The organism is Sphingobacterium ginsenosidimutans, assembly GCF_039536865.1.
In the GTDB taxonomy this organism is placed as follows: domain Bacteria; phylum Bacteroidota; class Bacteroidia; order Sphingobacteriales; family Sphingobacteriaceae; genus Sphingobacterium; species Sphingobacterium detergens.
The window spans coordinates 115344-173014 of the sequence record NZ_BAAAZK010000006.1; the positions used below are offsets into that span (position 1 = coordinate 115344).

The 57671-nt window shown below is 39.5% G+C and carries 44 protein-coding genes (2 of these 44 cut by a window edge); 12 read left to right on the forward strand and 32 right to left on the reverse strand.

From position 1 onward, the window contains the following. The 15 genes from ABFX33_RS11125 to ABFX33_RS11195 form a co-directional block, all read right to left on the reverse strand. Window positions 1-718, reverse strand: partial view of a mannose-1-phosphate guanylyltransferase gene (locus ABFX33_RS11125; protein WP_346086135.1) — the 5' portion only. It extends 281 nt beyond the left edge of the window; only the first 718 of its 999 coding nucleotides appear in the window; its start codon is at window positions 716-718; the stop codon falls past the left edge of the window. A gap of 6 nt (window positions 719-724) precedes the next feature. Next, window positions 725-1147, reverse strand: coding sequence for an adenylyltransferase/cytidyltransferase family protein (locus ABFX33_RS11130; RefSeq protein ID WP_259185936.1), 423 nt, complete (start codon window positions 1145-1147; stop codon window positions 725-727). 5 nt (window positions 1148-1152) lie between these two features. Next, window positions 1153-1620 carry an adenylyltransferase/cytidyltransferase family protein gene (locus ABFX33_RS11135; RefSeq protein WP_346086136.1) on the reverse strand — a complete coding sequence of 156 codons (468 nt, stop codon included), beginning with the start codon at window positions 1618-1620 and terminating at the stop codon, window positions 1153-1155. 116 nt (window positions 1621-1736) lie between these two features. Further along, window positions 1737-2258 carry a 3'-5' exonuclease gene (locus ABFX33_RS11140; RefSeq protein ID WP_346086137.1) on the reverse strand — a complete coding sequence of 174 codons (522 nt, stop codon included), beginning with the start codon at window positions 2256-2258 and terminating at the stop codon, window positions 1737-1739. Between the two features lie 118 nt (window positions 2259-2376). Then, the gene (locus tag ABFX33_RS11145) at window positions 2377-3141 is read right to left on the reverse strand and encodes an AglZ/HisF2 family acetamidino modification protein (protein ID WP_346086138.1); all 765 of its coding nucleotides are present in this window, start codon (window positions 3139-3141) and stop codon (window positions 2377-2379) included. After that, window positions 3098-3766 (reverse strand): imidazole glycerol phosphate synthase subunit HisH, encoded by a 669-nt coding sequence (gene hisH, locus ABFX33_RS11150; RefSeq protein WP_346086139.1) that lies wholly within the window; start codon window positions 3764-3766, stop codon window positions 3098-3100. The genes ABFX33_RS11145 and hisH overlap by 44 nt, the downstream gene beginning before the upstream one ends. After that, a complete protein-coding gene (locus ABFX33_RS11155) occupies window positions 3763-4908 on the reverse strand; it encodes an N-acetyl sugar amidotransferase (protein ID WP_346086140.1) in 1146 nt (381 codons plus the stop codon). The genes hisH and ABFX33_RS11155 overlap by 4 nt, the downstream gene beginning before the upstream one ends. Next, on the reverse strand, window positions 4905-6122 hold the full coding sequence (locus tag ABFX33_RS11160; RefSeq protein ID WP_259185921.1) for a glycosyltransferase: 1218 nt from the start codon (window positions 6120-6122) through the stop codon (window positions 4905-4907). Before ABFX33_RS11160 ends, ABFX33_RS11155 begins: the two co-directional genes overlap by 4 nt. Before the next feature lie 162 nt (window positions 6123-6284). After that, window positions 6285-6989: a hypothetical protein gene (locus tag ABFX33_RS11165; RefSeq protein WP_346086141.1), complete on the reverse strand. Its 705-nt coding sequence runs from the start codon at window positions 6987-6989 to the stop codon at window positions 6285-6287. Between the two features lie 403 nt (window positions 6990-7392). After that, a complete protein-coding gene (locus tag ABFX33_RS11170) occupies window positions 7393-8271 on the reverse strand; it encodes a hypothetical protein (RefSeq protein ID WP_346086142.1) in 879 nt (292 codons plus the stop codon). A gap of 1456 nt (window positions 8272-9727) precedes the next feature. Beyond that, window positions 9728-10240, reverse strand: coding sequence for a KdsC family phosphatase (locus ABFX33_RS11175; protein WP_346086143.1), 513 nt, complete (start codon window positions 10238-10240; stop codon window positions 9728-9730). Window positions 10241-10254: 14 nt separating this feature from the next. Further along, window positions 10255-11304, reverse strand: coding sequence for an N-acetylneuraminate synthase family protein (locus tag ABFX33_RS11180; protein ID WP_259185916.1), 1050 nt, complete (start codon window positions 11302-11304; stop codon window positions 10255-10257). Window positions 11305-11309: 5 nt separating this feature from the next. Next, the gene (locus tag ABFX33_RS11185; RefSeq protein ID WP_346086144.1) at window positions 11310-12047 is read right to left on the reverse strand and encodes a cytidylyltransferase domain-containing protein; all 738 of its coding nucleotides are present in this window, start codon (window positions 12045-12047) and stop codon (window positions 11310-11312) included. 14 nt (window positions 12048-12061) lie between these two features. Next, on the reverse strand, window positions 12062-13042 hold the full coding sequence (locus ABFX33_RS11190; protein WP_346086145.1) for a GumC domain-containing protein: 981 nt from the start codon (window positions 13040-13042) through the stop codon (window positions 12062-12064). A gap of 98 nt (window positions 13043-13140) precedes the next feature. Further along, on the reverse strand, window positions 13141-15675 hold the full coding sequence (locus tag ABFX33_RS11195) for an SLBB domain-containing protein (protein WP_346086146.1): 2535 nt from the start codon (window positions 15673-15675) through the stop codon (window positions 13141-13143). Between the two features lie 304 nt (window positions 15676-15979). Here ABFX33_RS11195 and ABFX33_RS11200 point away from each other — a divergent pair, with 304 nt between their 5' ends. The 5 genes from ABFX33_RS11200 (at window position 15980) to ABFX33_RS11220 (ending at window position 20553) form a co-directional block, all read left to right on the forward strand. Further along, window positions 15980-16894, forward strand: a complete 915-nt coding sequence (locus tag ABFX33_RS11200) for a DUF5106 domain-containing protein (RefSeq protein WP_346086147.1) — start codon at window positions 15980-15982, stop codon at window positions 16892-16894. Between the two features lie 3 nt (window positions 16895-16897). Then, window positions 16898-17368 (forward strand): S24 family peptidase, encoded by a 471-nt coding sequence (locus ABFX33_RS11205; protein WP_346086148.1) that lies wholly within the window; start codon window positions 16898-16900, stop codon window positions 17366-17368. A 230-nt stretch (window positions 17369-17598) separates the two neighbouring features. Continuing rightward, window positions 17599-17868, forward strand: coding sequence for a PqqD family protein (locus ABFX33_RS11210; protein WP_346086149.1), 270 nt, complete (start codon window positions 17599-17601; stop codon window positions 17866-17868). 21 nt (window positions 17869-17889) lie between these two features. Next, on the forward strand, window positions 17890-19518 hold the full coding sequence (locus ABFX33_RS11215) for an ABC transporter ATP-binding protein (protein ID WP_346086150.1): 1629 nt from the start codon (window positions 17890-17892) through the stop codon (window positions 19516-19518). Between the two features lie 120 nt (window positions 19519-19638). Further along, window positions 19639-20553: a hypothetical protein gene (locus ABFX33_RS11220; protein WP_346086151.1), complete on the forward strand. Its 915-nt coding sequence runs from the start codon at window positions 19639-19641 to the stop codon at window positions 20551-20553. 117 nt (window positions 20554-20670) lie between these two features. Here the strand turns inward: ABFX33_RS11220 and ABFX33_RS11225 are convergent, their stop codons facing one another. Together ABFX33_RS11225 and ABFX33_RS11230 are read right to left on the reverse strand one after the other, a co-directional pair. After that, window positions 20671-22236, reverse strand: coding sequence for a S41 family peptidase (locus ABFX33_RS11225; protein ID WP_346086152.1), 1566 nt, complete (start codon window positions 22234-22236; stop codon window positions 20671-20673). Window positions 22237-22326: 90 nt separating this feature from the next. Then, a complete protein-coding gene (locus ABFX33_RS11230) occupies window positions 22327-23607 on the reverse strand; it encodes a replication-associated recombination protein A (RefSeq protein WP_346086153.1) in 1281 nt (426 codons plus the stop codon). Window positions 23608-23917: 310 nt separating this feature from the next. Here ABFX33_RS11230 and ABFX33_RS11235 point away from each other — a divergent pair, with 310 nt between their 5' ends. From ABFX33_RS11235 to ABFX33_RS11245, 3 genes are all read left to right on the forward strand, one after another. Beyond that, window positions 23918-25015 carry a tetratricopeptide repeat protein gene (locus ABFX33_RS11235; protein WP_346086154.1) on the forward strand — a complete coding sequence of 366 codons (1098 nt, stop codon included), beginning with the start codon at window positions 23918-23920 and terminating at the stop codon, window positions 25013-25015. A 305-nt stretch (window positions 25016-25320) separates the two neighbouring features. Then, complete coding sequence (locus tag ABFX33_RS11240; RefSeq protein ID WP_120261365.1) at window positions 25321-27441, forward strand: carboxy terminal-processing peptidase; 2121 nt, start codon at window positions 25321-25323, stop codon at window positions 27439-27441. A 239-nt stretch (window positions 27442-27680) separates the two neighbouring features. Beyond that, entirely contained in the window at window positions 27681-28511 is an 831-nt protein-coding gene (locus ABFX33_RS11245) for a universal stress protein (protein ID WP_346086155.1), read from the forward strand. 176 nt (window positions 28512-28687) lie between these two features. Here the strand turns inward: ABFX33_RS11245 and ABFX33_RS11250 are convergent, their stop codons facing one another. Next, window positions 28688-29095 (reverse strand): DoxX family protein, encoded by a 408-nt coding sequence (locus tag ABFX33_RS11250; protein WP_282251214.1) that lies wholly within the window; start codon window positions 29093-29095, stop codon window positions 28688-28690. A 497-nt stretch (window positions 29096-29592) separates the two neighbouring features. On the opposite strand from ABFX33_RS11250, the gene ABFX33_RS11255 reads away from it, so the two are divergent. Next, the gene (locus tag ABFX33_RS11255; RefSeq protein WP_120261173.1) at window positions 29593-30423 is read left to right on the forward strand and encodes a universal stress protein; all 831 of its coding nucleotides are present in this window, start codon (window positions 29593-29595) and stop codon (window positions 30421-30423) included. Between the two features lie 69 nt (window positions 30424-30492). Here ABFX33_RS11255 and ABFX33_RS11260 read toward each other — a convergent pair whose 3' ends face one another. After that, complete coding sequence (locus tag ABFX33_RS11260; RefSeq protein ID WP_346086156.1) at window positions 30493-31395, reverse strand: S66 peptidase family protein; 903 nt, start codon at window positions 31393-31395, stop codon at window positions 30493-30495. 224 nt (window positions 31396-31619) lie between these two features. Between ABFX33_RS11260 and metG the strand changes: the two genes are divergently transcribed. Then, entirely contained in the window at window positions 31620-33689 is a 2070-nt protein-coding gene (gene metG, locus ABFX33_RS11265) for a methionine--tRNA ligase (RefSeq protein ID WP_346086157.1), read from the forward strand. Between the two features lie 133 nt (window positions 33690-33822). Here metG and ABFX33_RS11270 read toward each other — a convergent pair whose 3' ends face one another. The 13 genes from ABFX33_RS11270 to ABFX33_RS11330 form a co-directional block, all read right to left on the reverse strand. Then, window positions 33823-34596 (reverse strand): GLPGLI family protein, encoded by a 774-nt coding sequence (locus tag ABFX33_RS11270; protein WP_346086158.1) that lies wholly within the window; start codon window positions 34594-34596, stop codon window positions 33823-33825. A 17-nt stretch (window positions 34597-34613) separates the two neighbouring features. Continuing rightward, entirely contained in the window at window positions 34614-37406 is a 2793-nt protein-coding gene (locus ABFX33_RS11275) for an outer membrane beta-barrel protein (RefSeq protein ID WP_346086159.1), read from the reverse strand. A 312-nt stretch (window positions 37407-37718) separates the two neighbouring features. After that, window positions 37719-38759, reverse strand: coding sequence for a TlpA family protein disulfide reductase (locus tag ABFX33_RS11280; protein WP_346086160.1), 1041 nt, complete (start codon window positions 38757-38759; stop codon window positions 37719-37721). A gap of 1 nt (window position 38760) precedes the next feature. Further along, a complete protein-coding gene (locus ABFX33_RS11285; RefSeq protein ID WP_346086161.1) occupies window positions 38761-39894 on the reverse strand; it encodes a redoxin domain-containing protein in 1134 nt (377 codons plus the stop codon). 131 nt (window positions 39895-40025) lie between these two features. Then, on the reverse strand, window positions 40026-40952 hold the full coding sequence (locus ABFX33_RS11290) for a hypothetical protein (RefSeq protein WP_257095740.1): 927 nt from the start codon (window positions 40950-40952) through the stop codon (window positions 40026-40028). Window positions 40953-40963: 11 nt separating this feature from the next. Further along, window positions 40964-42427, reverse strand: coding sequence for a RagB/SusD family nutrient uptake outer membrane protein (locus ABFX33_RS11295; RefSeq protein ID WP_346086162.1), 1464 nt, complete (start codon window positions 42425-42427; stop codon window positions 40964-40966). A gap of 14 nt (window positions 42428-42441) precedes the next feature. Next, the gene (locus tag ABFX33_RS11300; RefSeq protein WP_346086163.1) at window positions 42442-46002 is read right to left on the reverse strand and encodes a SusC/RagA family TonB-linked outer membrane protein; all 3561 of its coding nucleotides are present in this window, start codon (window positions 46000-46002) and stop codon (window positions 42442-42444) included. 83 nt (window positions 46003-46085) lie between these two features. Continuing rightward, on the reverse strand, window positions 46086-47270 hold the full coding sequence (locus ABFX33_RS11305) for a FecR family protein (protein WP_346086164.1): 1185 nt from the start codon (window positions 47268-47270) through the stop codon (window positions 46086-46088). Between the two features lie 152 nt (window positions 47271-47422). Beyond that, entirely contained in the window at window positions 47423-48010 is a 588-nt protein-coding gene (locus tag ABFX33_RS11310) for an RNA polymerase sigma factor (RefSeq protein WP_120261184.1), read from the reverse strand. A gap of 239 nt (window positions 48011-48249) precedes the next feature. Then, entirely contained in the window at window positions 48250-48690 is a 441-nt protein-coding gene (locus tag ABFX33_RS11315; protein ID WP_120261185.1) for an RrF2 family transcriptional regulator, read from the reverse strand. Window positions 48691-48842: 152 nt separating this feature from the next. After that, window positions 48843-50486 (reverse strand): alkaline phosphatase PafA, encoded by a 1644-nt coding sequence (pafA, locus tag ABFX33_RS11320; protein WP_120261186.1) that lies wholly within the window; start codon window positions 50484-50486, stop codon window positions 48843-48845. 181 nt (window positions 50487-50667) lie between these two features. Beyond that, window positions 50668-53469, reverse strand: coding sequence for an excinuclease ABC subunit UvrA (uvrA, locus tag ABFX33_RS11325; RefSeq protein ID WP_346086165.1), 2802 nt, complete (start codon window positions 53467-53469; stop codon window positions 50668-50670). Between the two features lie 110 nt (window positions 53470-53579). Further along, on the reverse strand, window positions 53580-53726 hold the full coding sequence (locus ABFX33_RS11330; protein WP_346086285.1) for a hypothetical protein: 147 nt from the start codon (window positions 53724-53726) through the stop codon (window positions 53580-53582). 187 nt (window positions 53727-53913) lie between these two features. Between ABFX33_RS11330 and ABFX33_RS11335 the strand changes: the two genes are divergently transcribed. Continuing rightward, on the forward strand, window positions 53914-54420 hold the full coding sequence (locus tag ABFX33_RS11335) for an ecotin (RefSeq protein WP_120261188.1): 507 nt from the start codon (window positions 53914-53916) through the stop codon (window positions 54418-54420). A gap of 294 nt (window positions 54421-54714) precedes the next feature. Beyond that, window positions 54715-57671, forward strand: partial view of a SusC/RagA family TonB-linked outer membrane protein gene (locus ABFX33_RS11340; protein ID WP_346086166.1) — the 5' portion only. The gene runs 211 nt beyond the window's last position; only the first 2957 of its 3168 coding nucleotides appear in the window; the start codon lies at window positions 54715-54717; its stop codon lies off the right edge, out of view.

Below are 57671 nucleotides of genomic sequence, written 5' to 3' on the forward strand. Positions count from 1 at the left end.
CCATAACAGCATAATCGATCGAAATAGAAGGAATCTCTTTAGAAAGCTGTAGATCGAGCTCGTCGTGTTGACGATGTTGCCATGCCGCCAATGCTGTCGCATATACCTTAGGTTCGAAAGTTTGTAATTCCGATAAAAACGTATCTGCCCTGAAACAAAACATTCCTGAGTTCCAAAGAAAATTACCTCGCTCGATAAAGTCTTCGGCAGTATCCTGATTAGGCTTTTCCCGGAAGGACAACACTTTATCATCTTTATATTCTATATAGCCATACCCTGTTTCAGGACGACTTGGTTGAATACCAAATGTGACAATATATCCCTTATTCGCTTTTTCGATACCAGCTTTAATGGCATCTGCATAGGGCTGATCTCCCACAATCACATGATCCGAGGGGGTTACAATCAAGATATCGTCTGGTTGTGCAGCAAAGGCCGCAAAAGCTATTGCAGCAGCAGTGTTACGGGGAGTAGCTTCAACAATATCAATATATTCGATAGCATTGTTTTCCATCACCTCTCGGCTCAGATTGTGATTATCCCGATTCCCAACGACGATAACCTGACCACAAAGAGACTGATTTCGTTTTATGGTCATCTCAAACAATGACCCTTCTTTGAATAAAGAAAGATACTGCTTTGGATAGCTCTTCCGCGAAAGCGGCCAGAGACGGCTCCCGACCCCACCAGTCAATACAACATGGATAATAGCACTCATAATATTTTAGTTATTTCCCGCTTCTTTATCGGCTACAACTTTCCGTAGACCCGCACTCGAAAAACGATGTGTACGCTTATTATAATAAATTTCAATATTTTCTTCTACACAATATGATCTACCAGTAAAATCAGTATCCCGATATTCCTCACCAATAATACGAACCTGAATCGGTAAGGCCTTAATCATATCGATAAGATCTTGTTCAGTTTCGTAGGGAATAATTTCATCAACATAACGACATCCCTCTAATTGAATATAACGCTCGACGATGGTTTGTGTTGGCTTTGCCTTTTCCGGGAACACCTCAGATGGATCCGTATTGAGCCCAACAATCAAATAATCACAATGTCTCTTTGCTTCCTCAAGCATCATAATATGACCTGCATGTAAAAGATCAAATACGCCAAATGTTATTCCGATTTTCATTTTATTCACTTATTAGCATTAAAAAGGGGTTCCTCTCCAGCATTTGCTTTAGCGACAATCTTGCGCAAGCCAGAACTTGAAAAACGATGATCACGGCTATTAAAATATAATTCTATACCCGTTTCTTCGCAATATACTCTACCTGTAAAACTTTTTTCACGATATTCATCACCCACGATACGGACATCAATTTTAAATGATCGGAGTATATCCTCCAAATCTTGCTCTGTCGCATAGGGCACAATCTGGTCTACATATTTACAACCTTTGAGCTGAATATAACGCTCCACAACAGTTTGTGCAGGCTTATTCTTTTCTGGTCGATCTAGCGTAGGATCTGTCTGTAGCCCACAGATTAAAAAATCACACTGTCTCTTGGCATCTTCGAGCATTTTGATATGACCAGCATGCAGCAGGTCAAATGCACTGAATGTAATACCAATTCGCATACTTTTTGCAGGTATGGCTATCATAATATCATTAAAATTTAAATAATAAAGGAAATCCCTCAATTAATATATCAAATATAAAACTTAAAATGAGAACAACCGAAAGCTTCCTTTCGTTCTATATCGAATAAAGGTAAATATCATGCCAAAGAAGGAATATCGGCATGCCTTAAATACAAATTAGCACAAGCACGGGCATCTGAGAGCGCCTCGTGATGGTTAAGCTCAATTCCCAAAACTTCACAACAGGCATTTAGCCGTGCGGGCTTAAAACCCTTTCCCTGATAAATACGAAATGTACATTCCCACTTTTCGCTCAAGCCTAAACTTTCATAAGAAAGATTATAATAACTCATTGTTTTACGAAGCACACCACGATCAAATAATTCATTATGAGCAACCATTAACCGGTTATTAATCAGCGGAAAGATCTGGGGGAATAATTCTTTGAAGGTAGGAGCCAAAGCTGTGTCCTTAGGTTTAATTCCATGAACCCGCGTAGTCTGCCACATATATTGATTATTCGGCGGCTGAATCAGTGAATAAAATTCATCAACTATAATACCTTGTTCTACTACAACTAACCCTATTGCACAAGCCGAATTCTGATTGGCTGTAGCTGTTTCGAAATCTATTGCTGTAAAACTTAATCCTGATTGCATCTATAATCCCTCTTAAAATTGGGATAAAAATAAGCTTTTTTTTGTTTTGCTCAAATAAACAACATTCAGACCTAAAAGATATGAGTGTGCGGTTTATTAAACAGATCTACCACAGGCCTTAACGGTGATATAGTCTATCTTTATCTTCCTTTGTTGGATAATTAATCAAAACTGCCTTATAAACTCCCTTAAATACAAACAAGCTTCCTGCAGCTACACCGATAATTTTGTGCCGATCGATAATATCTCGAATATCTTCCAATGAACCCGCTCCTCCTAAAACTGTCATTGGTAGCGTTGTTTTCTCACGGGCCTTATCAATCAGCGTTTTATCATAGCCCTTCATCATTCCATCGTGGTCAATTGAGTTAATGATAATTTCCCCAGCCCCCGATCGCTGTGCCTGTTCAATAAATTGGAAAGGGTTGATCCCTGTAGACTTCTTGCCATTATGAGTATAAACTTCATAGCCACCAAAAAGCTTTTTCTTAACATCTAAAACAACAATAACAGATTGCGCTCCAACCCGATCCGCTATTTCGGTTATCAATCTCGGATTTTGTAATGCAGCAGAAGACAACGCTATTTTCTCAATTCCGAGCCCAAATATTCGTTGTGCTTGATCAACGGTTTTCACCCCCCCACCATAACACAACGGCATGCGCGACTGATTAGCGATACGCTCTATCAAACTGTAATTTGGCTCTAAACCTTTTACTGTTGCATCGATGTCGAAAATTGCCAGCTCATCAACAGCCTTTTCATTGAAGATCTTTACAGCGTTAATGGGATCACCAACATATTTTGGGTTTTTAAAATTAACAGTCTTTACTAATCCATTATCCTGTATAAGCAGGCTGGGAATAATTCTTGGTCGTAACATTTTCTTCTACATTTAACTTTGCAAAATTGCCCAATAGAACTTCACCGTAGTGATGGCTTTTTTCGGGATGAAATTGAATTCCAAATCGATTTTTATAATGAGCGGCTGAAGTAAATTCTCCTCCATAGTCTGTGACAGCCAAGATATCTTCCGAACAGTTACACTCAAAGTAATAACTGTGCAAAAAATAGAAAATAGCATCTTTTTCAAGCCCATTAAATAATGCCAAATCTTTTATTGGTTTTACATCGTTCCAACCCATATGCGGCAACTGCGTTACATAGTCTATCTTTTTTCTATCAAATATCTTCACCTGAGCATCTATCCAGCCCAATCCTTCCATCTCACCCTCATCGCTGCTCTTCGCCATCATTTGCATTCCGACACATATACCAATCACCGGAATATCCCCTCCAAGCACCAAGTCATCCAAAGTCTCACGCATACCGGATTGATTCAACTGTGTCATGGCATGATCAAAATGTCCAACACCAGGCAAGATTAACTTCTCGGCTCCAATCAAGTCCGTCCTTGTTTTCGCAATTTTTACAGGTACATCAAGACGTTTGTAAACATTAACAAAGGCATTGATATTTCCGACACCATAATCTACTAAAGTTATCATCTAAATAAACGCTTTTCTATTTTCATTTTTTGCATCATCTTAGCTCCCAACTTGATGATTTCTATCTTACTTTTATAGTTTTTATAGGTCTTATTTTTACCTTCAAAGATCGCCTGCAATTCATCCGGAGTTAAGTCCAGTTTGTTAGCGATATATTCAAATTCTCTTTGCAAGAATTCATCGGAAAGTTCCGGCCGAGATATTCTCTCTAAAGCTTCCTCTCTCGTCATCTGCCCAGTCAGGATCAGCGATGAAAAATGTGCACGCCGCTTTTCATAACCAAATTTTCGTGGCAGCCAATAATCCTCATAAAAACGAGTAAAACGTGACTCATGATGCTTATGTTGAAAAGATTCCCAACCATACCTTTCAAACAACAAATTTTCGGCATCTTTCTTAACAAATGGAATAAGATTGAGGGGTTTGAAAACTTCCATTCCATAGATATAACGATAGTAAATTTTATATTTTAAAATATCGACCAATGGAAATGTTTTTAATGGACGTTTACCAAATTGCCCATGAATGTCTTTTACTAATCGTACATCGATACCCGGAAATCCCCCCCACTCTTCTGGTTCCCGACAGCATTCGGTAGAAAAATTCCCCCCTGTCAGGACATAATTTATTTTGTGTTTCTTAGCGAATTTATATAATGCGGAAAAGAATGCATAATCTTGGGGCAAATCCTGATCCGCAATTTGAGATTTTAAAAAAGCAACTTGGAGATCCTTCATTTCCTCCCAGTTAATTACTTCAGTATAAAGATCTAAGTTAAGTCCATTAATAAGCTTTTCAATATTACCTACCGCTTTATCTGTATTCCAACCTGCGTCCACGTGAAATATTAAAGGTCTTAGACCCATAATTTCTTTTGCGACATAGGCCGCATAAGAACTGTCCAATCCCCCGCTGAGTCCAATAATGCAGTCAAAGTCTTTATTTTTACTGGTCTTTTTTATACGATCAGCGATTTTCATTAACTCCTCAAGTCCACGTTCGTCTGTATGCCAGTTTGGTAAAATATTTTCAATATAGTTTGTATAATAATCACTTTCCCCCTTCTCATTAAAAATGATATTTGGATCCGATGTATCCATTATTGTCTTGGTACATATTTGATATGGCCTTTCTCTTTTCATCTACTACTCTTATTTAATATATCATAATATAGCTCTATATAGTCTTGAAAGCGGTCTTCCTTTTTAAAGTTGTTTCGAGCACGTTCTTTGCAATTACTTGAATAATATGCTTTACCGTTACGCTCAATTTCAAATATCGCTTCGCTTAACGAGGCTGAATCCTTCTGACGGACAACTATCCCAGTACCTGCGTCAACGGCCTCTGAACTTCCCCCTGAGTCAAAGGTAACTACGGGTGTTCCACAAGCCAGCGCCTCCAAATTAGTTGTTGGAAAGGTATCCTCCAACGTTGGATTCACAAAAACATCCGCAGAAGAATAGAAATCAACAAGCTCATCGATATTATTTGTCCTTTTTAAAGCGATAATATTTGGCGGAAGCTCAGCAATTTGACGTTTAGACAGCCCTATTAAGACTATCTGAAACCGATCGGTCAAACTACTTGCCATCTCAATGAAAAATCTCAATCCTTTTCTTGTGTCCCAAGGGTTGGCCACGCCCAAAATTACAAATTTATCTTCAATATTAAACTGTGTCTTAATATTATTACCCGAATATCTAAATTTATCGACATCGATCCCGTTTTGAATCGTTTTAATCCGATGGGAACTAAGAAACGATTTTCGGACTTCCTTCTCTAGCCATTTCGATACAGGCACAATCGTTAAATTCTTTACTGAATTAAATAAACGTTTCTTATCCAAAAAATTCCTGCGAGAATTATCTTTAAAAAATGCTTTGGGGTATTCCCCCAATTGAGGACAATGACCACACTCTGTCTGCCATTTGGAACACCCCACCAAATCATAATAGGCACAGTGTCCTGTATAGGACCAGCAATCATGAAAAGTCCAAATGATCGGTTTCCCAAACGTAGCAAGGAAATTAAAAAGCAATTCAATATTTATATAATAACCGTGCAGATGTTGCATATGAATAACATCTGGGTTAATACGTTCTATTTCTCTAATTAACTTTTTAGTAGCTCCAATAGAAAAAAAACCGTGTCTATCAGTGAAGCGTGTCCCTAAGGCATGAATATAAAAATCCACCTTATCACCAATTTTATAAGACGACGATTTGGAAGCCGCTCCCTCCCTGCCATAAGCAATGATACTTTTCCCTCCTTTGGCAAGTACCGCCTCCCCAATTTGCTCAGCAATCCGACCAACAGAGCCTATATTTAACTCACTACTTATTTGAAATACTGTCATAACTTTATATCACAAAATATCCCCACATTAATTATAGACGATCAATGGGAACTATAGTCCCATTAAAACATGAAAATTTCTTGTGGAAAATTATTTTATTAATCACAAAATCAACATGAGTCGATTGAATGAAAACAAACCTTAAATCGCTTATTATAAGAATCAAACGCATATTAATTTATCATTTATAGGTTGATCCGCATCAACATTAGTACTCAAATTAAAAATGAGAAACATTAAGTAATAAATTATTACATCCATAAAGTCAATAAAAAACACCTGATCAGTAGAAGCTCGAATTAAAAGAATTGCAAACAATCCTTTATAAAAAATATTCCCTTTTACGAAGAAACATTTCAATATAATCGCAAAGAAGACTAGACTAAAAATGCCCCAAAAATAGTGGGCAGAAAAGAATGAGTTATGTAAATTGAAATCAAACCTTTCGAACACAGGATCATTCAATGAAACACCAAAAATAAGTGCTATCGGATCACCTGTCATTTTACTCAAATACAGTTGATTAATATCCTCCCTTCCCGTCATATCCACCCCCAATTCAATAAATCGTCCAAAAGACGATTCGTATAATTGCATAAGCAATTGATAATTCGTATAGACAAAAACGCCTGTTACAGCAGTGATAATTAATATTCGCTTTACTTTAGAAAACGTTGAAATAAAACTAAATTGATAAAAGAAAACGAATAGCAACAGTAACAGAGAAACAATAATTCCAGAGCGTCCAACCAACAAAAGAGCTAAGACAGAACAATTCAATGCGGGTAAAATATTGACCTTTTTATTCCATCGAAAATCTTCTATATAGTAATAAATAGTATATAGCAGTGCATAAAAGCTTACCATATTTCTACTTCGTTGATATAGTATATAATCAGGATCTACACCCCGAAAAATATTAAAATAAATAAACGAGCAGTAAATAATCAAAATAAACGCGTATATCTCAGGGCCAATCCTACGTTCTAAGTAGAACTGCAAAATTATCCCAAAGAACAGTTGATAAACGATTAAACTACTGTTGACGTAGAAACCCTTAAAAAGAAAACAGATACCGCCAAAAAAAGATAAGACTCCGAAAACACTTGTATAGAAGACATTCCTTGACACTGATCTAAACTCAATACAAAAAACACCCACTAAATAAATGAGCATGACCTGCATAGGAATCAAGCTGGATGTGGAAAAACCCAAAAACAGCAAGTGGTATAGTAGAACATATACACTGTACCTATTTAAAGCCGGTAGTTTAAATTGCATCTATAATCGTATTGTTTATATCAGTCAGATAAAGTAATGCACTCGATCCATCATGGTACACAAAAAGCTCCTTTGCAAACTTATGGAATGTTAACAAAATCAATTCCACCATAACATTATTAGATAAAACGAGATCAAACTCAAATTCGCTACTGAATTGTTTAATCCTGGGATGCGGTTTTAATATCAGTAAGGTATCTCCAGTTTCCGATTTTTTTCTATCTTGAAAAAGATGTTCGATGTTTTTGTTATAATCCCAATTTGTGAGATAAAGATAAACTGATTTCCCTTCAACCATCTCTTGATATTCCCTTCTTTCTTCGACTGTAAGGATTTCATCACAAATCTCATTCAAATTGTCGACAAATGGCTTACGAAAACTAAATCGCTGATTTCTAAAATCCGAAACGTGCCGTTTATGTTTGGGGAGATCATATAGATAGATACCTTTCACAAATTTGCTATCACCAAAATGTTCTTTATTGCCTAAAAATTTTAAAAATCGATATAAAATCTTACTCTTACATCTTGCGCTCAACAAGTCATTTCTGTAGCTCCCATACCCCTCTTCATATACAAAAATCTCCTTCGTTTTTATCTTAGATAACATCCAGTTAGTCTGAAGTCCATAATCTGAATCAATAAATAGTTTATCGTTCGCATTAATCACCTTTTTTAAGAACGAAAGCAATTGACGGTAGGAGTCAAAATAAAATTTTTCCTCCCAATATATGCTATTTTTAATCTTTGTATAAAACTCAGCTCCTCCATGGAAATCACCCAGAAATACAAGTGTTTTTGCTCCTTCAACATCAATGTTATGAGCATTACAATACTGTAAAGGGGTGCTTACTAAAAAATAGTTCATTTTTATATTTTAAGAAAGTCAGGATCTTTGATAATACGCATTATTAACGTTATAATGTTATTAATCGAACGCCAATTCAAACTAAGAAAAACTACACTTGAAGCTGCAATGAAATAGGATATATAATTTTCATTAATAAAAAGAACTGGACACACAACGAGCAATGGAATATACAAACGATAACTACAGCCGAAATCAATGATCTTTAGAAGGGATGCCGATTTTCCCGATAACAAAAGGTAAACTTTATTTGCCAGAATAATATTAAATATAAAATAGGAAAAGGCCGTACCCAAAATTGCGTACGCTAATTCAATCTTAAATATGGAGATCAAAACAAGCGATAAGACAAAGCACATAATCAATAGCGCAAAGGAAACTATCGCAAGATAGCGTTCCCCCCTTTTCGCGATAATTAAACTTTGAAAACCGAAACTGTTCGCCAATAATACAACTGATATTACAGCCGTTAAAAACGATTTATAAGTACCTTCATAACCAGGCATAAACCTAATAAGGATTGGATAACAGATCAATGAACAATAAAATCCCAAATGAGAGAATGTCAAAAAAGCTTGTCTAACCCGTACAAGTAATTTCATGGATTCCTCCTTCGACAAAACATTAAATCTATTCAATAATTTTGGCCAAATTAAAAATGATAGGGAATCCGTGATCAAGACAATAATATTTGCTATTGAAAATGTAAACGTAAAGAAGCCAAACTCCTCTATAGTATAGTACTTACTAACAAGCGAACGCACCGAAATAAAAATAAAATAGAAGCTCGCATTATAGAAAAATAAGGGGAGTGCCAAGCCCAAAACCCGCTTCAGAAGCCTAATATCTAAATTAAATTTCACTGCAAATGGCATCCTGAAAATCAAAATAAGCAATGCAATAATGTTAGATAAAGCATAAAACCATAAAATGGATTGAAGGAGATGTTCTCCATTAAAAAAAAGCAATGACGCCAAAGTTCCTAATGGCAAAAAGGACTGCACCAATGAAATAGGGATTAATTGGTTATAAACTCTTAAGACATTGGAAAATAGCGCTATAAAATAACCTGATGAAAAAATAACAAGTGTAAAAAGGAAAAAACGTTCAAGTTCATATTTCTCCCCAATATGTGCCACAAATACCAAAAAAAGATAGCAGCTAAGAGCAAAAATGTTTAAAATAGCAATTAGGAAAACAGAATTTCCAACAATATAAGATATAAATTGTGTTCTGTTTTTGTTAAATGAACAGAACACATTTACTGCATTTGCAATGCCTAGATTAAAATAATCAAAGTATTGAAGCACCAATGATATAAAGGCCCATATCCCAAAATAATGCGGTCCCAGTTTTACAGCTAGCAAAAAAGCATTCAGGAATTGTATTCCGAATACAAAGTATTTAGAAAACAAAAATACTAAGGAAGAATTAACCTTTTTAACAGCCGTCATAATTACTGTCTATTTAATTTGACTTTATGCCGTATCAATTCTTTAATCAAATCTTCACCGATAATATACTCGACGAATTCTCGAAATACTCCCTCTCCACCCTTCTTTTCGCAAATGTGAGAACAAATCTCCTTAATATAACTCGGAGCACTGGATGGGCATGCTGAGAATCCGACGTTTTCCAAAACTTCGATATCATTTAAATCATCTCCAATATAGGCCACATCCTCTAAAGCGATATTTAATTCTGAACAAACTTCTTCCAGTAGCGTTAATTTATCTTTTACACCAAGATAATACCGTTCAATATTTAACTTTATCGCCCGACGTCTGACAATCTCAGTTTGCTCCCCCGTAATGATCACTACCGGAATATCTAAAGCTTTGGCAAAGAGGACTCCCGCACTATCAAGTGTATTAAATTTTTTTAATTCATTGAAATCAATATCATAATACATACCACCATCGGTCCATACTCCATCAATATCTGTTGCTATTAGCTTTGGTAATTTCATTATGATATGAATATTTAAAAATTGATAAAGGCGCTATAGATAATTTCATCTTTTGCAATATCCTTGTTAATAGTTTTACCTATGATGGTATCTCTTTCTGACCACTTCAACCCGTCACCAGGGGATAGCAAATGAAGATCATCAGCTGTAATAATATCACCCGCTTTAAGATCTTTTAATGTTGCTATTGAACGTTCCAATTTAACTTTTGCAGCCTTTACATCATCTTCAATAAAAATATCTTCTACACCTAAGGATCCCTCAAACAGTCTGATATCACGAACCATCCTGTTCACACCATCTGGTCCTAACGATCCCGCTTGGTCAGTCCCTTTCATTCTTCTATCTATTGTGATATGTTTTTCTATAATTTCAGCCCCCATAGCAACCGCTGCGAGTGGAGTAGCGATGCCTATTGTATGATCCGAATATCCAATCTTATAGTCAGGATAATTTTTCTGCAAAAAAGGAATCGTGTTTAAGTTGGTATTTTTAGGATGAGTTGGATATTGTGATACACAATGTAAAATACTCAAATTATTATGATATTTCGTGATTACACCAATAGCATCATCTAGTTCCTTTTTACCCGCCATACCCGTAGAAACAATAATCGGAATTTGGGTTTCTGCCAATGCTTCCAATAAAGGAAGATTGGTCAAATCCCGGCTCGCAACCTTCAGATAATCTGGTGTAAAAAGCTTTAACAGTGAAAGACATCCAATTGCACATAATGTTTCCACAAAATCAACACCTTTCTCTTTGGCATATTTATAAATTTCAAAGTGTTGCTCATCATTCAACTCCAATACCTCACGATGTGCTCCGTAAGTGCTTGCAAATGCATGTGGTGAATTGTAAGCAGCATCCATTTGCGATTTCGACAACTCTTGTTTCAAATCTCTTTTTGTCAATTTTACAGCATTCATTGGCTGCAATTTTAAACCAAATAGATCTTCTTCAATTGGCCGACAAGCTAAATCTATGATTAGTTTCGCCAAATCAACGGAACCGTTATGATTTTGTCCTATTTCACCAATAATATATACATTTTTACTTTCCATATCTTTTATTTTTTATTGCTCATAATAATTGTTTCCATTTTTTTTAATAATTTCTCATCGCGGCTTATCCGCTCCGCAAGCTTTTCAAAAGGTTCATTAAGAAAACCTCTATATTTTTCACCTATTGACAAAAGATTGTCATAGTCCTCCGGAGTATCAATCGTTAGCCGAATGCGCTCAAAGTCTTGTTTAAATATTGTAAGCTCGACCAACTTGACATTATAATCTTTAGCATTCGTATAGATGCCGTAAGTCACGTGCTCCTTAATCTTAAGATCGTCAACAGATTTATCCAACAATTTAAGCGCCTCCAAACGCACAATCTCACCAAATACGCCAAAATGCGTGAGTACCGTAGGCACATTTTTATAAGAAAATGAGAAATAATCACAATCTTCTGCCCTATACTGCTCAACTAGACTCTCCAGTTTGTGAAGATCAATCAATGGACTATCGGAGCATATTCTGATTACTGTATCAAAGTTATAATAAGATGCGGCACCAATGTAACGCGCAAGAACATTATTTTCATCTCCTCTATAATAGGCTATTTGGTGAGTTGACAAATAGTCACACAACTCATCGTCATTTTCATTCGTAGTCGTTGCAACGACAATCGGCAAATTCAATTGTCGCAATCTCTCGATCAAAAAAAGAAGTATAGTCTTACCTTCAAAAGGTTTTAATATCTTCTTAGGCAGTCTAGTCGAGCCTAATCTCGCCTGTATTATAATACCAATCATAAAGCTTATTTAACTCAATCTTTCATGGAAATGCGAATTGTATTCAAGACTGTTAATACAATAACCGTCATAAAACAAAGAAGAAAAGCCCCAATAACCGCTCCCTTTATCAGCCCCATTTTGCTCTCCCTAACAGGATAAACTGGGTTATCGATAATCTGAATTAACGGTGCCTCCTTCATTAACGCAAGCTTTGATAGTTCCAAATTTTGTAAAAGCTGAGCTAAAATTGTTTTATTGGTTTCCGCGGAAAACTGCGATCGCTGCGCAGGAACGACCCTAAGGACTTGCTTTGTCGGATTTAAATTTGGTGTATTATCGATTGCAACAGCTGCAGAAGAGATTGCTCCATTCATTGCAGCTCTTACAGAATCTGTCTTATGTTGTAAGATGGAAATATTATCCAATGATTTTTTTGTCTTTGTCTTTATATAGAACTCGTTCACTTCTGCAACAAGTGCTTCGTTAAATTCCTTGGCAAAAATTTCATTTGTTCCTGAAACATCGATTTTTATAATAGACAATTTTTTATCAGGTTTTCCAACAGCCAATTTTTTTGCATTGATATCGTCGACAACTTTACTAATAACACTGTCCCTACGTCGTTGCATAATAGCACTATTTTGGTGCTTCAGAGCAAAATCAACCATTAACAGTTCTGGTCGCTTCTTCTTCCATTCCTCCTTTAGCTGCTCCATATCAAAATAATGGTCCAATAACACTTTGGATGAATCACTTTGAGATGGCTTTAGAAGCGCTGCTTCAATCATTGTCCTTGATTTATATAGCTCGATTAAATTATCGCCTTGAAAAATTCCTCCGTTTCCCCCTCCAATATCCACTCCCATCATGGAAGCTATTCCCGCATATTGTCCTAATCCATTACCAGGCTCAGCACCTTCCAATACAAAACTGGTTGTAGCTGTATAAACCGGTTTTTTTATTTTAGCATAAAGTATACCTGCCACTGAACCTAAGATAACGGCAAGAATCAAAACATACCATTTGGAGATTAGGTAACAAATCCAATTCTTAATACTGAGAATGAGTTCTTTTAACGTAATATCAGGTTTATTTTTTGTCTCGGTCATATCTATTTAAACAAACTCACAATAATTGCCAATGTTGATGCGATCCCTGTTCCAATACCAATCCAAGCCTGTGAACTTAGCTTCTCTCTCGGAGCACGTTTCGGAACAACAATCTCAGCTCCAGGTTTCACGTCTGGGTAACCACCATCTTTCCCTTTTACAGCACCATTGGCATACTGAACAAAGACACGTTTTTTCAATGCATTATCCGTAAACCCGCCAGCTTGATTGATATAGTATTTTAGGTTTTTACCTTTTACATATACGACGTTATTTGGATTCAAAACCTCACCCACGACCTTAACCGTTTCCAGTTCTTTTGGCACTGTAATAATATCGCCATCCAACACCAATAAATCGCCGCGCTGATAAGGATTTTCCAGTATTTTGTTCAACTCAATCCCAACAAGGTCACTCGGCTCAACATCAGCTGCGGTCATCCCTTGTTGAGACACTTTCGCCAAAGCGCTACTTTTTGCTTTAGAGTTGTCAGCATTCTCTTCATCGGACTCCTTATCTTGTTTATTTTTCTTGTTATTATTTCCTTCTTCGTCCAAGCTATCTTTCTCCAACTCTTTTTTAAGACGTTCTTTCTCTTTTTTCTCCGCCTCCTTTAATTTAGACATCCCTGTGCGTTTTAAAGAAGCACCCTCGGTATAAGCATAAGTGGTTAATCCACCAGCCCGCTTGATGATATCGGAGATACGTTCATCCTCACGTGAAATGGTATAAATACCCGGATAGAGTACCTCACCCTCAATCGTCACTTGTCGCTGTGTACGGAACCCAGCGTCTCCTAATACCGAAACAACATCGTAAGGTTGTAAAGCGATAGTCGGATCTGTAAGGATACCATCTTTAATATCGACTAAAATCGTTTGCGAAGAACTATGATCATCTGCATTGCGCTGTTTAAGTCTTCGAGCAATCTCCACGCGTGCATTTTTAGCAGCCTCAGTAAATCCACCAGCTTTTTGAATAACGTCACCTAACGTTGCATTACTGGCGAAAGGCAGATCCCCGGGGAAACGTACTTCGCCTTGAACGGTAAATTTATATTCGTCACGTAAATCAAAAATAGAAGCGATTTCGATCTTGTCCTCACGCTTCAATGGTATATCAGCAACTGTACCAGCCAATACTTCGCGTACATTAAAATTGATCAGTTCTGAAGTATTATCTGCTTTCAGGCGATTGATGATACCACGTTCTAAAAAAGCATCCTCACGTACACCATCGGCCATTTCAAGCACTTGCTTGAGCGTCAGACCTGACTCTAAACCAAATATACCCGGACGGAATACCGCACCAAGCACAGATACCCGATTGGCATAACGTTCCAATATCGGCTCAACAACATATTGATCTCCACCCTTAGGCGTATAATTTGCGAACTGGTCAGCATAGACATCTTGCACACTGCGCTCACGTCCTGTTGTTTGCAAAACTTTGATCTTCGCAGTATAGGCATTCTCTGTAAAATCGCCCGCATAACGCAAGATATCGGATAAGGATTCTCCTGCTACAGTCTCGAAAATAGCAGGTCGCTTTACTTCACCCTCAAACTGCACACGCGCTCCATATACAGGAATATGGATAATATCTTGATCCTGTAAACGTATATTACCTTGTTGTATACCATTCGCCAAAAAATCATAGACATCAATTGTGCTGACGACACGATTACCACGGATCACCTGGATCTGACGGTAGGTACCATTTTTATTAGGACCTCCAGAAGCATAAAGTGCATTGAAGACTGTAGCTAAAGAAGGTAAACTATAGGTACCAGGTTTGCTAACAGCTCCGGTCAAGGTAACGCGGATCGTGCGGATATTTCCAATTGTTACACTGACATTGGTCCTTCCCGAACGGATTGCAGGATAGGTTCCACTCAAACGCTGTTCAATCTTACTCTTCGCCGCAGCGATCGACAAGCCCGCAACATTAATCTGACCAACATATTCCACCTTGATCATTCCATCTGGGCTGACAGGAAGTGTATAAGAAGCTTCATTATCACCAGTGATATCCAATAAGATCTCATCATCAGGACCAATGATATAAGAACTTGGCGTCGCCATCCGAAGATTAGGTTCAAAAGTAATACTATTATTTTTAAACAAGTCCGCGCCAAAAATCTTCAATTTTCCATCATCATGCTGAACGGAATCGGGATTATTATTGCGTTTATTTTGTAAGGAATCTGTCGTATTTACCCCCCCCACTTGACGACCAACTGCCCGTCCTGTGGTAGCGGTCGTATGAGTTCGCTGTGATTGATCCGGTTGTTGTTTCTTACGCTTAATTTTCGCCAAACGTTCTTTTAATTTTTGTACTTCAACAGCAGACACCCCTTGCGCACGAGCAAAACCATCTAGCTGACTTTCATCATAGCCCATTAAGGCAGCTTGTTTTACATATTGCTCTATCTGTGCATCTGTCAGATTATCTACTTTGATATTGGCAGGATTGGTCTGTGCGTATACTGAGCCCACAAATCCGATCATGCAAAACCATAATACTATTTTTTTCATTCGATATATTGGCGTTTGCCGCAAAATTAGTAAAACTATTTAATTAAATCGTTTAAAATATTTACACCAGTGGTTCTAAACAGGCAGGAAAGAGCTCTCTACCTCCTCGCATAAATCTTTCGCTATTCAGGCATCTAACGTAAAAAGGCTTTCTTTTGCTACGACTTGTCCCAAAGAAATCAGGAACTTCAATTTAAATAGTGGCCAGGCACATGAGCAGCTGTAACCTCAATTAATGCTGTTGATTCTATCCATGGAATCCTGAAAGTTTTATTAACTTAGCGAAGTTAAGCATTAAATTAGAATGAAAAGTTCAACTCTTGGTTTTTGGTTGCCGATAGGCATGATTGTAGGTCTTTTATGGGCCTGTGATGGAAATAATAAATCAAAAAAAGAAAGTAACGAAACAATACCGCAAAAAGCGGGTGCCATAAGTGCCGCAGATAGTAGCTTGTTACATTTCTGGGATAAGTTCGACATGAAAGACACTGCTCAGGTTAAAAATCCAGACAAAGGAGAGCAGCAGCTCGCTGATTTTATCGGATTATTATCAAAAACCCCTGATTCCGCTATGCGGGACAAAGCGTTAGACCTGATGTTAGACAAAGCCAAATCCAATAGAACCAGTTTCGACTACTTCATCAAACTATACGAACGTTATCTCTATGATGGTAATTCACCAATGCGAAATGATATCATCTACGAATCTGTTCTACGTTATATGATCAAAACTGACCTATTATCGGATCTAGAGAAAGATGCATATAGACCTACCTATAAATTAGTAATGCGCAATAAGGTAGGGCAGCCCGCAGAGGACTTTAGTTATGAATTGGCCAATGGAACAAAACAAAAACTATCGCAGACAAAAGCTAAATATACCTTCTTGATCTTTTACGACCCGGATTGCTCGCATTGCAAAGAAACCATCCATCAACTCCGCGATACGCCACAATTGGTTGAGTTATTCTCGCAACTACAAGTGCAGGTATTAGCCATCGACCCTTGGGGAGATCGCAGTAAATGGAAAAATTATATGCCTGAAATGTCCGAAAAATGGATCAATGGTTTTGATGCCGATAGCAAAATACTGTCGTTCAACTTGTATGACCTCAAGGCATCTCCAACAATATATCTGTTGGATGAAAACAAGAAAGTCCTATTGAAAGACACGTATCTACAACCGGTGATCCAATATTTTGTTCAACCCAATCAATAATATATGGCTGAACATTCGGAAGACAATAAGGCACGTGTTATCTCCAATGAGCTCTATTTTGCCGAAGTACAAGATATGCTAAATGAGGGCAAAGAAGTTCGTATCCGTATCAAAGGCGGGAGCATGCGTCCATTTATTCATGACGGAGACAGCGTTTTATTACAGGCTTATCGCGGTGAACCTTTGCAACTAGGCAGTAATATATTGGCCAAACATGAGGGGAAATATGTTTTTCACCGTTATGTAGGAGAAAAGAATGCGCAGATCGTATTGGCAGGCGATGGCAATCTTGTATTGCGGGAGTATATAAGTAGCAAAGATATTATTGCGGTCGCTTCTATTCATTTTCCACAAAACTCAGCATTGGAAATTAATTTAAATCGTAGTTGGGCGAGATTACGCGGCTTAGGATGGTATCATATTCGTCTGCTACGCCGGGTTATTGCAAAACTGAAACGCTTAATAGCCCGATAGAACAGATCCTGCTGAAGAAACTGAAATCTATAACGACAAATAAAAAGGTTGAAAAAATAATTATTAACTTTGATTTTACTTATTCTATTTAACCCTAATAGGTGATATACCCAAATACGATAATCAAGTAAGGAAAATTTGGGTATTCAATAGGATATTAAAACCGCCGAAGGCAGCATGAGTATATTAAAAAAGGAAAATTAGCTCATGAATAAACAGATAATTTATATATGAAATTAAGATCGGATTTAGTATTGAGAACAATTGGTTCAGATCATTTAATTGTTGACCCGAGTCAGGAAATGGTTGATTTATCAACGGTATACACACTAAATAGCACTGCAGCATGGCTTTGGGAGCAATTAAAAGAAAAAGAGTTTGACACAGCTACAATCGTTAAACTACTCTGTGAAAACTATGAGGTGGAAGAGGAACAGGCGCAATCCGATGCTAAAGTTTTACTTGGAGATTTCGAAAAACAAGGACTATTGGAAAAATAACCTTTCCATTGATCTATCCGAATGAATAATAACAGCCTGAAACAACATGTGCGCTGGGCATGGTCAATCAGCGAAGGCTACCGTGGTAGATTGCTCCTATACTTTGTATTGGAGCTGATCTGTATCGGTCTTTCCCTGACCTTTGTATACCTGTCCAAAAAAGCAGTTGATGTGGCGACTTCCCCGGGAGTATTATCCCTTAAATGGCTGTTGATCGGTATTATTGGAAGTATCACGCTAAATGTGGCTATAAAAGGCTATTCAGGCCGTCTTCTGGAGCGTGTCAAGCTCATGCTTACACTCCAACTGCAACGGACTATGCTCGATGCACAGATGTTATCCGTATGGAAACTGATCAAAAACTGGCATACAGGTGATATCCAGATCCGGATTCAGACCGACTGCGAAGAAGTTGCCAATACCATTGCCAGCACGATGCTTTCCTTTGTATTGACGATTATCCAACTATTGGCTTCGGTCGGTTTCTTATGGTATATGGATCCGATGCTTGCGCTTATGATTCTTGCCATATCACCTTTATTTGTATTTTCAAAGATTTACTTCCGCAGAATGCGTAAATTGAGCAAGGAGGTAAAAGAGGAGGAAAGTAATTTCTCAAAAGTTCTCCAGGAAAATTTACGTTTCCGTTTGCTTATCCGCGCCATGGGCATTTTCCCAAAAAGGAGGGCAAAATTGACAGCTAGTCAACAGCAGCTTTTTTTACTGAAAATGCGTCAGATTAATTTTTCAACCTATACCCAAGGCGCTATGAAAGTCGCCATGAATGCAGGTTATTTGGTCGCCTTTATCTGGGGAGTCTATCGGCTACAATCCGGACAGATTACTTTTGGAACAATGACGGCCTTTTTGCAATTGGTCGCGCGAATTCAAACACCAATTCTTGCATTGATTGCTTATATTCCAGGTTTTGTTCGCTTTCGGGTATCTGCAGATCGGCTACTGGAATTACAGGAAGGTGAGATTGAACCTCAAGTAAAACAGGAGCGCCTGAACAAAACACAAGAACTCCGTATCCGTGATCTCTCCTTTCGTTACGAGGACAAATGGGTATTACAACAGTTAAACCTTTCGCTAAAAGTCGGTGAATCAACAGCAATTATCGGCCCAAGCGGAAAAGGAAAAACCACTTTGATCCGTCTATTGTTATCGCTGCTCAAAGCTGAAAAAGGCGATATCACATTGGTAGATATCGATGGAGAACGATCGTTGGAGGCAAAACATCGCGTCAATTTTGCCTATATCCCACAGGGCAATTCACTCTTTAGCGGAACAATCCGGGAAAATCTTCTCCTCCATGTGAAAGAAGATGGAGCGCTAGACATAGATCAGGCGCTATGGTTGGCCTGTGCCGAATTTGTATTTGACTTTCCGGACGGGGTAGATACCCTCGTAGGGGAATCTGGCATGGGTTTATCCGAGGGACAAGCGCAACGTATCGCTATTGCCCGCGCGCTGATGCACGATGGTGATATCTGGCTCTTTGACGAAGTAACCTCTGCCTTGGATAGAACGACTTCAGATATGCTAACACAACGTCTGCTCGAATATGGAAAACATAAAATATGTCTATTTGTAACACACGACTTACATCTCGCAGATAAATGCCAACACCGCATCTATCTCGATTAAAGTAATCACTGTGATTCGCAAAATACAGATAGTTATGAAAATAATCCGGACATACAAATAAATAAAAGACGAACCGAGCACATGAGCTCATGAAGTATTTATTCACATAGGAACTGAATTATGAATATAGAAAATTCACTGGAGTTATCTCAAACCCGTTACCGCATCGCTGACTTAATCTTGGAGTTTAACCATCCAACACCTATTGCGTTGAATGATATCCTGGGGTCCTTTCGGGATTTTCAGATCGGTATTGCTGACGATAAAGCTGATATTACAATTAATATCAGTCTAGAAAAAGCACCAGTAACAGCGGATATGGGATTATTGCGGACAGATGATTCTATTGCTTGGGGAGATCGCTTTCGTTTTTATGAGAAAGAGGACACATTTATTACGACAATAGTAAATGATAACGGGAATGGAACTTGGTATCAGTATAGCAACCGCAACTTTGAGCGATCTACGATTTATGTTCCTGAGAGCTCAGCAGCTGAACAGAGTGCTGTAATTACCTGGATGTCCATGATGATATTTGGCCAAGCCAGCCTTCTGCATGATACCATTATGATCCATGCCTCCGTGGTCAATCATCAAGGTACTGGAATCGCATTTTTAGGGAAAAGTGGAACCGGAAAAAGTACGCATAGTAGACTATGGCTTACCCATATTCCCAACACTGTATTGCTCAATGATGATAATCCGGCTGTCCGAATAACAGCGGAGGGCATTTTTATCTATGGAACACCATGGAGTGGCAAGACACCTTGTTATATAAATGAACGATTACCGCTAAAAGCCTTCGTGCGGTTACAACAGGCTCCAACCAATACCTTTACCTGGCAACCGGGACTCAAAGGCTTTATTGCTGTTTTACCAAGTTGCACGGCAATCCGATGGAATAAAGATCTCTTTGCAAGTATGAATACAATTTTGGAAAAAATTGTAGGTGAAGTACCGGTAGGTTATTTACAATGCTTGCCCGACGCGGCGGCTGCCCAGCTGTGTCATTCATTCATATTTGGCAGTAAATAATTCGTATTGAGATTTCTAATAAACTAAGAGGTCACAGGATGACTTAATTATCCTGTGACCTCCATATCTCTCATAGCTATTCTCATACTTGCTCTCTTCGCAAGTAGCAACACTAACTTATTTAATCCTTGTCTTAATCATGCCACGCTCTGGCCTTGTATGCATTTTGCCCTGTTCCACTGTTTGGATTGTACGTGCAGAAATACTGCGCATAGCTGCCCGTGATTTACTTGTGGGAGCTGCATCAGCTAAAGCCGTTGCCAGCATTTTCTCCTTAGGATCTCCGACGTCAGCTGAAACATCGTCACCGATACCACTCTTATCAGGAACTAGACCGTCCCAATAATCACGCAGACCGGATTCAGTTCCCTTGTTATATTTCTCGCCGAGATTTCCGCGTGAATTCTTCAGAATAAAGGAAGCTGGCCAATAAGATACTTTGTCCCGGACTTTCTGTTCGAAAAACCCAACGGGTTTACCATAGGTTCTGGATTCAGTGGCTATAATCTGAACTGGAAGATGCGGAGTAAGCACATTGACCAGCATCTCAGCCGCTGAAGCAGTCTCTTCGCTCACCAAGAAATAAACTTTATTAAGATTTAACGTACTTAGTCCGTCAAAGTAGGTATCATGCATATTCAGTTGATCTCTTAAGTTCTTTGCTGCATCCGACTGCATATACTTATTCATTTCATAGGTCAGCATCAGTTTACCTTTTGTCTTGGCGCCGCCGATCTTATCCGCAACATAGATAGCCGCATCTACATAGCCGCCGCCATTGTAACGAAGATCAACAATCAGGCTTTTGATCTGTTTGGCTTCATATTGGGCAAAGGCCGCATCAATATTCTTCTGATTTTGATTTTTACTGCCAATCTCCTCAAAAGAAGATAAGGCCAAATAACCGACATTATTATTACTGTTGAGATAGATCGTATCCTTGTAGATCGGATTGATCACATACGAATTGTTATAACTCATCGCTTTTTCGAACAGCTTATTATCCGCACGTTTCACCTGCAATGTAAGATTTGCTGCATCCAATGCTGAATTGATTTTATTTCTCAATCGACTATAGGCTGCAGCATCTTTTACTTCGCAGGTTCTGCCCCCATCCGGACAATTGACTTCGATCGAATAGTTTTCCTTATCATTATTGACAGCTGTAATGATATCTGCACGTTTAAATCCCGCCAATTGCGCTGGAGAGCCCCCTTCAACAAAGGAAATATAAGGTCGTGCAGTAGCTGCATCCAAAGAAAACCATTGCACGGAGATGCCATAGCCTTCGTTGTTATCCATCTTTGTACTGGCCTGCTCGGAGATATTGTAACCATTGAGACCTTCCATAAAGGAAAAGCGGTCAAAAACCCCTGCGTAACCAGCCGCCACATGGACAGGTGTCAGCCTTTTGAGTGCATCAAGCACATTACTTGCCGAACCATATTGATCGGTATACTGAGCCGGATTTTTTAAATAATCCGGAATAGATCCATCCGCCCATACGGAATAGAGCTTATAATATTTATAAATATCGTCTTTAATAAGCTGACCTTCGGTACGGTCAGTTGGTTCCGGCTCCGGTTCGGGCTTTGGATTATCCTTTTTACAGGAAAGAACAGTAAGTCCGATCAGCGCTATCGCTGCCCAACGCCCTACTTGCTTTAGAGGCACTATGTTCATATGTTGAAGCAATTTGTAAAACAAATATAGATATTAGTATTGAGTAGTTAGTATTGGGTATTGAGATTTTGTAGCGGCATTTTTACTTTCTCAATATCTGTATTTCTCTTTCCACTTGTCCCGAAGGCTCTGTCGGACCTTCTCCTCCTGAGGATTTTGTCCCGGTTCGTATAATTTTACACCACTAACCTCTTTGGGTAGAAATTCCTGTAACACAAAGTTCCCAGGATAAGCATGTGCATATTTATATTCGGCTCCATAGTTGAGCTCCTTCATCAGTTTAGTCGGCGCATTGCGGATGTGTAAGGGAACCGACAGATCACCGGTTTGTTTCACGAGCGCCTGTGCCTTATTAATGGCTTCATAGGATGCATTGCTCTTGACCGAAGTTGCAAGATAAATGACGGTTTGCGAAAGAATAATGCGTGATTCGGGCCATCCGATGACGTTCACCGCCTGGAAACAGTTATTCGCCAACAAGAGCGCATTGGGATTAGCATTGCCAATATCTTCAGAGGCCAAAATCAATAACCTACGCGCAATAAATGAAGGATCTTCTCCCCCTTCGATCATTCGGGCAAGCCAGTATACGGCAGCGTTCGGATCAGATCCCCGTATAGATTTTATAAAAGCTGAAATAATATCATAATGTTGTTCCCCAGCTTTGTCATAGATCGCCATATTCTGTTGTACCTGCTTCAGCACAAAAGCATTGCTAATGGGTTCCTTATGGAGAACTGCGGCATTGACAACAAGTTCAAGCACATTCAACAGCTTGCGTGCATCACCACCGGACAAGCGCAGCAACGCCTCATACTCTTCAACAGCAATCGCTTGTTTTTGGAGATACTCGTCCTCATAAAGCGCCTTTTGAACCAGACCAATAAGATCTGCCTCTGAGAGATGCTCCAACACATAAACCTGACAACGGGATAACAAAGCGGATATAACCTCGAATGAAGGGTTTTCCGTTGTCGCGCCAATCAGTGTCACCAAACCGCGCTCAACGGCTCCCAGTAGCGAATCCTGTTGGGATTTGGAAAAACGATGTATCTCATCAATAAACAGAATTGGCTGATCCTGATTGAAATTCATCAGTCGCTCGGCTTTATCAATGACCTCGCGGATATCTTTTACGCCAGCCTGAATTGCACTCAGGGCAAAGAAAGGTCTATCCAGCTCCTTTGCAATCAACAGCGCTAAACTTGTCTTTCCAACACCCGGAGGCCCCCATAATATCATTGAAGGGATATTCTTTTGTTGGATCGCATGATAAAGTACTGCATCGGGACCAACAATATGCTGCTGCCCCACATAATCTTTCAATTGATGTGGTCGTAATCGTTCTGCAAGAGGGATACGTGTTGCCATAGTACAAATTTAAAAATTAAACCCTACAATAACTAAATATTTTAGTGTAGTCTGATGAAGTATACCCAAGCAGTAAGCGTGTAACTAAAAAAGAAAATAATCGGTAAGCCACAGGCTTGTTCCTCCAAGGTCTCAATACTAACTACTTCATACTCAAAAAACACTTTAACATTTTTTCACACAATTTTTCTTCATATTTGCTCTACTATTAAAGTTCTTTATGGCAGAGCAGAGATCGATAAATTGCTTTTGGAATACAATTTATCTAAGTTTGTATTAGACGCTAATTGACGCGTAATAATGAATGAGTATGACGAAATACTGGACCTTACTTTTGACTGCCCTAACCACGACCCTTGGAATGAGCGGAAAGGTTATGGCGCAGAATACCCCAAAGGACTATACTGGGGCGATAAAAAAATATGATGCTTCATTTAGCGGCGTAGGTCCGGAGGTGTATTTCCTACCTCCTCCAAAGACTGAAAACGAAATTATTGAAGACAATTATTCGAACAAAAAAAGCTTTAGCAAGGAAATCGCCAGGCAACTGCTATTCCAACGTTTATTACTGCAGTTGAAAAGCACCAATAATATGGGGCATTTTCAATATCTGATGAATCCCGTTCCGGCTAATACCACAGCATGGAATAATACCATCGAAAATCAGAAAAAAGCAGAGAACTGGATTGCAGGCTATGCCTTAGCCAATGAAGCTGCTCTATTTGCAATTAAGAATAATGATAGTAGTGCTGCTTCAAAATTTCTATATGATGCATTATCATTAGCAAATCGTACTGACAACAAGGATGATATTGCAACAATCAACTTGAACTTGAGCAATTTTCAATTGTATCATGGCGATTTCGACAAAGCCGAAGAAAGTGCCCAAAAATATCATAGCTATGCCACGGTAAGCAAAAGCTATCTCGAGCAGGCCAATGCCTGGTTATTAATTGCCATGGCCCGTGCAGGACAAAAAAACTTTAAGGCCGCCGAAAATAACATTATCCGAAGCGCTATCCCCTTATTTAATAAAGCAAAGGCTTATGAAGGTAAAATATTCGCATGGGAGATGCTGGCGGAGATCTATTTTAAACAAAACAAATACACCGAGGCACAATGGTTTTTATTGCAGGCACGTGATCTAGCCAATGCAAAAAATCTGAGTGGTGAACTTGCGGAGATCGAATATCTGCTTGCCGCTTCCAAGCAAAAGGATGGGAATTACAAAGTGTCTATCAAAGAATTTATTCAAGCAGCTGAATTGGCCGCAAACGAGAATAACAAACAGTTGTCGTTGGCGATATTAGACAAATTGGGCGAAGTATACCTTGTATTGAAGGACTACCCTTCGGCCGACCAGACTTACAAGGCTTATACACAACTGAAAAACGAATTGTACAATTGATTGATCTTCGTAAGATAATACAACCGAAGAATCGAAAGTAAGAAATAAATCGTATTTTAAGCTTTTTGTAAATATTAAAGGATAAATCAAATAAATTTTTAGAATCTATGATAATGTGCTATGAATTTCACTAAATTTAGCACGCTTATCAATAAGAGCTGAATATTTTTATTTCCTTTATATAAAAGTTTATTGATGGCAAAGGAGAGAACGATAAATTTGTTCTATATTCAGCTTAATTTAAAATTGCATATAGAAGCAAATTTATCTTAGTTTATAAAATGATTATTAAAACTGTCGAAAATATGTTTAGGAAACTCATATTTGCACTTTTTGTGGTATCTATTGTCTCTTGTGGTTCAAAACCACGAGTAGCACTTCCAGATGATGGTGGCCTCAAACCGAGCACACAACATCAGATCATCGCGAAAGAAGTGATTGGATTATTGGAAAATGCAAGCTACAAGAAGGTCAAAATGAATGATTCGATATCTGGAATTATCTATGATAATCTGATCAAAGGTTTAGACCAGAGCAAGAATTATCTTCTTCAATCGGATATTGATGCATTTCAGGCTTACAAGAGTAACCTTGCCCAGGATATAAAAGGAGGAGATCTTTCTTCGGCCTTTCAGATCTTCAATGTCTATAAAAAGAGATATTTGGAAAGAATGCAATATGCACTTTCTGAAATCGACAAAAAGCAAGATTTTACCAAAGATGAATATTATCAGCCTAACCGTGAAAAATTAGGTTGGTTCAAAACGGATGCCGAAGCCAACGATCAATGGCGTAAACGTGTGAAGTACGATTTGTTGAACCTGGAAACTGCTAGTGGTAAATCTACTGACAGTGCAAAAACTAAACAGGTAGAAACATTGAAAAAACGTTATGTGAATTTAATTTCCCAAACAAAGAAATATAATTCAAATGACGCCTTTCAGATCATCATGCAGGCGCTTACAGATGCTGTAGATCCACATACTTCTTATTTCAACCCTTCTTATGCGCAAGCCTTTAATGAAGGTATGGCCAATACATTTGAAGGTATTGGAGCAAGATTGACCATAGACAATGAGGCCGTAAGCATCAATGAGATCATTCCGGGTGGGCCTATCTTTAAAGACAAGACCATTCAGGTGAATGACAAGATTATCGCTGTGGCACAAGGTAAAGATGGCGAATTTGAAGATATCATCGGCTGGAGATTAGACGCCGCTGTAGCCAAAATAAAAGGACCTAAGGGAACAATCGTACGGCTTAAGATTATACCAGCGGGACAACCGATGAACTCGCATCCACGCATTGTTTCCTTAGTACGTGAAAAAATCGTTGTTGAGGAAGAATCTGCGAAAAAAGAGATCATGAACATCAAAGGGGCTGATGGAAAAATGTATAAAGTCGGAGTGATCAATATTCCTAAATTTTATATGGATTTTGAGGCTTACAGAAGACGCGATCCAAACTACAAAAGTACAACAAGAGATGTAAGATTGATCTTAGACACGCTGAAACAAGCCAAAGTTGATGCTGTACTCATCGACCTACGTTTCAATGGCGGGGGCTCACTTCCTGAAGCAATTGATCTTACCGGATTGTTTATTGATAAGGGGCCTGTTGTACAGGTAAGGGATACCAAAAATAATATTGATGTTGAAGAAGATAAGAACGCAGGTGTAGCATGGGACGGCCCATTAGGTGTAATGATCAACCGTTTCTCTGCCTCAGCCTCAGAAATTTTCGCTGGTGCAATTCAAGATTATGGTAGAGGAGTAATCCTTGGCTCACAAAGTTATGGTAAAGGAACTGTTCAATCGGCTATCGATATGTCGCGTGTGATTAGCCCTACAAGTCGCCTATTATTAAAAGCATCAGGAGAGAAAGATCCAGACACACCGGAAGGAGCACCTCAATATGGACAAATCAACATCACATTGGGTAAATTTTACCGTGTCAATGGCAGCAGTACCCAACACAAAGGAGTAACTCCTGACATTACATTCCCGTCCCAATTCTCTGCAGAGAAATTTGGTGAAAGCTCAGAAAAATCTGCTCTTCCTTGGGATCAAATTCAATCCAGTAACTTCAAAAAAGTAGCGGATATGAGTGGAGTGGATAAAAAACTGGAGACGCTACATGAGACCCGAATTAAAAATTCACTCGAATACAAGTATTTGAAAGAAGATATTGAAGAGGCTCAAAAAGATGAAGATGTCAAAATTTCATTGGAATTAAATAAATTCAAAAAAGAAAAAGACGACAATCTCAAGAAAAACAGGGAACGTATCAATGCTTTATTGAAATTACAAGGTAAACCGGCATGGGAAGAAGGCAAACCTCAACCTAAGATGGACCTTGACTTTGTAAAAGATGAGAGTGCGAAAGTAATGACTGATTATATCATTAATTTTGCGAACAAAAAATAAAGACGGATGAAATTCCGCGAAAAAAAGGCAATCGTAACAACGGTTGCCTTTTTTTATGATACTCATCACAATCTCAATCCTTTCACACTAAATTCATCTTTTCTTTGTAACTTATCTTAACATTAATTGTTCTACACATAGAGACTTTAAAAATAGATCTGATAATTGTTTCACAACATCAGAATCTATAAAATAAGAGTCCGGATAATGATGGATTTTACCCTTAAAACGATATCACAATGAAATGTATCCTGCTTCTAACCGACTTTTCAGAAAATGCACTTTTAGCGGCAAAACAAGTAGCCTTATGTGCCGAGGCTTGGAAAACTGAAAAAGTTATTGTTTACCATACTTATAACAGTGTAACAATTGTAAACAATGAACCTATTGTTGTGGTTAATGACGAAGTTAAAGAGGCCAAAGAGAAAGAATTAAATGCCTGGTTGGAGCTAATCGGGCCACTCTTTCCAGCACAAGTGACACTGTCCCACAAGATGGAAGATGTCGATCTCCCAATAGGTGTAAATGACCTCTGTAAATCCGAAGATATTGATCTTGTCGCGTTAGGGATAACAGGACAGACTGGTTTCGCCAAGATCCTGGTGGGAAGCAATGCCATTACCCTAATGGACATCTGCAATAAACCGATGTTGATTGTCTCCCATAAGGTAAATCCGGCGGTTCCAAAAAATGTATTGGCAACCACCGACCTGAAAGAAGTTGACAGAAAACTGAGTTTGTTTAATCTGGATCAAGTCCTCGACACTTTTTCAGCGCAGTTATATGTTTTGAATGTTGCAAAGAAAGAAGGATCTGCCGCGGATTTGGCACAAGAATTAAAATATTTGCATGAACGGTTGGACAAATATAAACCAATCTATGATTACATCAGTCATGACGATATTACATTGGGAATAGCAGAATATGCGAAAGAGAAACATATAGACCTCATCCTATCATTTCACAAGAAACAAGGTTTACTGGCGAGCTTATTTAAAACAAGTATATCTAAAAAAATTGCTTGGAATGGCGCGGCAAACTTATTAGTTATTCCGATGGATAAATCATAAACAGCATAAGATGGATAAATCATAAACAGCATAAAGGGGTGTCTAAAAAGATCTGGAAGGATCCGTACACCCCTATTTCTTAATTCATATTCAATTAAAGTCTCCCTTCTAATATTCAGGATATACTTTTGCCTTTTAGGGTTGCTGCCTTTTTACATAGATTCTATATACAGGATCTATTTCTTGTCTACAGAATGTTTCCCTGGACCGATAAAGACGAGTCCCAGAAATACAAAGAACAATTCAATGGCATGAGATGCGCCAGAGACACCATCGCCTTTTGAAAGATGCATCAATCCAGCAACAACCATGGTAAAAGCAAGTAACAAGGCTGAAGGTCTAAAAAAAAGGCCCAATAGTAAGAAAAGACCACCAATAGTTTCCGTAGCCGCGGCCATAAAACCCCAAAATGTCGGAATAAAATTGATGCCCATATTGCCCATGGCCTTTCCAACCCCCGCCCAAAGCTCAGGTCCTCCTTGCAACTTCGGCAAACCATGCATAATCATCATGACTCCCAATCCGATGCGGAGGATCAACAAACCTGTATCCCTATATTTTCCCAATGAATTCCAAATTGCCATAAATAGAAAATTATAATGTATTAAAATGTTAATTACTGATTGATCTTTCTAAAATAATCAAATTTTATTGATTTGTGTCTATTTTCAGCGGTATCAATGAGCTCACTCCGTTCGGTTATTGATTTGTGTTTATTTCTCAAAGGCATCAATGAGCTCACCCCGTTCGGTTATCGATTTGCGCTTATTTCTTAATTATATAAATAAACTCATTTCATTCGCGAGTTAGTGCCCATTTATCCTACATTGGTATCGGTGAACTTTCTCCTTCATGCTACGCGCTTTACCCACCTTTCATGAGAACAAAATTAGGTCAATATGTGTTACTTCCCCTTGATATAGATTAAGAAATTCAACAAAACTGATCGATTCGAACGCGGGAAAGAAAGTCCAAATAGGACAGTACATTTAGAGAAAAATAGGGATGCTGACAGAAAAATATTGCAATTATGATACTAAATACGTAATTTAAGTCTTATAGACCCGATTATAAAATTATTATGAAGAATCTTCTTTTGTTAACAGATTTCTCGGACAATGCCTATGCTGCAGCTCAATATGCCGCAAAATTAGCTCCACTTTGGGGCATAGAAAGGGTTGTGTTGTACCATACTTATGAGGTTATACCAACGGTTGGAACAGAGCCTGTTGTCATCAGCAATTTGGATATACTAGAAGAAAAACAAAAAGATCTCAACGTGTGGCAAGAAGATCTCATGCAACTCTTTCCGCAGGGAATAGCATGGAAAGTGATACTGGAGGAGTATGAATTGAGCTATGGTGTCAACCGCACTTGTGCTGAGGAAGATATCGATATTGTTGTCGTCGGAACTGCTGGAAAAAGTGGTTTTAAAAAGCTTCTCTTGGGCAGTAACACACTAAAATTAATTGAGAATTGCCACACGCCGTTATTGGTTGTACCTGCCAAAGCCGAATTCAGAATTCCTAAAAAGATGCTGATCGCAACCAATCTCAAAGAAGTGAAGCTTAAGTTAGACCGGCTGCTGATCAATGCAGCTGAAGTACTCCGAAAGAGTGAGGTCTATGTGGTTCACGTCACCAAGGAAGATCCTGCCAGTAAAGTTGTCAGCACAGAGATTAACATTATGAACGATATGCTGGCCCCTTACCATCCCATATACAGCTATATCTTACACTCGGATATTGCCGTTGGCATCAATCAATATATTAATGAAAACCACATTGATATGATGGTTACATTCCATCGCGACAAAGGCTTACTTAGCCGGATTTTCAACACCAGTATCGCGCAAAAAATGGCTTGGAAAAGTCAGGCAGCCATGATGGTTATTCCTGTGCATTCGGGATAATATAAAAATATCGACAATTAAATAGTTTTGTCCGGGACAAAACTATTTAATTGTCGATAGGATTAATCGCTATAAGTAGATGAGCTCCGTTTTATCGGCACTCGTTACCAATTTCACTTTCCGACCTAATACCAATGCATGGTTATCATCTATATGCCCTGCTGGATAACCAAAGGCGACAGGAAAATCATATTCTTTGACTTTATCCCAGATAATCTCCTCTACAGTCTGTCCAAATGTAGGATCGTTATCTTTCATGGATGAAAAACTGCCCACAATAAGACCTTTCAATTTTTTGAATTTGCCAGCACGTTTCAGCGCCCACAGCATCCGATCCACAGAATAATAAGCCTCACCCACATCTTCAATAAAAAGAATCTTATTTGCATACTTGACATCTGAGTCTGACGCCAAAACAGACAATAAAATAGCCAAATTTCCACCAATTAGCTTGCCTTCAGCCTCACCGGAGCGGTTTGGGAATACAGATTGTTCATAGCTAAAGTCTGTGGAAGCACCAAACAACGCATTTTTTAATGTTTCCAAGGAAGATTTGGTTCCTGATTCAAAAGATTTGGGCATCTGCCCATGTATCGTCGCAATTTTATAGTTACGTTGAATATGGCTATGCAATACGGTGATATCGCTAAAGCCGACCAACCACTTGGGATGCTGCTCAAACGTAGAAAAATCGATCTCGTCGACAATCCGAACACAGCCATAGCCCCCTCGGGCAGCAAATACGGCTTTAATGGATGGATCATCCAGGGCCCATTGGAGGTCTGCAGCACGTAAGTGGTCATCGCCGGCAAATTGATGATAAGATGCACCTACTGTCTCCCCTACCAGGACTTCAAGCCCCCAGCTCTTCAATATTTCAATCCCCATATCAATATTCCCACGGATAAAGCTTGCAGGACAAACGATGGCGACTTTGTCGCCTTCTTTAAGAAAATCAGGTATTTTAGACATATTTATTATGTTTCATATATAATTTGATCCTTTATGGCCATGAAGCGATCATTAGCCAACTCATTTCAATTTTAGCCCAAAGTAATTTGTTCCAACTCATGATGGTTTCCTCCAATAAAAATTTTCAATGGATCAGGAGACAACAAATTTATCTTAGTATTATACCGCAAATTGAATTATCTTTGTGAAAGAAACAAGTAAAAACTTTAATATACTTTCAAGCATTGAGTATTCTAGATAAAAAACGTTATACAATTACTTCGGCATTACCGTATGCCAACGGTCCTTTACATATCGGACACCTTGCCGGAGCTTATATTCCAGGTGATATTTTTGTTCGCTATTTGCGTTTAAATCAAAAAGATGTGGTCTATGTCTGTGGTTCGGATGAACATGGTGCAGCCATTACCATCCGCGCAAAAAAAGAGGGTATTACGCCACAACAGATCATTGATAAATACAACAAACAAATCAAAGAAAGCTTTGAAGAGTTTGGCATTTCTTTCGATATCTACCACCGTACCTCCGAACCGATTCACCACCAACTGTCGCAAGATTTTTTCCTGAACTTATATAATAAAGGTGAATTTGTCGAGAAATTTTCGGAGCAATACTACGATGAGGAGTACCATCAGTTTTTGGCGGACCGTTATATTACCGGGACCTGTCCAAACTGTAAATCCGAAGGTGCCTATGGTGACCAATGCGAAAAATGTGGTACCTCACTGAGTCCAACAGATCTGATCAACCCAATTTCCACATTAAGTGGGAAAACTCCCGTATTAAAAGAAACAAAGCATTGGTATTTACCATTGGATAAATATCAACCTTGGTTGGAAAAATGGTTAATCGAGGGTAAGAAAAACATTCTTAAATCCAACGTTTTTGGCCAATGTCAGTCTTGGCTCAAGTCCGGTCTGCAGCCACGTTCCATGACCCGAGATTTGGATTGGGGAGTAGATGTTCCCCTGAAAGAAGCAGAAGGAAAAAAACTTTATGTATGGTTGGATGCACCAATAGGTTATATTTCTGCAACAAAGCAGTGGGCAATTGACCACGGAAAAAATTGGGAAGACTATTGGAAAACTCATGACAATCCAGCAGATGATTCAACATTAATCCATTTTATCGGAAAAGATAATATTGTATTCCATTGCATCATATTCCCGGCGATCCTTCATGCTCATGGAGACTATATCCTGCCAGAAAATATACCTGCAAATGAATTCCTTAATTTGGAAGGCGATAAGTTATCGACATCCAGAAACCATGCGGTTTGGTTACATGAGTATCTACAGGAATTCCCAGACAAACAGGATGAATTACGTTATGTATTAACCTCTATTTTACCTGAGACCTCGGATGCTGAATTTACCTGGAAGGATTTTCAAGCGCGGATCAACAACGAGCTAGTAGCGATCTTTGGTAACTTTGTCAACCGTGTGATGGTACTTTCCCATAAATATTTCGATGGTAAGGTATTAAAAGGATCTCCATTAACGGCAGTGGATCAAGCGGTATTGGATGAGTTAAAATCCTATCCGGCGTCTATCAAATCATCACTGGAGCAATTCCGTTTCCGTGAAGCGCTGGCGGAGTTTATGAATGTGGCACGCCTTGGAAACAAGTATTTAGCTGATGAAGAGCCTTGGAAAGTAATCAAAACGGACGAGGAACGCGTAAAAACGATCCTAAATGTAGCGTCTCAGATTGTTGCTAACCTAGCCGTGTTGGCACAACCATTTTTACCAAAAACAGCAATAAAATTATTTGAAATGCTCAATTTTCCGCAAGGAAATTGGAACGATGCAGGTAACGAAGGCCTAATTCAGGATGGTCATCAGTTGGGTGAAGTCCAATTGTTGTTTGATAAGATAACAGACGAACAAGTGGAGTTTCAATTAAACAAACTTGCGGAAGCGAAACTAAAAAATCTCGCGGACAACGCGAAGGTCGCCCCTGCCAAAGAAAATATTAGTTTTGACGATTTTGTCAAAATGGATATCCGCGTAGGAACAATTTTAGAAGCTGAAAAAGTTGCGAAAACAAAGAAATTACTAAAATTAACAATAGATACAGGTATTGACAAACGCACCGTTGTATCTGGTATCGCAGAGTTCTTTAGTCCAGAAGAGATTGTCGGACGCCAGGTCTCAATTTTGGTAAATCTAGAACCTCGTGAAATCAAAGGCATTACCTCACAAGGCATGATCTTGATGGCCGAAGATGCTGATGGTAGATTGGATTTCGTCAAACCGGATACAGCGATCAAAGTTGGTAGCACCGTACGCTAGTTAAACGTTAGATATGGCATAAACAAAGAATGCCTGTCACAAAAGACAGGCATTCTTTGTTTTCACAAGCCATTCGGTATTTCTATTTCCTTTTAATGACTTGCTTTAGCTACGGATACCAAGCCAAGAGCGGTTAGAATAAGACATTCTGTAATCTCTTTTTAAAATCTTTCTCATCCATCCAATCATAGACAGTATCTTTTAACTTTTTTATAACCTCCGTTTTCGATTCGGCAACAACTTTCTTCTTTTTGGTAAGTACATTAGACACTGGAGTATTGGTGATCTCGACCTTCGTTGCAAACATATTGATATTCATACTGGGGATAGATATCCCTAAGATCAAGCCCGGAAGCCCATGGATTAATTCTGGTCCCCCTGATATCGGAATTTGTCCCGCAAAAAATGCGACAACATAGATTGAATCTTGTATGATTCCATTTGCTCGCCGACAATCATAGCCGGCGATATTCCGATACTCATCAGTGTACTTCCATTTCACTGTTGGCAGAGAATCTTTCATCAACAGTTGCTCATCGCCAAAAGGCAATAATTTGATGAATTCTTGATTCTTGAAATTCAAATAAGTTTTTGAATCAGTCAATGCCGGATTATACCAGGAGACATTTCGATAGTTAGTGGGGTAATCTTCCTGTACGGTTTCAAACAAAGTCTCGGTATCATAAAACTTCAACGTATGATGTGTGATCACTTCAACAGGTCCATTTTTGACCGCATTCTCTACCCCCAGTTTATCCCAGGTATCCAGATCTGGCTTACTTAAATAAGTTCGTTTCAAGTAATTCTGCACATGAAATTTCCGTTCGAAAGTCACCGTACCACTGTTCGGAAAGAATGCATGCTGTGCCTGTATGGTAGTGACGGACAAGCATAAAAGCCACATCATTAATATTATTTGCTTCCTCATTTGGCATCTCCTCTCATTGTTGTAAAATTGTAGATCACTTTTAACATCCCATAACGACGCAATACATTGTTGCTTGTCTGGATAAATGCCGTACCATCTTGATAGCGACGCACTCCAATATTTTTATTTAATATATCGTTGACAAATAATTGCGCTTCCAAAGATTTGTCCTTTAACAACTTTTTAGAGATATAGCCATTCATGTTCATCATGTTAATGGATTGCAAGGTCTTTGTTGCAGCTTGATAATTCTGTTGCATGGATAGCGAAATTTTAAAGTCTTTGGGTAAGTAATAGGTGACTTGCGAATAAGAATTGAATTTAAATGTTGTCTGATTCAATTCGGGTTGTAAATAGGAATCCATTTTTTCTACGCCTGGACTCAAGTTAATATAAAAGTCCATTTTATTTGCTTTATAACGGTTAAAACCTATATTAGGACCTACGCTCCAAGTTTTGTTACGATTTAGCTGTGGTTCTTGATTCAATAAAGAAAGATAACTATACTGGCTATTATAGTTAAGGTCCATACCAAGGTTCATCTTTAATCCCCATTTCTTTTGTATTGGAAAACTATAACTTCCACCTCCATACACAGACCAATTATCCTTATCAATATTGACATAGGAGATTTGTCGGGTACCCTCTTCCAAGTTATAGCGCACACTACTATTAATATTGCGTTTTCCCTGATAAGCGCCAACATAGAAATACATATTTTGATCTTTTAGCTGTTTATAAGAGTTATAATTGACAGAATAGGAATTGTTGAAACCAGCTTTCAGATCTGGATTGTCCAAGTATTCCACGAGTGGCTGGGCATTTTGTTTGAGTGGTTCAATCTGTGTCAATGAAGGCTGCGCCGTCTGTCCACTGTAACGGAAGCCGATGTTTTTACTTTTAGAAATTTTGTAATTTACCGAAAGTGAAGGCCTTAAAGAAGTCTGGTCACGCTGCAATACGGTATTTAAATTATTATATATCCTTTTCACAGCCTCAAATTCTGTTTGGTTACTCAGATTGACTGTCAAGTCATTTGTTTTATAGTTCAGCGAAGTATTGATACTATTTTTTAAACTGGAAAAATTAAAATCATTCAATACACTTTCATCCAGCACGGTATATTTTTGTGTGATAGGATCTCTATTGAAGGATTGATTTAGTGTCTCTGATTTATTGCTGGAAAAAGAGTACCCTATTGATCCTGTAATCTTTTTCGAAAGGGGTTCTGTATAGGTTATCGAACCGCCATACGTATTATTTCTGAATTCATCTTTTTTAAACTGATCGATTGTGTCGGTACGCCGGCTATTTTCAAAATAGTTTTCCGAAAAATACTGTGTCTTCGAAAGATTCCGATCCGTATTTGCGTTGACATTAAATGTGATGGAGCGACGTTCTTTTTTAAACCGTCGCGTCAAGATAGCATTCACATTGAATTTATCCTGATCACTATTCAGATCCGTACGCGATATGGTATTTGTAATCGGCTGTCCACTCAATGTTTTCTGATAAGCTTCCGCCTCAGAGGTATTATCCCTATTGGATTTATTAAAGCCCATGGTTACTGTCAAATCAGCTAGCGAGTCCAACTTATAGTCATATCTCAAATTAGCAACATTTGCTCTGTTTTCATTTTCCGTTCTGGTTGTATTACTGTCTATTTGTGCCCGTTCTGGCAAGTTATTCTGCGCATTATAGGTACTTGTATTATCAACATTGATCTGACTGCGTTTGTAATTGACGTTAATTTTGTGCTTATCATTTTTAGATTTATCGGAATAGCTTACCCCCATATTCAACGCTTTAGGCACCCCTCCACCCCTGTATTGGCCATCCCATCCACCATCAGTTTCGTCTCCACTGGAAGAGATCATGATACCTCCACCATCCATCATCTGCACATTGCCACTTCCACCCACACCATATTTTTGACTATCCTCAAAGCCCAAACCTACCATGCCATCATTGGCCAAAATACCATAAGCGGCAATCTTCTGCGCTCCCTTAAACTTATTGAGCATGACTTTCCCGCCATAATACTTATCTGTTCCTGCACCAGCGATTGCCTGACCAAACATCCCTTTCTTTTTATCCTCCTTGAGTTTTATATCAATAGTTTGTGTACGCTCTCCGTCATCCACACCCGTACGAACAGCTAAATCTGACTTCTTTTCGTAGACCTGTACCTTGCTCACCATATCCGACCGAATATTTTTGGTGATCAGGGTTGGATCATCCCCAAAAAACTCCTCCCCATCAAGCAGTACCTTTTTTACCTCTTTTCCCTGCGCTGTGATCTTCCCTGTCCCATCGATCGTAATACCGGGAAGCACTTTGAGCAGGTCTTCAACCTTAGCATCTTTCTCAACCTTAAAACTACCGGCATCATACTCTATTGTATCTCCTTTAATAACGACTGGAATTCGTCCATTGACCTGCACCTCCTCCAAAAGTAATGCTGCCTTTGACAGCGATATCATACCAAGATCAAGACCTTGTGCTGTAATATGGATATCTTTCACGAGATCTGCATATTGCGGATAGGACACGACCATTTTATAAATACCTGTATCCAGATTGGCAATTTGGAAAGTCCCATTTTCTTTTGTTCGATCGAACTTAATTAAAATAGAATCTTTTGGGTTAAGTAAAGCAACTGACGCTTGATGGAGTTTGGCTTTGTCTTTGGCATCAACAACTACACCTGTAAGCCTCTGTTGGCCATAGGAAATAGAGCTTATGGCTGAAAGTACAAGAAACAAAACTAAGGTATAGGTTAGTCTCATAAATTTCCGTTTATATATTGTCGCAATAAAGATATCAATGTTGCTACGGAAAATTCGTAAAATAATGTTAAATAATTAAGAAATTAAAAAAACACAAAAACTCACAACAACAGATTGCAAAACAACCAATTAAATCGAAATATCCAATAAAACGGGATAGAGCATGATGTTACACCAGCTTTCTTTTCCCAATAAGACACACCTAATAATATCAGAAGAAATATAGTTTCCATTCCTTTAATTATTCAAGACAAAAAAGCGCCAGCATTTTCAGATGCTGACGCTTACGCTTAAAATTGGCTAACGGAGCGGTTAGTAACCGAATAGCTTAACCAAATAAGCCTTTAATTCCTCTCCCCTTAGGTTTTTAGCAAGAATCTTTCCATTCGGATCTACCAGGAAAGTTGTAGGTAGCGCTGTCACAGCAAATCGACTGACTGCAATGCTATTGTCCGCCGGAATATCGTGCAGTTGTATCCAGGGTAATTGTTGGGTTTTAAGCATATTCTTCCATGCATTTTCACTCTTATCAGTAGAAATACTTAAAATCTCAAACGCCGATTTACCCTTATATTTTCCGTAAATCTCCTTGAGTGTTTTAAACTCTTCGATACAGGGACCACACCAAGAAGCCCAAAAGTCCAATAGCACATAAGAACCTTTCATAGAAGCGAAGTCAATTTTTTGACCGTTTTCATTTGGCAACGAAAAATTCGCCACCAAAGCTCCTTCTTTTGACAACAAAGCTCCACGAATTTGATTGCCGGCAGATTTACCATAATAGGACTGCTTGATAGCAGGCGTCAGTCCCTCATAAACCTTTAAGGCTTCCTCCGGTTTCATGGCCTTTCCATAGCGGTCCAATAAAAAAGCTGCTCCAAAAGAATTGTTATTTTGAGCAACGACCTGCGTAATCACCGCAGCTTCATCCGCCCCCTTAGTCTGCATAAGTGTGAAATACTGATTCAGTACATCATGGGCATTGGATCCCGAAACCTTGGAGGTATAGAAAGACTCCAGATCACCCGCAATGTGAATTGTTGCAGGAGCATCAACCAGAATACCAAAGGGTGCGTAACCGCCATGTTTTTTAGACTCCGCCTCAGCGGCCAACATGTGCCTGGTGGCTACCGTAAATGGTCGTTCTATTTGCCAAGCTCCTTTCGTAACAGTTGCTGTATCATTATCGCCGGTAATATTGTTATAAAGATAGATCTTGGTACCATCAAATCTCGGGTCAACTTTTCCTACAAAAACAACCTTAGAAGTTGTCTGAGCACGAAGAGCAAAAACACAAAACAAGGATAAAATCGTTCCTATTCCTAGTGCAATAAACTTTAATCTCGTCATCATGTTATTTCAATAGCTCTGCTAATTTTTCATGCAATTGTTCGCCACGCAGGTCTTTAGCAACAATCTTCCCGTCGGGACCGATCAGAAAGTTCTGAGGGATACCGCGGACACCGTAAAGCTTAGCCGCCTCGTTATTCCAGAACTTCAGATCACTTACATTTGTCCAGCTTAATTTGTCCGCCTCAATAGCCTTTAACCAGTTGTCTTTCTTGCCCGGTTGATCCAACGAAACACCCAATACAGTAAAATTTTTATCCTTAAACTTATCATATGCTGCTACAACATTGGGATTCTCTGCCCGACAAGGACCACACCAAGAGGCCCAGAAATCCAACAACACATATTTACCCCTAAAATCAGATAACTTAACAGGTTTGTCATTGACATCATGCTGTGTAAAGTCTGGTGCAAGTACCCCAACCGCAGTTGATTTAGCTGCCGTGATCTGCTTCGCGAAAGCTTCTCCGCTTTCCGAACTACGTACGGATGCCGAAAGCTTATTAAACTCAGGTTCCAAAGTTAAGATGTCGGCCCCAGCATAAAGTTGATCCTGAATCGCCAATAAACTGAAATAAGAGTTTGGATTCTTCGCGATATAGTCTTGTTGCAACTGTTTCTTCTGTTCCGCAAATTTCATATACTGCTCCCGAAGCGGCCCAGCGAAAGCATCGTCTTTGCGTTGCTCTGCAGTAGCGCTGCTGTATTTCAGATTGATCGCATTAATTCCATCCTCGGCCTCCTTGATAAGATTCTTATACGCTGCGTGAGCATCCTGTAACGACGAACCTTTTATAACGGCTGTTTTAACAGAATCTTTTGCTGTTATACTTGTCTTTCCTTTATCGACATAAATACCAACCATGTCCCCTTTGTACCCGATCTTGTCCCAACCTTTATTCTCCTGATCATATACAATATAAACCATGGTAGGTCCATTTGCCTGCCCTTTAAAAGTAAACGTACCCTTATCTACTTTTACAGAGTCTAGTACCTGACTATTCGGAGTACGGATAGACATAAATACCTGTCCTTCTTTTTTGGGCTGCTGTATTTTCCCCTCAATACTGAAATCCGACTGTTGTGCCATCACCGCACTAGGGAGAGCCAACAAGGCGATCATTTTTAAAATTTTCATGTGTACAAATTTGATTTTAGATGCTTGTATTTAATAATTGTTTACTTCGTTAATCATCATAGACGAGCGTCTTTAACCCGCCTATGATGAATTGGCTTTTTTATTATATTTCTATAAGGTTTGGCGTGACATTAATTAAAACTATTTAATTTTTGGCGATACTTATTGCCTGCTGCCTGAATATCCCAATGGTATTCCTTCTTGAGAAAATCTGTCAATATCTTGTATTTAGCGGTTCTTTTTTCACTGGTATCTAAGTATACTTTTTTAATATTTTGATAGGATTCGGTTGTCAACAGACTAAACCACTGCCCCAAGTCAACTTCGTACCCCCTCGAGCCAGAGCCGGAGATATAACCCCGTTCTGCGGCTAATTTGGAAACCTCACGATTACGAGCTTCAATATCTTCATCACTATTGCCCGGAAAATTTTTGTTAATTTCATCGAGTGCCTTTCCATTGTCATAAGGCATTCCGGCAGCCTCAAATCCAGGAACCTTTCCTTCCATTCGCTGCGCGAGCATCCCGGACAAATTGCCCCAAACCATACGCGTAAGTACAGAATCCTGGTAATAATGTGTTTCAGGCACCGTAATAGGTTGGGTATTTAATCGTTCATTGGGCCAACAGACAATTAAACGCGAACGTCCCAAGACATAAATATCCTGTTTCCACCAAGAACCATTATAGGTCTTTACGAAAAAGAACTCCCGTGGAAATACACGCCGTACAAAATCCGTAGAAACATTATGCAGCAGGGTATCTACAAACATAATGGCACTTGGTTTGGCTTTGTCATCCATTGGTGTTGCTCCATAGCGATTATTGACATCTTGCACCAAAATACTATTTGTCACCTCCTTCGGATCCTTAAAATTAAGACGCAGCCATAAATCATAGGTCTTGAACATCTCCTTAACAGCGGGTAACTCCTCTTCTTTTGGACCAAAACGCTCTTGAAATCCGAAAGATTCCGAGGAATTGATGGATTCATTTTTTGTACATGAACTGGCCAGTAACAACATGCTTACTAGGCCGATTGAAAATATCTTCTTCATTGATGAATTGATTATCGTGGATTAATAGGCATATTTGGTGAATTATTCTGTTCTGATTGCGGAATCTGCAAGACATATTTTGGATCATCTTTGCGCATTACAAACTCCTGTCCATTTTTATAGGCATGTTTGATTTCAGGCTTTCCAAGTCGACGTAAGTCAAAAAATCGCAATCCGCCATCGAATGCAGTTTCCAGACGGCGCTCTTCGAGTACTCTTTTCAAAATACCTGCTTTATCACTATAGTCACTTTCCTTTAACCCCATAAACGTTCCTTTTTTGTAACGCGTTACCAACAGATCGTTGAGGTCTTTCAAAGCATTGCTATATTGTTGTTTTCTAGCGTAGGCCTCAGCACGTATCACATAGGCCTCACTGGCTTTAAAGCCAATATAAAACCAATATTTTTCCTGTGTGGCAAACATATGGTACACCGTCTTGCCAACCATGACACCATCAGGCTGTGAAAAGTCTTCAAATGAATCAAACAAGTACTGCCTGTAATCTACCAGATTACCATTTCTTTTAGTCAGGTCCAAAATCTCCTCGGATGGTTTAAATGCTGCCTGAGCATAGTAAAAGATATTATTGTTGGCTCTTCCTGCTGTAAAGAATAGTATTTCTCTATTATAATCTGTATCAATAAAACCTACATTGCCCGAAAAAGCATACTTATTGGACTTACTGTCAATATAAGATTGCATGGTATTGAGGTCGGCGAGCTTTGCACTTGACATCACTTCTCCAGCAAAAGCTATTGCCTGATCATATTGTCCCATAAATAATGACACACGGGCGCGTAATAATTGCACAGTCGTAATATTGAGCCGAAAACGATCATTCGTAGGCTTTCCGCGCAATAGATCTGCGGCCTGCCCCAAATCTGCTTCGATCTGTCCCCATACTTTTCCTAAAGGTTGGCGTACATTATTCTTGCTGAATTCGTTAACATCGACAGCATCAAGAGGCATTGGTACCCCAGGAAGCTCCAGGTTATTTGCCGCATATACATCAGCATACATATTGATCAGATAAAAATAAGCATATGCCCGCAATGCGAATGCTTCACCTTTTATCCTATCGTAGTTTGACTGTTCTTCACTGGTAGGGATGACGTCTTTGAACTTATCCAAGACTGTATTGGCATAAAAAATAGTCTTGTAAAGCTGCCCCCAATAAGGATCGTTTGGACTATTGTCCAATAAATGCGATGAGGCAAACAAGAACCAGGGTTCATCAGCAGCACTGGGTTTATACGTCGTATTGAGATTGACCATCGCGTTATCGGTCATTAATTCGGTTTTATAGAAATAATCGCTGCGTGGATACCCGCCTAATAAAATCGATTCATAATCATTGATTGTTTCGGGTGTCATACTATTGACGGGTTTTATATCCAATAAGCCCGTACAAGATGACAAGCCTACTGCTGAACAAAACAGACCCAACAACAAATATTTAGATGTAGTCTTCATAATAGCTTTTAGGTTTAAAATTGAACTTGTAAAGATGCTGTGTATGATCGTGGCACCGGAAGGAATGTATTTCCAAACGATACCTGAACGGATCTCGAGTCTGCGTAAGACATTTTGCTTCCTTGCGCCTCCGGATCCTGACCTTTCAGTTTAGCATCTTTCCATACATAGAGATTATTTCCCTGTAACATAAGGCGAATATTCTGGATTCCCAATGCCCGCAATCTAGGCGTAAAATAATCATAAGAAATGGAGAGGTTCTGCAAGCGCACAAAATCACCTTTTACTGTTCTCAGATCAGAGTTATCGTACATTCTGCCATTGTATGGTGAAGTACCTGTCACAGCAGCTTCAAACGCAGAGTCTTCAAGTTTAGGGATATTCGTATTGAGTTCATCCCCAGGTTTACGCCATCTGTTTACCCATTCTCTCGACAGGTTCTGTGTGGGCTCTGGAAAAGTCAAGGCATAGTTTTGTGAGAGGTTGCGCAGTCGCATCACATTACCAAAACTACCAATAAACAAGGCTGACAAAGACAAACGCTTATAAGCGAACGTATTGGTAAAACCCAATTGTGTCGTTGGTAGATTGGGTCCCTCGTACTTCAGGCCATCCAAGTTCGTCATACCGTAGAGCACCTTTTCCCCTTCTTTATTGGTATAAAATGTAGCTCTACCATCTGTATTGAGTCCTGCATAACGATAAGACCATACCCCATCTAGTGGCTTGCCAATTACTGCAGATGATGCATAGTTAGTCCGATTTGCTTCTGTCAGACTGCCTACCGTTGGCTTGGCATTAACGTCCAATACCTCATTTTTGTTCAAGCCATAATTGATATTTGATGACCATCTAAAATTCTTAGAATCAATATTGATTGAGCTGACAGAAAACTCCCAACCTCGATTGCGCATTGTCGCCCAGTTCACCTGAAGCGATTCGAATCCGGTCACTTGCGACACTTGTTTTGATCCCAACAGGTCTGTGCCTTTTTTATTATAAAATTCGATAGAGCCCATTAAACGGCGTTTCCAGAAGCCAAATTCAAGCCCCAAATTGGTTGTATAGGTCTTTTCCCATTTGAGATAAGGATTTTTCGGTGCGTTGATAATTAAATAATTGACCGGATTATCTACATTCACGGCGCCGATCGTCGCAACCAAGTCGGAGTAGGCCTGAGAAGCAACATTACCCTGGCTGCCATAGGATCCTCTTAGTGTCAAATAGGATAACCAATCAATCTGATCTAGAAAACGCTCCTGCTTCATCTGATAGTTCGCTCCAAATGCCCAAAGTGGCTGAAATAACTGATTAGTTTTCAGACCAAATCTATTGGAACCATCTGTACGGGCGTTAAAGCTTACAGTATATCTATTGTCAAAGGTATAATTGAATGCACCGAAATAAGATACCGCAGCAGCTTCATCCAGACGTTCTGTCCAATAGGGAACACCCATCTTTTTCATCAGCTCAAACTGTGGCACTTGTTGGTGGCCCCGATCATGTGCATATCCATAGACCTGGGTTACTTCCTCCTCAGTCTTAGATTTACGGATCTCTTGCCCTAGCATCACATTCAAATAATGCTTGTCTTTAAAGAGAGGATTATAGATTATTTGATTCCGAAAGGTAATCGAACCGTTAACTGATGCCTTTCCTCTTCTATAACCTCCATCCTTCCAGATCTGCACTGCTGTATAGTCGACGATATCATAATAATCTTTTTTCCGGCTCCGCACAAAATAACTGTCCTCCAAAGCTATATCTACATCTCGTGTATTTTGCTTTGTATAACTAAACAAGGAGGTGAATGTCAGATCCTTCATGAATTTCCATTCAAAATCCACTGAAGAGCGTAGTCCGAAGTTATTCGCATTTCTCCAGCCCTGTTCCCTGTTTTCCATAAAGTTATATTTCAGGGTATTATGGTAGAAATAACTATAATTTCCATCACTGTCAAAAGCGGGTTGCGCGCGTGTGGTATAGATCGCCCATTCATAGGGATTTTCGCGCGAATCGACAGCAAAAAAACTCTTATTGTCGCGCGCATTGATATCCATCATGACTCCCAATCGCATCTTGGGTGTTAAGAAAGTATAGGCTTTCAATGATCCAGTATAGGTTTTCTGTCCCACGCCTTTCGCGGTCGCCTGATCATTATTGTAGCTTCCTGAGGCATAAAAAGTCGTCTTTTCATTTCCACCGGAAAAACTTACGTTATACCGTTGAGACAGCGAATTCCTGAATAGATGTTTAAACCAATCGGTATTGACCGCTTCCAGATACTTTATCTTGTCTTCAAATTGACCCCAGCTAATCCGCTTATCATTTGCATCAATAAAATAACGTTCAAAATCAGTAACAGTACCATATTCGCCGGGTTTAGGGCTGTTTGCATTAAACAAATTCCGCTGTAACATTTCTAAATTGACGTCCACCCGTTCCTTGGAGTTCATCATATAGGCGTCCGCTATCTGTGGTCGCTCTCCCATAGTTAAGGTGCTTGAAAAATTCACCCGAGTTTTACCAGCCCGCCCCTTTTTGGAAGTAATTACAATGACACCATTAGCGGCTTTAGTTCCATAGATAGCTGTTGCCGCTGCATCTTTTAAGACATTGATGCTTTCAATATCTTCCACATTGACACCACCAATACCAGAAGCGATCAAGTTTCTATTAGTCATAATATCATCAACAGAAACATTCACCGCGTCATCCAGAATAATACCATCGACAACCCATAAAGGCTGCACATTCCCGCTTAACGCAGCAGTACCACGAATGCGAATTTGCGGCATAGCGCCGGGAGCACCCGAAGTACTCATGACCATAAGCCCAGGTACCTGTCCTTGTAGGAGTTTATCAATATTCGGCTGAAATATCGTTTCTAACTGCTCCATATTAACCGTAGCGACTGAACCGGTCAATGATTTGCGTTGTAGGTTTTGGTAGCCTGTGACGACCACATCGTCCAACTGATTTTCGACAGGAGTCAAGCGCACCTCTATCCAAGTCTTACCCTGCATGGATATCTGCAAGGTCTGGAAACCCATACTTTTGAAAATCAATGTTGTATTTGCATTTGTTACCGATAGGATAAACGTCCCATCAGTATCCGTTCCAACAGCATTCTTTGGATTATCTTTTTCGGCCACCGTAATGCCGACCAGCGGTTTTCCCTTATAATCCATTACACGGCCACGTAGCTGTACTTTCTGCTGTTTGGCTGAACGAGGCTTAGGGGTAATTACAATTGTTTTATTATCGATGCTATATTGCAGCGACTGATCTTTAAAACAGTGATCCAATACTTCTTGCACAGTAGCATTCTGCATGTCGATATCCACCGCCGTATTGGATTTGACAAGAGACTCATTGTAGAAGAAATCACAATTGCATTGTCTCTTGATTTCACTAAATACTTGAGAAAGTGGAACTCCCTTCCTCTTTATAGTGACCCGTTGTGCAAAAGCCGCCAGGCTAAACTGCACACAGGTCAGTGCAACAAATAAAATTGCAGTGCGTTTGCCCAAAGCCCTCCTTTTCAATAGGTCTCTGGAATTGAATAAATTCATTTGGTCGTAATTTATTGGTCAAATAATTAAGGTATACTGCTGTCCCCCGCTCAGCAGTGGTTAGTTAGATTGCATAGGTAAAACTACATCATCAGAATCACCCTCCTTTCTTTTGCTCCCCAAGGAGTGATTTGATATTTTATCTGTCCTGTTCTCCGCAAGATGGACAACACTTCTTCTAATGTCTTTTCTTTGGAAATGACTCCTGTAAAGCCCAAGTCGTCAGCTTGGCCGAGTACCCTAACATCTATGCCATACCAGTGCGACAACTCCGCTCCGATCTCTTCCAAACCTGCATTAAAAAATGAAAATTCATTATTTCGCCAAGCGTTAACATTGGATAATAAGGCCGGAGAAACATCGATATTAGTCTTCCCAGGATCGACAACGCTGCATTCTCCGGGGGTCAAAATACGGACTTTCGATGCAGTAGAAACGGCAACACTACCTTCCATCAATGTTGTTGTGGTTCGATTACCAGTATAGGCCTTAGCATTAAAATGCGTCCCCAGCACCTTGATTTTTTGATCATTTGAAACCACCACAAAAGGTTTCTGCTTATTATGCGAAACTTCAAAATAAGCTTCTCCCTCCAGATAAACGACACGTTCGGATCCAACAAAATTAGCATCGTAACGTAATTTAGTACCCGTATTGAGCCAAACTTTGGTTCCATCAGTCAACACGATTGCTCCAGTTTTACCCGTTGGAACGTTAATTTCCTGTACCATAGGTTCGGAGGCATTCTCAAATTTTTTGATTTCAAAAAAAGAATCTTCATTTGTTGTTTTTGCAGCAGCGTATTGCGTTTTGCTACTATCCGTCAACTCAATTTTCTCGCCATTCGGCAGCGTTAATGTCATCAGTGATTCCACTTTGGGGCTTTCCATATGTTTATTCGTGACAGTAACAGCGGTAGTGCTTGAAGCTTCCTCATATGCTTTATATTGATACCCTCCTACATAAAGAATTAGTATTGCTGCCGCAGCGGCCACCCATGGCCATAAACGGATCAAAATGGATGGTTTCGTTTTAATCTCTTCTCCGGTGAGCAGCGATTCTAAGATTGGATATTGGTTTTTCGATTGGGTATACAGTTCCTCAATAATGTCCTCTTCCTCTAGCTGATCATCCATTGCTGCATCCATATACATTTCCAGTTCCTCACGAAAAGATTCGTCAGCGAATAATGCTACCAACCAAGCGGCCTGCTCCGGCGTGCAGGTGCCGGCTAAGTATTTCTCGAAAATCTCCTTTTTATCGTACATAATAATCGCTCAAATCACAGCCTTAATAATCTTAATACGGAGAAGACATAGAAAGTCTATGCTTAGAAAATCATTTTTTTTAAAAAAATTTAAAATTAGGTTTAAGGAGGATAAAAGAGACTATTGAGACTAACCTTATGTGAAGCAAATCCCTAGTTAAGAAGCCCCAAAAGTGTTATCAACAGCATAAACAGTTTGGCTCCGAGTTCCTGTTTTAAAAAACGCATAGCTTTGGCCATGTGATCTTTTACAGTACCAACTGAAACTTCATGGATCTTTGCGGCTTCTTCATAACTCTTTCCCTGGAATTTGCACAACAGGAAGATTTCTCTGCGCTTGGGGGGTAATTTTTCTATCGCTTTTGATAGTTCATCAGATAGCTGTTCCAACGTATCATTGGCTTCGTCCAGTTCATAATATAAGGTTGCCTGTGTCAGAAGTGCTTTACGCACAGCTTCATCTGTAGCTGATTGGCGAAAATAATCAATGGTCAGGTTACGGGCTATTGTATGTAGCAATGACCAAACACCTTTCTCGGGAATAATTTTGGCGCGCATATCCCATAATCGTACGAAGGCAATTTGATGTATTTCCAACACATGCTCCTCGTCTGGTAGCAATCTGTTCAGCTTGTGCAACAAGGTGGGAGAATAGTGTTCATAAAGCTTAGAGAAAGCCATTTTGTCTCCCTTAATTAAAAGAGAAACCAGCTTAACCTCATCATTTTCATCGTTTTTCAAGTGATCTGTCCGTATATTATGAATGCCCTAAAATTATAAAATTTATCTTATTCTAAAGCAAAACTCCAATTATTGTCTATGCCAATAAATCATCATGCTAAAGGGCCTTATTCTGCCAAGATATGTTTTTAGAACCTTCAGTATAAAAAAACAGCAGTAAGCTTGCGCCACTGCTGTCTATACTATTCATTGCAAACAAGCTTTTTTGTCTAGTCTGCAGACGGCATCGAACAAGTCGATTATTCGACGTTTAGATTCAACTCTTTTTCTTTATTGATTAAATGCGCAATGCTGGTGTCATTCAAAATTTGCAGCATCGCATTCCGCACTTCCACAAATGTATCACGGATGCCACAGGCATGCTCTTCGGTACACTCTTCACAGGAACGATAGAAATTTAGACTGACACAAGGGAGCAAAGCAATAGGTCCATCGATCAGACGCATTACCTGAGATAAAAATACATCCTCTGGAGCTTTATTTAGACTATAGCCACCACCTGCACCTTTTTTACTATAAAGAATCCCTGCGTTGCGCATTTCAAGGAGAATCTGTTCCAAGAATTTTTTTGGAATATTTTCTTCCTGTGCAATCTTAACGATCTGCATAGGTTCATTTCCGTAGTTACGACCGAGCACCATAAGTGCCTTAATTGCATATTTTGTCTTTTTGGAAAGCATAATTTGTTAACCCCCTGTTGAATTGCAAATTTACGTTTTTTATTCAATAGAATAAAACCTATAAAACTAGCCTGTAAAAGAAAAGCCCTTAGCACAATTTACCCATTGGATATCCTTATGCTAAGGGCGAATATTATTTGATCATCTAATTGCTATTGGCCCAATACCGCTGTAATGGGTTTACCGATACTTCCATTGGGTTCGGTAATATGCAATAGTGATGAAATTGTAGGCGCAATATCGACAATATGGACCTCGGTATTGGACACACCAGGCTTAATGCCCCAGCCCATAAATACCAATGGAATATGGGAATCGTATCCCGACCAAGTACCATGTGTCGTACCCGTAGATCGTGGCGTACCATCATACCATTGTGGTTCACAAACGATTTGGATAACACCACTGCGTTTGTAATTATACCCATTGATCATTTTTTCACGCACAGGCTCCGGAATCATTAGGCCTTCGCTCTTTTCCATATCTGCGACATATGCAACACCTTCGGTGTGGCGCAATTCGCGAATAATTGTCTCTTTAATTTTATCCCGATCCAATTGAAGCGAATCAATGATTTGATTATTCAAATGAACCTGATAATTCATCATACTCTTGACGATTTTTTCCTGTCCAAATTTCTCTTTCAACTTTTTGTTTAGATCCGAAATAATCTGACGGGAATAGAAATAACCGCCGTTTCCTTTCATATCCATATAGAATCTAGAGTTGTAAGAAGCACCATGGTCAGCTGTCAGGAAAAAGGTGTAATTGCCTTTACCAACAGTATTATCCAGATAAGCAAAGAAATCGGCCAGTTGTTTGTCCAATTGCAGATAAATATCTTCAATTTCCACAGCTGTCAATGAGTAACGGTGTCCAACATAATCTGTCGCCGAAAGACTGACACAAAGGAAATCGGTATTTTTAGTTGGGTTATTTCCCATCTGCTCATTTTTGATGGCTTCCATTGCCAGATCTAAGGTAAACTGATTACCCATTGGTGTTGTTTTGATCAACTCAAGACCTTCGTCTTTCATCAACTTAGATGTCGCACGCGGCAAGGTTGGTTTCTCTTCACCTGGATATTTTCCCTCATAGATATTATCATCAGCAATACTATTCGCTGCATAAGTACTCACATCGTACATTGGCTTCCAGTCTGCCTTTAGGTATTTTTCCGCTAACTTTTTCTTATTGAAATCAACGACCCACTTCGGTAATTGATCCATATAAAAATTGGAGGTAATCCAATTGCCTGACTTCGCTTCAAACCAATAAGCAGCATCCGCAAAGTGACCAGCAGGTAATATACCGCCTCTGTCTTTAATTGCAATACCAATGACTTTAGATTTAAAATTTGACGCCAGTTTCAACTGATCGGTTACTGTAGACGCCAGTAAATTACGTGGGGATTGTTTTCCTTCTTTCTCTGTAGTACCTACACCAACGACATTGTCATCTTGGGTACAATACATATTCTTGCCTGTAAGTTCTTCGATCCAGTCATTACCCGCAATACCGTGGATTGAAGGAACAGAACCAGTGTATACCGAACTGTGTCCTATAGCTGTATAGGTCGGAATATAATTGATCAGGGTATTCTCACAGGAGAAGCCTTCTTTCAAAAGTCGCTTGAAACCATCATTTCCATATCGGTCCGCAAAACGATATAAATAATCCCAGCGCATCTGATCCACCATCAGACCGACGACCAATTTGGGTCTTTCCGGTTGTTGTGCCATGGAGGAGAGTGCGGCTATTCCAAATACGACACTTAAAAAAAATCTTTTAATCATAGTTATAGTATTGAGTATTGAGATATTAGATTTGAGACGCTCAAAATACGAAGTCTCCGACTTACCTAAATCTCCTTTTTTTACTTATTAATTTTAACCGTTGACTTTACTAATCTTAGTTCCTAACTTCAGCAGCCACTGCGCAGGCCCCTTCGTTTAATAACGAATGCTAATGTAGGATTTAATCTTTTAAATGTGTTTTTAAAAATTGCCCTGTATAAGAATCTTTACAATGCGCAAGATCTTCTGGAAGTCCCGTAAAAACAACCTTTCCACCTTTATTACCTCCTTCAGGGCCAATATCAATTACCCAATCCGCCGACTTGATCATATCCATATTATGCTCAATGACCAAAATACTATTCCCGAGAGCAATCAAAGCATCAAACGATTTTAGCAGTTTTTTAATATCCTGAAAATGCAAACCAGTAGTCGGTTCATCAAAGATAAACAGGGTCTTCTTGCTGTTATTACCTTTGATCAGAAAGGAAGCAAGTTTAATCCGTTGGGCCTCACCACCTGAGAGCGTACTGGAAGACTGCCCGAGCTTTACATACCCCAGACCAACATCTTGTAATGGCTGTAACTTAGCCAATATCTTAGGCTGATCGTCAAAGAAGACAATGGCTTCATCCACGCTCAGCTCAAGTATATCTGCTACGGATTTACCTTTATACTGCACATCTAGCACAAACTGTTTGAAACGTTTTCCACCACAGGCCTCACATGGAAGTACGATATCCGCCATAAATTGCATCTCGATCTTCACTTCCCCCTCACCTTGACAGACATCACAGCGTCCGCCCTCGACATTAAAAGAAAACGCAGCAGGTTTCAATCCCGCAGCTTTGGATGCAGCTTGATTAGCATACAAGGCCCTGATCTCATCCCAAGCCTTAACATAAGTCACTGGATTGGACCTTGAAGAACGACCGATTGGATTCTGGTCAACCATTTCGATCTGTTCTACTTGTGCAATATCGCCTTCTATGGAATCATATACACCGGTTTGTTCACCAGAATAATTACCGATTGATTTCTGTAATGCCGGATAAAGAATCCGTTTTACCAAGGAGGTCTTTCCTGACCCCGATACCCCTGATACAACAGTAAATGTATTTAATGGGAACTGCACATCGATCCCCTGAAGATTATTTTCATGCGCTCCCTTTACAGTAATGCTATTGGACCATTTTCGCCGTTTTTTTGGAACTTCGATCTGGCTCTTACCACTCAGATATTGACCTGTTAAGCTCCTATCATCTTTTAGGATCTCACTATAGGTTCCAGCAAATACCATCTCTCCGCCATTGATCCCTGCTTCAGGGCCAATATCGATCAGATAATCTGCTGCCTCCATCATTTCCTGTTCATGCTCAACCACAACAACTGTATTACCTACATCGCGCAAGGATTTCAGTACCGAAATCAAACGCTGTGTATCGCGCGGGTGCAACCCAATACTCGGCTCATCCAATACATAAATTGAGCCAACGAGCGAACTTCCGAGCGAAGTGGCCAAATTGATCCGTTGCGATTCTCCCCCAGATAATGTATTGGACAGACGGTTTAAGGTAAGGTAGCTTAAACCTACATCACATAGAAATTGTAGCCGGTTATTAATTTCGGCTAGTAGGCGTTTGGCGATCACCTTTTCATTTCCTTCCAGGGACAAATCTGTAAAAAATGCCAAAGCTTCTTCAAGAGGCATCAATACGATATCGGTAATTGACCTACCACCCACTTTGACATAGGTCGCATCTTTGCGCAATCTTGTTCCTCTACAGTCCGGACAGTCGGTCTTACCACGATAACGTGATAACATCACGCGATATTGAATTTTATAAGTCTGTTCTTCAAGCTCTTCAAAGAACTGGTTAAGCCCTGTAAAATAACTATTTCCCGTCCAGAGTAATTCTTTTTGCGCTACGGTCAGATCTGAATAGGCACGGTGTATCGGAAAATCAAACTTTAAAGAATTTTTTACCAGCACCTGTAACCATTCGCCCATTTTCTCTCCTCGCCAAGGAGCAATAGCACCATCATAGACAGAACGACTCTTATCTGGTATAACAAGATCTGGGTCTATACCAATGATCTTCCCATAGCCTTCACACCGACGACAGGCACCATAGGGATTATTGAAACTAAAGAAGTTGGGACTAGGCTCCTCAAAAGTAATTCCATCGAGTTCGAACTTATGTGAGAAATGATGTCTTTTATCCTTTTCTTCGATATACAATTCACCTTTACCCTCAAAAAATCCCGTTTGAATGGAATCGGATAATCGATTAATGGTATCATCATCCTGCTCGATACGTACCCGATCCACTACGATCAATACCTCACCGTCCTGAATCGTTTCATTGGCCATGCTCTTATCGTCAATAATGCTTTCGATTTTTTGCATTTTATCTTGATAAACGACACGGACAAATCCTTTCTGCAGTAAAAGAGACAACTCTTCTTTGAGCTTTCGCCCGTGAGAGGGCACCAATGGAGCCAAGAGCGTGACAGATTCTCCCTCGTCAAACTTCAGCGCAAAATCTACCACCGAACTCACGCTATCTTTAGTCACCTCCCTGCCTGATACAGGAGAAATCGTCTTACCGATCCTCGCATATAGTAATTTCAGATAGTCATATATTTCGGTAGAAGTTCCGACAGTAGAACGGGGATTACTGGTAATAACACGTTGTTCAATCGCAATCGCTGGAGCGATCCCCTTGATGTAATCGACTTCGGGTTTATTCATCCGTCCCATAAACTGTCGTGCATAGGAAGAAAGACTTTCAACATACCGTCGCTGCCCCTCAGCATATAGGGTATCAAAAGCGAGGGAAGATTTTCCCGAACCCGACATTCCTGTAATGACAACTAATTTATTTTTGGGAATATCAACATCAATATTTTTCAGATTATTGACTCTAGCCCCTTTTATTTGAATATATTCTTTTGGAGTATGCTCCACTTTTTTACTCATAATAATCCTTATCTCACACAAAGTTACGCAATCTTGGCTGATTATAGTCGCTATGAATTAAAAGCTCTCACGAAAAAATACAGCCGCTGTCATGATACAGTTCTATGAATTTAGAGGTCGCCTTTTTTCATTTCAGCGACAGCATAATCTACGGCTCTAGCTGTTAATACCATATAGGTCAGCGACGGATTTTGCGTTCCTGTTGAGGTCATGAAGGCACCATGATTTGTTACAAAACAAACGATGAACAAATGCATTACCCAGAGCTTATCGGAGGGAACTCTTTTTAAACCTTTCACTGGACCAACAAACAATTATTCTAAATATTTATTCATTACCAATTAATCCTTCTGTATTTTAAGTCGTCTTAGAAATATAGTTTTACAAAACAAAGTAGCAATAGTGATAGAAATTGCGTTTAAAGAATAAAATAAAAAAAAGGTTATGAGAAAAAATGTATTTAAAGTTATGGTCATGATGCTATTCGTTTTCGTCGCATCCACAACAGTAAGTAAAGCACAAATGGTAATTGATAAAATAGACTTAAATATTTTTCCTGCAGCGGAAAAAGGATACAAAAAAATGGTTATCGAAGTTCCGTATTCGGAGAATGATAAGAATAAGAAGATTGAATTCTCTGTAGGTAAATGGATGGAGGTAGATGGTTGTAACAATTTTAATCTAGCTGGTTCCTTTGAGAAAAAAGATCTTCAAGGCTGGGGTTATGATTACTATGTATTTAAAACGAATGGAAATGTAGCAAGCACAATGATGGCATGCCCAGATCAAGCAAAGCGCAATCTTTTTGTAAGTGCTCAACCTGAGACCGTACGTTACAATGGTCGCATGCCTATCGTTATTTATGTCCCTGAAGGCTATGAAGCGCAATTCAAAATCTACACAACGGATGGGGATACCTACCGAGCTGCTGAAGTCAGAGAAAAGAAGTAAACATACAGTTTAGTTACTTAAAATAATAGCAAACAAGCACTGCTTGTGACGGAAAGTCTCCAATAAAAATTGGAGACTTTCTTTTTTTATATGCTGTTTAAAAAAGGTCAACATCATTATTTCTCTCGTTACATTTCTCTCAAAAATTGGCAAGGATACTTTCAAGAACATGATTTACACGACATTACAACAACCAAAAGATCTTAATACTATAAACTTAACACTCGGTTAGTTTAGTATTAATATACAAAGTTTAATATTGCTTACGTTTTCAGACATAAGTATAAAATGATCATGTTTAATCAACCTTCATTACATCTACCAAAAATTGCAGTACTCACGTGTATCTTAACGACGTTATCTGCAAAGGGTTTTGCCCAATCCCAAACATTTCAGGGAAAGCTGATTGATTCAGTGAGTCAGGATGCAATTCATGGCGCAACCATTCGAAATTCTCATCTGAGTAAATTAGTTTCATCAGACCAGGCAGGAAATTTTTCCATTCAGGCGCAAATCGGAGACACTTTACGTATAGGTTTTATGGGTTATCTTCCCAAAAGCTTTATTATTTCAAATCAGGGGCCTCTACAGATTTCGCTATCTCCCAATCAACAATCGCTCAATGAAGTTGTGGTAACTGCCTTAGGTATAAAAAAAGAAAAGCAAGCCATCGGTTATTCCGTACAGGAGATCAAAGGAAAAGATCTGGTAAAAGCCCGTGAACCAAATGCGATCTCTGGCCTTGCTGGCCGAGTATCCGGCCTGACAATTACGCCAAGCACAAATCTATTTGGAGACCCTGGTATCACATTACGCGGAAGAAGCAATATTCTTATCGTTGTGGACGGAATGCCGATCAATACAGACTCCTGGAACCTTAGTCCGGACGACATTGAATCCTATTCGGTATTGAAAGGAGCGAATGCAGCAGCCTTATATGGAAATCGCGGACAGAATGGCGCCATTGTCATTACGACCAAACGAGCGAAGACGGAGGATAAGGGCTTTCAACTAGAGTTCAACTCGAGTACACAATTGCAAACAGGATACAATGCGATTCCTAAGATCCAAACCGAATACGGTCCCGGTTCAAATTTTCAATATGCCTTCAAAGATGGACGTGGTGGTGGAATAAACGACAATGACTATAATATTTGGGGGCCTCGATTTGAAGGGCAGCTTATCCCACAGTACAACAGTCCCATCGATCCTAAAACGGGCGCTTTGGTTCCGCTTCCCTGGGAAGCTCGTGGGAAGGATAACTTGAAGAAATTCCTTCAAAATGGATTGTTAAGCACCAACAATATTGCTATTTCAAGTAAAACGGAGCGTGGGGACATTCGCCTATCAGCTTCTCAGCTATTTCAACGCGGCACAACACCGAATACAAAACTCGGAGGCACAAATATCAATTTAACAGGGGGGATCAATGCCGGAAGCAAATTGAGGATAGACGCAAGCATCAATTACAATAAACAGTATTCGCCAAACTACCCCAATATCGCCTATGGGCCAAACAGTCCCATTTATATCCTAACACTATGGGGTGGCGCGGACTATGACATTAATGATCTGAGGAACTATTGGCAACCAGGCAAAGAAAATGTGCAACAGTACAATCGTGAATACACGATATATGACAACCCTTGGATGACAGCTTATGAAAACCTACGGACTTATGATAAAGATGATATTTACGGCTATGTTTCCGCTAATTACAAATGGAACAGCCATCTCTCTTTCAATGCACGTACCAGCGCAAGTACCTGGAACAGGAACCGAACCATCAAAATTCCAATCTCGGCCAATTTATACAATTACAATATTGGCGGAAGCCGTGTCGGTGGTTACCAAGAGACGTACGATACCTTCTGGGAAAATAACACCGAAGTTTCATTAAAGTATCAAAACCGCATTTCAGAAGACATCGGCTTCACGGGGTCGGTATTCGGAAATTTACGAACAGTAAGTGCAAAATCTTTGTTTGCCCGTACGGATCGAGGTTTGACTGTCCCTGGAGTTTATGATCTAAGCAATTCGGTCATGCCAACCGTATCGACCAACGACCGTGCACTGCGCCAAGTCGGGAGTGCCTATGGTTTTGTGGATTTTGACTACAAAAATATGCTGTTTTTAAATCTGACTGGTCGATTTGATAAGTCGTCGACCATGCCCATAAAAAATAACACCTATTTTTATCCATCTGCTTCCTTAAGTGCCGTCATATCGCAGATGGTATCTTTACCCAAAGTGATCTCATCGCTGAAAGTGCGCGGTGCCTATGCAAATGTTGCCAGTGATTTTGTCAATGAAACGGCACAATATGATATCTACAAGCTTCTGCCAGCCTATACTAATTATGGTCGCTGGGCAAATTCCATGACTGGTGTCACCTATACAGATGTATTACCGAATCCGGATCTCGTAGCGGAGCGTGTAAAGACTGCGGAGATCGGCTTGGAAACCCGTCTCTTTAACAACCGTCTCGGCGTAGATTTAGCGGTATTCCGAAACCTAGAAGGTCCCCGAATCATCGAGCTAGCCACATCGGTCACTTCAGGTGTAAAAGCAAGACAAACCAACGGCTTGACTTTACTGCGAAAAGGAATCGAATTGAGTATCGACGCAACAGCAATCCAACGTGAACGCTTTAGCTGGAATGTATTGGTCAATGCATCGACCAATCATGCCTGGTTGCACGATATAGATGGCCATCAGACCCGATCAGGGGATGTACGCATCGGAGAACGCTGGGACAGCTTCTATGTAAATGATTTTCAACGCGATGAAAAAGGGAATTTAATCGTGGGAACCAATGGTCTGCCGGCCTACAATCCTTACGTCAGCAAGATTGGATACAGCGATAATAAGTTCACCGCAAGTATCAGCAACAGTTTCCGTTACCGTGATTTCAACTTTAGCTTTCTAGTCGACGGCCGCTTTGGAGGATTGATCAAAAATGTGCAGGATGCCAAACAATGGGGTTCAGGAACTCACCCTGAATCGGCCAACAGCTATCGCTTAAAAGATTGGGAAAACAGAGACAGCAAAGACTACAAGGGTTCGATCATGACCGAGGGGCTAAAAATTGTCAAAGGCCAATTGAGCACAGACCAAGATGGTAAAATAATCTCTGATACACGGGAGTTTGCACCAAACGACATCCCCGTTCTATGGCAAAACTGGGCTACCAATTATTACCAATCCGGACCGATTACTGCTAAAGACAGGACATTTGTCAAATTACGGGA

Bases quoted from the DNA above. Each gene is read 5' to 3' on its own strand.
- ABFX33_RS11260 (WP_346086156.1), bottom strand. From the start codon at position 31,395: ATGTCTAAAATACCTGATTTTCTTAAAGAAGGCGACAAAGTCGCCATC.
- ABFX33_RS11130 (WP_259185936.1), bottom strand. From the start codon at position 1,147: ATGAAAATCGGAATAACATTTGGCGTATTTGATCTTTTACATGCAGGT.
- pafA (WP_120261186.1), bottom strand. From the start codon at position 50,486: ATGATTAAAAGATTTTTTTTAAGTGTCGTATTTGGAATAGCCGCACTC.
- ABFX33_RS11160 (WP_259185921.1), bottom strand. From the start codon at position 6,122: ATGACAGTATTTCAAATAAGTAGTGAGTTAAATATAGGCTCTGTTGGT.
- ABFX33_RS11200 (WP_346086147.1), top strand. From the start codon at position 15,980: ATGAAAAGTTCAACTCTTGGTTTTTGGTTGCCGATAGGCATGATTGTA.
- ABFX33_RS11225 (WP_346086152.1), bottom strand. From the start codon at position 22,236: ATGAACATAGTGCCTCTAAAGCAAGTAGGGCGTTGGGCAGCGATAGCG.
- ABFX33_RS11235 (WP_346086154.1), top strand. From the start codon at position 23,918: ATGACGAAATACTGGACCTTACTTTTGACTGCCCTAACCACGACCCTT.
- ABFX33_RS11210 (WP_346086149.1), top strand. From the start codon at position 17,599: ATGAAATTAAGATCGGATTTAGTATTGAGAACAATTGGTTCAGATCAT.
- ABFX33_RS11205 (WP_346086148.1), top strand. From the start codon at position 16,898: ATGGCTGAACATTCGGAAGACAATAAGGCACGTGTTATCTCCAATGAG.
- ABFX33_RS11220 (WP_346086151.1), top strand. From the start codon at position 19,639: ATGAATATAGAAAATTCACTGGAGTTATCTCAAACCCGTTACCGCATC.
- ABFX33_RS11240 (WP_120261365.1), top strand. From the start codon at position 25,321: ATGTTTAGGAAACTCATATTTGCACTTTTTGTGGTATCTATTGTCTCT.
- ABFX33_RS11290 (WP_257095740.1), bottom strand. From the start codon at position 40,952: ATGAAGAAGATATTTTCAATCGGCCTAGTAAGCATGTTGTTACTGGCC.
- ABFX33_RS11155 (WP_346086140.1), bottom strand. From the start codon at position 4,908: ATGAAAAGAGAAAGGCCATATCAAATATGTACCAAGACAATAATGGAT.
- ABFX33_RS11270 (WP_346086158.1), bottom strand. From the start codon at position 34,596: ATGATGTGGCTTTTATGCTTGTCCGTCACTACCATACAGGCACAGCAT.
- ABFX33_RS11170 (WP_346086142.1), bottom strand. From the start codon at position 8,271: ATGAACTATTTTTTAGTAAGCACCCCTTTACAGTATTGTAATGCTCAT.
- ABFX33_RS11175 (WP_346086143.1), bottom strand. From the start codon at position 10,240: ATGAAATTACCAAAGCTAATAGCAACAGATATTGATGGAGTATGGACC.
- ABFX33_RS11140 (WP_346086137.1), bottom strand. From the start codon at position 2,258: ATGCAATCAGGATTAAGTTTTACAGCAATAGATTTCGAAACAGCTACA.
- ABFX33_RS11330 (WP_346086285.1), bottom strand. From the start codon at position 53,726: ATGCATTTGTTCATCGTTTGTTTTGTAACAAATCATGGTGCCTTCATG.
- ABFX33_RS11245 (WP_346086155.1), top strand. From the start codon at position 27,681: ATGAAATGTATCCTGCTTCTAACCGACTTTTCAGAAAATGCACTTTTA.
- hisH (WP_346086139.1), bottom strand. From the start codon at position 3,766: ATGATAACTTTAGTAGATTATGGTGTCGGAAATATCAATGCCTTTGTT.
- ABFX33_RS11215 (WP_346086150.1), top strand. From the start codon at position 17,890: ATGAATAATAACAGCCTGAAACAACATGTGCGCTGGGCATGGTCAATC.
- ABFX33_RS11185 (WP_346086144.1), bottom strand. From the start codon at position 12,047: ATGATTGGTATTATAATACAGGCGAGATTAGGCTCGACTAGACTGCCT.
- ABFX33_RS11285 (WP_346086161.1), bottom strand. From the start codon at position 39,894: ATGAAAATTTTAAAAATGATCGCCTTGTTGGCTCTCCCTAGTGCGGTG.
- ABFX33_RS11280 (WP_346086160.1), bottom strand. From the start codon at position 38,759: ATGATGACGAGATTAAAGTTTATTGCACTAGGAATAGGAACGATTTTA.
- ABFX33_RS11315 (WP_120261185.1), bottom strand. From the start codon at position 48,690: ATGCTTTCCAAAAAGACAAAATATGCAATTAAGGCACTTATGGTGCTC.
- uvrA (WP_346086165.1), bottom strand. From the start codon at position 53,469: ATGAGTAAAAAAGTGGAGCATACTCCAAAAGAATATATTCAAATAAAA.
- ABFX33_RS11275 (WP_346086159.1), bottom strand. From the start codon at position 37,406: ATGAGACTAACCTATACCTTAGTTTTGTTTCTTGTACTTTCAGCCATA.
- ABFX33_RS11145 (WP_346086138.1), bottom strand. From the start codon at position 3,141: ATGTTACGACCAAGAATTATTCCCAGCCTGCTTATACAGGATAATGGA.
- ABFX33_RS11135 (WP_346086136.1), bottom strand. From the start codon at position 1,620: ATGATAGCCATACCTGCAAAAAGTATGCGAATTGGTATTACATTCAGT.
- ABFX33_RS11165 (WP_346086141.1), bottom strand. From the start codon at position 6,989: ATGGTAAGCTTTTATGCACTGCTATATACTATTTATTACTATATAGAA.
- ABFX33_RS11195 (WP_346086146.1), bottom strand. From the start codon at position 15,675: ATGAAAAAAATAGTATTATGGTTTTGCATGATCGGATTTGTGGGCTCA.
- ABFX33_RS11250 (WP_282251214.1), bottom strand. From the start codon at position 29,095: ATGGCAATTTGGAATTCATTGGGAAAATATAGGGATACAGGTTTGTTG.
- ABFX33_RS11295 (WP_346086162.1), bottom strand. From the start codon at position 42,427: ATGAAGACTACATCTAAATATTTGTTGTTGGGTCTGTTTTGTTCAGCA.
- ABFX33_RS11335 (WP_120261188.1), top strand. From the start codon at position 53,914: ATGAGAAAAAATGTATTTAAAGTTATGGTCATGATGCTATTCGTTTTC.
- ABFX33_RS11305 (WP_346086164.1), bottom strand. From the start codon at position 47,270: ATGTACGATAAAAAGGAGATTTTCGAGAAATACTTAGCCGGCACCTGC.
- ABFX33_RS11300 (WP_346086163.1), bottom strand. From the start codon at position 46,002: ATGAATTTATTCAATTCCAGAGACCTATTGAAAAGGAGGGCTTTGGGC.
- ABFX33_RS11230 (WP_346086153.1), bottom strand. From the start codon at position 23,607: ATGGCAACACGTATCCCTCTTGCAGAACGATTACGACCACATCAATTG.
- ABFX33_RS11180 (WP_259185916.1), bottom strand. From the start codon at position 11,304: ATGGAAAGTAAAAATGTATATATTATTGGTGAAATAGGACAAAATCAT.
- ABFX33_RS11255 (WP_120261173.1), top strand. From the start codon at position 29,593: ATGAAGAATCTTCTTTTGTTAACAGATTTCTCGGACAATGCCTATGCT.